This window comes from Arthrobacter sp. 10T419 (assembly GCF_056394105.1).
This window is the reverse complement of the sequence record NZ_JBFTHF010000009.1, coordinates 1-56,428: the sequence shown is the minus strand read 5'-3', so window position 1 is coordinate 56,428 and position 56,428 is coordinate 1. Positions and strand designations below refer to the sequence as shown.

Genomic DNA, 56,428 nt, shown 5'->3' with positions numbered 1-56,428 from the left:
TCCTACGCCCCGACCGTCGGCGGCGTCGCCGACTACCTCGCCTCGCTGCGCCCCACCATCGATTCGCTCCGTGCCGCCCCCGCGTACGAGGGCGCCCTGGACTGGTGGAAGAAGCGGCTGCAGAGCGGCGGCCCGGCGGGCCAGTTCACCTACAAGAGCCTGCATGCCATGAAGAAGGGCATCAAGGACTGGTGGGCCCCGCAGGGCATGTTCGAGGACCTCGGCATGAAGTACATCGGCCCGGTGGACGGTCACAACCTCCAAGCCATGGAGAACGCGCTGTCCACGGCCAAGAACTATGCCGGCCCCGTGATCGTTCACGCCATGACCGAAAAGGGCCACGGCTACGCCCCGGCCCGCGCGCACGAGGCGGACCAGTTCCACGCCGTCGGCATCATCGACCCGGAAACCGGTGAGCCAACCGAGGCCGGCGGCGCCAAGTCCTGGACGTCCGTCTTCGCCGACGAGATCGCCGACATCGCCGACGAACGCAAGGACATCGTCGGCATCACCGGCGCCATGCTGATCCCGGTTGGGCTGCACAAGTTCGCCGCCCGCCACCCGGAGCGCGTGTTCGACGTCGGCATCGCCGAACAGCACGCCCTCACCTCCGCCGCCGGCATGGCCTTCGGCGGGCTTCACCCCGTGGTGGCCGTCTACGCGACCTTCCTCAACCGCGCCTTCGACCAGCTGCTGATGGATGTCGCCCTGCACAAGGCCGGCGTCACGGTGGTGCTGGACCGGGCCGGCGTCACCGGCCCCGACGGTGCCAGCCACCACGGCATGTGGGACATGGCGATGGTCCAGATCGTCCCCGGCCTGCACCTCGCCGCGCCGCGTGACGCCTCCCGGCTGCGCGAGGAACTGCGCGAGGCCGTGGCCGTCGAAGACGCACCCACCGTCATCCGCTACTCCAAGGGCACCGTCGGCGCGGAAGTCGAAGCCCTCGAACGGCTCAGCGACGGCGTCGACGTGCTGGCCCGCCGCCCGGCCGGATCCAGCGACAACGACGTGCTGATTGTCAGCGTCGGCGCCATGTCCGAACTCGCGCTGGACGTCTCGAACCGGCTCGGCGCCCAGGGCATCAGCTCCACCGTGGTGGACCCGCGCTGGGTCCTTCCGGTGCCCCAGTCGGTCATCGCCCTCGCCTCGCACCACCGCCTCGTGATCTGCATCGAGGACGGCGTCCGGGCCGGCGGCGTCGGCTCCCGGATCCGCCAGGAAATGCGGGCCGCCGGCGTGGACACGGCCCTCAACGAGGTGGGCCTCCCGGTGGAGTTCCTGGACCACGGGAGCCGCAGCCAGGTGCTGGAGCGGGTCGGGCTGACCGCCCAGCAGATCACCCACGACGTCGTCGCGCAGGTCCTCGGGACCAAGGTGCCGTTCGCTCGGCCGCTGCCCGGCCAGGCGCACCCCAGCACCGGCAGCCTGCCGATCCTGTGAGGAATCCGGCGTCGGACCAGCCTTACCAAGCCGTCAAGGCACAGCAATCACCCTTCGACGGCACTGACCGCGGACGGTTTACGAAGGGACAGCCATGAGCGGCATTATCCGGGTCTACAAGCGCGACGAAGAGGGAGTCCTGCACTTCAGGGAAGCCTGGATTGACGAGGAGTACCACGAGTTCGTGATGAACCACGGCGTCGTCGGGCACCAGAGCAAGACCGAGGAGACGGCGGCTGCCGATGCCGCCGCGGGCGAGGGGCTCATGGAGGCCTTCGCGGCGCAGTGCGCCGAGGACGGCTACGCGGAGATCCCGGAGGAGGAGCAGTTCTGGGTGGTGGCGCAGTACGCGCTCAAGACCAAGGACGGCACCAGCCGTGACCGCTACCTCGAGGAAAAAGCCAAGGACGCCCTGATCAGCCACCTCGCCTGGCGCGGCCTCGGCGTCGTGGACCGGTCCGAGTTCTCCGACGCCAAGCTCAACATCTTCTGCCTCACCCCGGACGTCAACAAGACCGTCAACGCTATCAAGGTCTGCATCCGGGGCGAAGACCTGGACTTCACCAAGCTGAGCATCGGCGCCGCCCCGTTCGGCAGCACTGACTTCAAGCTCAAGCACTCGGCCAAACCGGCCAACAGCTTCGCGCTCTAGGCACCACGCCTGGATATCCACCGGTAAGGAGCCGGCCACGGCTCACATCAGTTTGGGGGCAAGCGATTGGAAGGAAACGCAATGACGCGGAAATCCCCTCGACCAGGCAGCACTCCACTTCCCGCCGGGCTGGCGGCGCCGGCCCGCAGGTCCCTGGCCCATGCGGGGGTGGAAACCCTCGAGCACCTGGTGCTGCTGGGCCGGCGCCGGCTGGCAGGGATGCCGGGAGTCTGCCCGCGCACCCTTGCGCAACTACAGGACGCCATGGACGAGCAAGGGCTGGAGCTTCCCGCGGGGTAGCAGCGTCCGGGAGCTTGCCCGGGAGCCCGCCGCGGCCGTTATAGGCTGATTCCCATGACTGAATACCGCCGCGTGGGAAATTCCGGACTGACCGTCTCCGTCGTGGGACTTGGCTGCAACAACCTGGGCCGGGCCAACACCGCCACCGAGTCGCAGGAGGGGACCGACGCCGTCGTGCATGCGGCCCTGGACGCCGGCGTCACGTTCTTCGACGTCGCCGACGCCTACGGCCGGGAGCCCGGGCTCAGCGAAACCATGCTGGGCAAGGCCCTCGGTTCGCGCCGCGCCGACGCCGTGATCGGCACCAAGTTCGGCATGGACATGCGCGGGACCAACGGCAACGACTTCGACGCCCGCGGCTCCCGGCGCTACATCATCAAGGCAGCCGAGGCCTCGCTGCGCCGGCTCGGAACGGACTGGATCGACCTCTACCAGTTCCACACGCCGGACCCGCTGACACCCATCGACGAGACCCTCGCCGCCCTCGACGAGCTCGTGGCCAGCGGCAAGGTCCGCTACATCGGCCACTCCAACCGGGCCGGCTGGCAGATCGCGGAGGCCGAATTTGTGGCCCGCGGCCGCGGCGGAGCCCGCTTCATCTCCAGCCAGAACCACTACAACCTGCTGGACCGCCGCGCCGAGCTGGAGGTCACCCCGGCCGCCGAGGCCTACGGCCTGGGCGTGCTGCCGTACTTCCCGCTGGCCAACGGCCTGCTGACCGGCAAGTACTCGCAAGGTAAGGCGCCGGAGGGGTCGCGCTTGAGCCACACCCGCACCAACCTCGTCCACGACGCCGACTGGAAACAGCTGGGTGCCTTCTCCGCCTTCGCCGCCGAGCGGGGGCTCAACGAGATCCAGGTGGCGTTCTCCTGGCTCGCCGCCCAGCCCTCCGTCAGCAGCGTGATTGCCGGTGCGACCCGGCCCGAACAGGTCCGGCAGAACGCCGCCGCGGTCGCCTGGGTCCCGGACGCCGCCGAGCTGGCAGAACTCGATGAGATCTTCCCGCGCACGCCGAAGGTCGCACTCTTCTGAGCCCGGAAATGCCCCGCGCCCTGGACGCCGACCACGTGGTCCTGATGGACGTCGATACCGGGATCGACGACGCCCTCGCCATCGTGTACCTGCTGTCCCGGCCCGAGGTCCGGCTGCAGGCCATCACCTGCACCGCCGGCAACGTCGGGGCGCGCCAGGTGGCGCTGAACAGCCTGTCCCTGCTGGAGCTGTGCGGGCGGGAAGGGATCGAAGTCGCCGTCGGCGCCGAGGTCCCGCTGGAAATCCCGCTGGTCACCACCGAAGAGACCCACGGGCCGCAGGGGATCGGCTACGCCGAGCTGCCCGCCCCCGCCCAGCCGATCTCACAGCGCCACGCCGTGGACGTCTGGGTGGAGGAGGCCAGGGCGCATCCGGGGGAGATCACGGGCCTGATCACCGGACCGCTGACCAATTTCGCCCTGGCCCTGCGCCGCGAACCGGAACTGCCGCGGCTGCTCAAGGGCCTGGTGATCATGGGCGGCAGCTTCTATTACCAGGGCAACACGACGCCGACGGCGGAATGGAACACCGCGGTGGACCCGCACGCCGCCAAGGAGGTCTACGCGGCCTACCGCGGGATGCCCGAGGACAAGCTGCCGGTCGTCTGCGCGCTGGAGACCACGGAGCGGATCGAGATGTTGCCGGAGCACCTGCGCCGGCTCGGCGAGGCCGCGGGGGCTGCCGAACCCGAGCTGGTGCTCCCGGAGCAGCCCGAAGGACTGCGCAGCGGCTCCAGCAGCCCGCTGGTGGCGTGCCTGTCGGACGCGATCCGCTTCTACATGGAGTTCCACCGGCTCTATGACCAGGGTTACGTCGCCCACATGCACGACGCGTTCGCCGCCTGCGCCGCCGTCGGACGCACGCCCTTCAGCACGCGGCTGGCGACGGTCGACGTCGAGACGGAGTCCCCGCTGCTGGCCGGCACAACGGTGGCCGACTTCCGCGGCCTGTGGGGGCTGCCGCCGAACGCCAGGATCGTCAGCGGCAACGACCCCGGCCAGTGCTTCGACGAGCTGATTGCCTCCGTGGGCGCGCTGGCACGCACCCTGGGCGCACGGTAGCCGCGGGCGCCGGCCGGGCCCGCGGCGCCGGTGTTCCCGGGAGGGCCGGCCGATCGCTAAGATGGTAGCTGCGCCGAGGTGACATGAGGCGGTTGTTGCAAACCCCAGCCGAAGGACTTTTCCCATGTCACCGCAGCCCCTGACCCTCCCCGACGCCGGCTCCCGCACCGGAGCCGGCACGGCACCCGGCCGACGCCGGCTGCTCGAAATCGCAGGCGCCGCGGCCATCGCCGCCACCTACGTCTTCCTCGTCCTCACCCAGCCGGTCGAGATCGCCAACGGACCGGCAAGCTTCTCCGCCCTGGTTGCCCTCGGCGGCTTCCTGCTCGGCGCGGTGCTGCTGCTCGTCGCCGTGCTGCCCGTCGTGCCCACCTCCACCCTGGTCCTGATGCCGGTGGCGATTGTGCTGAACGTGGTCCTCGGCCAGCTGATGGGCAGCACCGGCCTGCCGTTCTACCTGGACGCGATCGGCACGGTCCTGATCGCCGTCCTCGCCGGGCCGGCCGCCGGTGCCGCCACCGGAGTGCTCGGCAGCATTGTCTGGTCCTTCTTCAACCCCACCGTGCTGCCCTTCGCCGCCGGCGCGGCCCTGATCGGGTTCCTCGCCGGTCTGGCCGCCCGCGGGGGACTGTTCCGCCGCTTCTATCTCGCGCCCGTGGCCGGCTTCCTTACCGGCATCCTGGCCGGCGTCGTCTCCGCCCCGATCGCAGCCTTTGTCTACGGCGGAACCGCGGGTCTGGGCACCGGCGCCATCGTCAGCGCGTTCCGTGCCATGGGCGACACCCTGCTGGCAGCGATCACCAAGCAGGCACTCATCTCCGACCCGATGGACAAGGCAATTGTCTTCACGATCGCCGCGCTGCTGGCCTACGCCCTGCCGCGGCGCACGACGTTCCAGTTCGCCTTCGTCCGCCGCTTCCGGGTACTCGCGGGTAAGGTCCCGGCGGATCCCGCAGCCTAGGCCATGCGCCTGCACCCGCTCACAGCCCTGACCGCGGCGTGCTGCGCCGCGGTCATTACGACGGCGGCCGGCAGCTGGCCGCTGTCCGTCGCCGTGGCCGTGGCCGTCGTGCTGCTTGCCGCACGCGCGGGCGTCGCAGCGCGGGTGCTGCTGGCTGCCGGGGTCATCCTCGCACCGTTGTTCCTGTCCCTGCTGGTGCTGCACGGCTTGTTCTTCCCGGAGGGGCACACGGTGCTGGCGCAGTGGGGGCCGGCCCGGGTCACCGCCGAAGGACTCAGCTTCGCCCTGGAGCTGGCCTCGCGGACAGCCGCGTGCGTCCTGCTGCTGCTGTTGTTTTCCTTCACCGTCAGCGTCCCGGATCTGCTGACCGCCCTCGCCGCGCGGCGCATCCCTCCGCAGTTCAGCTTCGTGCTCGCGTCCACGCTCACGCTGGTCCCTGCGATGGCCGAAAGGGTGGAGAAGATCCGTCAGGCCCAGGAAGCGCGCGGGCTGGTGGTCGGGCGCGGGCTGCTGTCCCGGCTGGCGGCGGCCAGGCTGCAGGCGGTGCCGCTGGTCCTGGGCCTGGTGGAGGATGCCGGGCTCCGGGCACAGGCCCTGGACGCGCGGGGTTTCGGCACCACCGGACCACGGACCAGCTACCGGCAACTGCAGGACCCTCCTGCGCAGCGCATCGTCCGGGCCGCAGCGCTCCTGCTGGCCGCCGCCGCCGTGGTCCTGCGGCTCATCACGGCATGGCCCGCGGCGGTGCACTCGTGAACGGGGGCGGACGCGCCCAGCCCGGGCAGCCCGCCACCGGGGCGCTGCCCGCGGCCGCTGCCCGGATCAGGAGCTTCAGCTTCCACGGGGATGCGGGCGATGCGCTGCGGGATGTGCAGCTCTCCGTCCTGCCGGGAACCCTGACCGCCGTGCTGGGTGGTTCCGGCAGTGGCAAGACCACCCTCGGCAAGCTCCTCGCCGGCTGGCTTCGGGGCGGCCATTCCGGTGTCCTGCGCGGCAGTCTGGCGCTGGGCGCGGACCGCCTCGAATTCCACGGCGGCAGCGGCGACCCCCGGATCAACCCCGCTGCCTGGTCCGGCCGGGTGGGTTACGTGCCGCAGGACGCCGCCGCCATGCTGTCCTCGGTGCGCTCTACGGTGGCGGATGAACTGGCCTTTGGCCTGGAAAATCGGGGTGTGCCCCGCCCCGAGATGATCCGGCAGGTGGCCCGAATCGCCGAACAAACCGGCCTGTCCGGGCTGCTGGAGCGGGACCCGGCAGAGCTCTCCGGCGGCGAGCTGCGCCGGCTGGCAGTCGCGTGCGCGGTCATCGCCGACCCGCAAGTGCTGGTGCTGGACGAACCACTCGGGTCCCTCGACGCCGACGGTGCCAGCCGGCTCCGCACCCTGGTGAGCCGGCTGCTCGAAGCCGGCACCGCTGTGGTGCTCCTGAGCCAGAGGGCAGACGCACTCGCCCGCAGCGCCGGGCACTGGATCGTCCTGAACGGCGGCACGGTAACGGCGGAAGGCCGGCCGGCCGAGCTGGGGAACGGGGCCGCGCTCCGCGATGCAGGCGTCGTGGCGGAGGGCCTGGACGCCGGGATGCCGAAAGACCTGACCTGGGCCGCCGCGTCGACCCCGGTCCTTGAACTGCGAGGCATCGGCTTCGGCTACGGGCCAGGCAAGACTCGCGCGGGGGGATCCGCGAGGGGACCGGCGGGGAACGTGCCCCGCGCGGCCCTGCTGCGCGACCTGGACCTGACCGTGCGCCCGGGGGAGATTGTCGCTATCACCGGCCCCAACGGCACCGGCAAGTCCACGCTGCTGCGCCACTTCAACGGCCTGCTGCGGCCGCAGGCCGGTGAGGTGCGCGTCGAAGGTCGAGGCATCGACCGGATCCCGACGGGCCGCATCGCCGCTTCGGTCGGGATGTTGTTCCAGCAGCCGCGCGACCAGCTTTTCGAACGGACGGCGCTGCGGGAGGTCGGCTTCGGGCTGCGCCGGCTTGCCGGCGTGGAGGCGGCCGGCCGGGCGCAGGAGGCACTGGCCGCCGTCGGGCTCTCCGGCGCCGCGCAGACCCACCCGGCCGAGCTGCCGTCTTCCAGCCAGCGGTTGCTTGCCCTGGCCACGGTCCTGGCCCGCAGGCCGGCCGTCATCGCGCTGGATGAGCCCACCGTGGGACTGGATCGGCAGGGGCTCGAACGGCTGCAGCACACGGTCGCCGCCGCAGCGGCGCGGGGCGCCGGCGTCGTCCTGGTCACGCACGATCTCGCTTACGCCCGGGCCAGCGCCCACCGTGTCCTCGCGCTCGACGGCGGCAGCCTGCGGGACATCTGACGGGCGCCGGTTACGAGCCATCTGCCACCCGGCGCTGTATATTTCTTGGAGTTTTCCCGTGCCGGAGCAGGCACGGGCCATTGACCAGGAGGAACCGTTGAAGAACCCCATCGCCCGCCAGATTGGAACGGTCTTCGTCCCGGTCAGCGACATTGCCAAGGCCCGGGACTGGTACTGCCGCCTGCTCGGTGTCCCGGCCGACGGAGAAATCCTCTTCGACCATCTTTATGTACTGCCGATGGACGGTGCGGGCCTGGTCCTGGACAGCAAGATCTACTCCGCGGACGCGGTCTTCCGCGTCCCCGCGTTCCATCTCAACACGGCAGACATCCAGGCCGCGCACCTGCACGTGCAGGACACCGGGGCCGAGGTCGCGGAGATCCGGGACGGCCAGTGGTTCAACTTCAAGGATCCGGACGGCAATGTGCTGATGATCTGCGAGTGCTAGGAGCGGCCGCCGCGCCCGGGCCGAACGCACGAAGGCGCCGCCGCCCGCGCCGTGATGGCCGGGGCAGCGGCGCCTTCGTCTTTGGTTGCTAGGCTGCCGGTTCGGAGGCCACGCCGGGTGCCAGGAACTTCTTGCCGGTGACACGCTCGGAGGCGCCCACCCGGTCCAGATACGGAGTGATGCCGCCCAGGAACATTGGCCAGCCCGCGCCGAGGATCATGCAGAGGTCGATGTCCTCAGGTCCGGCCACCACGCCTTCGGACAGCATCAGGCCGATCTCCTCCGCGAGGGCGTCCTGCGTGCGGCGCAGCACTTCCTCTGCCGTCGAGGGCGAATCGCCGAAGGTCATCAGGGCCAGGGTCTCGGCCGGGATGACCGGACTGCCGGCCTTCACCGAGGCCGGGTCCCAGATGGACCTGACTCCGTGGTCGATCAGCGCCTGCAGGTTCCGGGACACGGTGAAGCGGTCCCCGAAGGCGTCGTGCAGGGATTCCTGCACGTGCTGGGCGACCGGCAGCCCCACCATGGCGCCGAGCGTGAACGGCGTCATGGGCAGGCCCATCGGGCGCAGTGCGTTGTCCGCGACCTCGGCGGGGGTTCCCTCATCGAAGGCCGCGGTCACTTCGCCCATCAGCCGCAACAGGAGCCGGTTGACCACGAAGGCGGCCGCATCCTTGACCAGCACCGCGGACTTCTTCAGTCCCTTGGCCAGTTCGAACGCGGTGGCCAGCACGGCGTCGTCGGTCTTCGGGGCGCGGACGATCTCCAGCAGCGGCATTACGGCCACCGGGTTGAAGAAGTGGAAGCCCACCAGGCGTTCGGGGTACTGCAAGTCCTCGGCCATGGCCGTGACGGACAGCGAGGAGGTGTTGGTGGCCAGGATGCACTCCGGCGAGACGATCGCCTCGACCTCCTTGAACACCTGCTTCTTGACGCTGAGCTCCTCGAACACTGCCTCGATGACGAAGTCGGCGTCGGCGAAGGCCTCCTTGGAGACCGAGCCGCTGACCAGGGCCTTGGTCCGGTTGGCCGCGTCCGCGCTGATCCGCTTCTTCGCCAGCAGCTTGTCCACCTCGGCGTGCACGTAGTCCACGCCCTTGTCCACGCGCGCCTGGTCGATGTCCGTCATGACCACGGGCACCTTGAGCTGGCGGGCGAACAGCAGTGCGAGCTGGCTGGCCATCAGGCCGGCGCCGACGACGCCGATCTTCGTGACCGGGCGGGCGAGCTTGCGGTCCGGGGCACCCGCAGGGCGCTTGGAACGGCGCTGCACGAGGTCCAGGAAGGCGTACACCGTGGAGCGGAACTCGTCGGTCTGCATGAGGTCCGCGAGGGTCTGGCACTCCAGCTCCGCCGATTCGGCCTGCGTCAGGGTGCGGTTGGCATCCAGCACGTCCAGCACCTTGGCCGGGGCCGGGGAGGCGTTGGAGGTCTTGGCCTCCACGAACGCGCGGCCCGCCGCGACGGCGCCGGCCCAGCGTTCGGCAACGTCCGGCGCGGAGGGGTCGACGGCGTTGGCGCGTTCCGGTACGACTGCGCCGGCGATCACCTGCGCGGCCCAGGCGACGGACTGTTCGACGAAGTCGGCCGGCTCGAAGATGGCGTCCGCCACGCCGAGGTCGTAAGCCTGCGGACCCGTCAGGGTGCGGTTGTTGCTCAGCGGGTTCTCGATCATCACCTTGACGGCGTTCTCGGGGCCGATCAGCCGCGGCAGGATGTAGACCCCGCCCCATCCCGGGATCAGCCCAATGAACGCTTCCGGCAGGGCCAGCGCGCCTGCTCCGGTGGAGACGGTGCGGTAGGTGGACTGCAGGGCGATCTCCAGCCCGCCGCCCAGGGCCAAACCGTTGATGAACGCGAAGCTCGGGACGCCGAGGTTCGCCAGGGTGGCGTAGACGTCGTGGCCGAGCTGGGCCATCCAGAGGCCCTGTTCACGGCCGCTGACCGACTTGACCGTGGACAGGTCCGCGCCGGCGACCAGGAAGTACGGCTTGCCGGTCACGCCGACGCCGACGATCTCACCTCGCGCGGCACGGTCCCGCAGTCCCTCGAGCACCGTGCCGAGCTCGATCAGGGTGTTCGGGCCCAGCGTGGTGGGCTTCGAATGGTCCAGGCCGTTGTCCAGCGTGACCAGGGCGAAGGTGCCGGGGCTCGTGCCGTTGACGGCGGGAAGCTGAATGTCCTGGACGTAGGAATGCGTTACCGTCTCGTTCGGAAACAGCTCGGCAAGCTTGTGGAAATCTGCGGCGCTCATGCTGCGGCTCCAGTCTTGGTCGTGTAGTCGGTGCCGTAGTCGGCGTGGTGCGGGTTCTCCCAGATGACGGTGGCACCCATGCCCAGGCCAATGCACATGGTGGTCATGCCGAAGCGTACCCCGGGGTCTTCCTCAAACTGGCGGGCCAGCTGGTTCATCAGCCGGACGCCGGACGAAGCGAGCGGGTGCCCGACGGCGATCGCCCCGCCGTAGCGGTTCACCCGGGGGTCGTCGTCGGCGATGCCGAAGTGGTCCAGGAAGCTGAGGACCTGGACGGCGAAGGCCTCGTTGATTTCGAACAGGCCGATGTCGTCGATGCCGAGCCCGGCGTTCTTCAACGCCTTTTCAGTGGCCGGGACCGGCCCGATGCCCATGACTTCCGGTTCGACGCCGGCGAAGGCGTAGCTGACCAGGCGCATCTTGACCGGCAGCCCAAGCTCCTCGGCGGCGTCGGCGGAGGCCAGCAGCGCCGCGGTCGCGCCGTCGTTGAGGCCGGCGGCGTTGCCGGCGGTGACGCGGCCGTGCGCGCGGAACGGGGTGCGCAGCGCGGCGAGGTCTTCCACCGAGGTGCCCGGGCGCGGCGGTTCGTCCACGGTGTTGACGGTCCAGCCCTGGCCGGGCTTCATGGTGGCCACGGGAACCAGGTCCGGCTGGATCTGTTCCTTGGCGTAGGCCGCGGCCAGTTTGTCCTGGGAGGCCACGGCGTAAGCGTCCGTGCGTTCCTTGGTGATGGCGGGGAAGCGGTCGTGTAGGTTTTCCGCGGTGTTGCCCATGTTCAGGGCGGCGGGGTCGACGATCCGTTCGGACATAAAGCGCGGGTTGGGGTCCGCGCCGGCACCCATCGGGTGGTTGCCCATGTGCTCCACGCCGCCGGCAATGACGACGTCGTAAGCGCCGAAGCCGATGCCGCTGGCGGTCGTCGTCACGGCGGTCATGGCGCCCGCGCACATCCGGTCGATCGCGAAACCGGGAACGGTCCGCGGCAACCCGGCCAGCAGGGCGGCGGTGCGGCCGATGGTCAGTCCCTGGTCACCGGTCTGCGTCGTGGCGGCGATGGCCACCTCGTCGATGCGCTCGGCCGGCAGTGCCGGGTTGCGGCGCATGAGTTCGCGGATGCACTTGACCACGAGGTCATCGGCGCGGGTTCCGGCGTAGATGCCCTTCTCGCCGGCGCGGCCGAACGGGGTGCGGACGCCGTCAACAAAAACGACCTCGCGGATGGTCCTGCTTTGTCCGATTGTCGGCTTTGCGCTGCTGACTTGGCTCACGTATTACTCCTCATTGAGACATGGGTGCCGGATTTCCGCCCCCGGGCGGTGGGCTCGGGAAGCAGGAGTGATCCTGGCGGCATCCCTAGCTATGTTACTCATGAGTAACATAGCTGGCAAGGAGTGACGGGCAGCCCGTCAGGAAACGGCGTTGGGCGCTGCTTCGGCAGGGGAGGCCACGGAGGCCGCGGCAGGCTTGGCTTCCTTGGGCGGCAGCGGCTGCGGGTTCAGGAAAGCCTCGGCGATCAGCGGAGCAGTGAGCTGGATCTGCCACTGGCGGGCGCCGAGGTTCTGGAGCTCCTCGGCAATGCCTTCCTCGCTGATCTCCGCGGGAGGACGCCATGCCACGCGGCGGAGGTAGTCCGGGGTGAGCAGATTTTCGACCGGCAGGTTCAGCTCCTCGGCCCGGGCCTGCAGCTTGGGCCGGGCGGTGGCGAGCCGTGCCGCGGCCTCCGGATCCCGGTCGGCCCAGACGCGCGGCGGCGGGGGAGCGTTGGTGGGCAGGTGCAGCGGCGGGAGCTCCTCAAGGCTGCGGGCCGTGCTGATGCAGCGCAGCCAGCGCGGAGCCTCGCGTTGCGCGGCCCTGCCGTGGAAGCCCTTGGTGCCGAGCAGTTGCGGCACGGTGCTGGGCATGGCCTTGGCGGCGGCCACGAGGGAGGAATCGGGGATAAGCCGGCCCGGGGCGACGTCGCGCTTCTGCGCCAGCGAGTCGCGCTCCAGCCAGAGTTCGCGCACGGCGGCGAGCTGGCGGCGGTCGCGGATCTGGTGCAGCCCGGAGGTCTTGCGCCACGGGTCGACGCGCGGCGGGGCCTGGCCGGCTTCGAGGATCGCGGCGAATTCCTGCTCGGCGTACTCCAGTTTGCCGTCGGCGGTGAGGAGTTCGATCAGCTCCTCGCGGAGCTCGGTGAGGACCTCGACGTCGAGCGCGGCGTAGCGCAGCCACGGCTCCGGCAGCGGCCGGGTGGACCAGTCGGCCGCCGAGTGTTCCTTGGCCAGGCCGAAGCCCAGCAGCTGTTCGATGACGGCGGCGAGGCCAACCCTCGGCAGTCCGGCCAGCCGTGCGGCGAGTTCGGTGTCAAAGAGTTTGTCCGGCCACATGCCGAGTTCGGACAGGCATGGGAGGTCCTGGCTGGCAGCGTGCAGGATCCACTCGACGCCGCGCAGGGCCTCATTGATGATGCGCAGGTCACCAAAGGGCTCCGGGTCGATCAGCCAGGTGCCCGCGCCCTCGCGGCGGATCTGGACGAGGAAGGCGCGCTGGCCGTACCGGAATCCGGAGGCGCGTTCGGCGTCCACTCCCGCCGGGCCGTGGCCGGCGGCCAGGGCTGCGGCACAGCGTTCCAGTCCTGCTTGGGTCTCGATAACGAGCGGGACGCCGTCGCGGGGAGCGTCGAGGTCGATGACCTCGGGGACCAGGCTGTCGAAGCCTTCCACCGTGATGTGGGCCGGCGCGCCAGCCGCCTCTGCGGTGCTGGAGGCTGTGGTGGCGGCCGTGCTTGGGGCTGTGCCCGCGGTGGTGATTTCCGGATTATGAGGGGTCATGATGACTCCAGTTTACCGACATCGCCGTCGTTGCAGGCCGAGGCCGCGGCCGCCGGGGTCCGGTCATGGCTGCCGTGGGCGTCGGCGCGGCAGTGCGGAGACGCCGTCGGGCAGTGGCGGCAGGCCCGCAAAGGTGCAGACCATGTCCGACCACGCTTCCAGGTGGGCGGTGATGTCCCGGCCGGCCGGTGTCCAGGAAGCGCGGAGTTCAATGTCGATGGTGCCGGGCCGGTCAGCGAGCGTGCCGAAGCTTTCCGAGAGCACCCGGGTGGCGGTGCCGCCGGCCGAGCGGTATTCCGCCTGGTGGTTTTCCAGCGCCTCCACGAGCCAGGTCCACGCGACGGAGCCGAGCATCTCGTCGTTGCCCATGTCCGGCTCAAGCTGGGCGCGGATGTAGGTGACGATCCGGAATTCGCCGTCCCAGACCGCGGAGCCGTCCGGGTCATGCAGGAGGATAAAACGGCCGGTGGCGAGTTCGACGTCGTCGCTGCCGGACGCCGGGGCCAGCGCGGCGGCCGCCGGGCCGTGGACCGCACCTGTTGCGGCGTCGCCGGGGACGACGACTTCCGCGCCGAGCGCCACCGCGTAGGGAGCGAGCCGGCCGGGGGCCGGGATCTCATCGAGGCGCAACTCGCTGCGGCACCGTGCTTTTCGAAGCGTCCCCAGGGCGAAGAGGAAATCCGCCGGAACCTGGTCGAGTGGGTTCACAGTGAAAGATTATGCACGGTGCCCGTCCCGGCCCGGCAGGCTCGCCGCCCGGCCGGGACCGGCTTGCACCTAGCCGGCCGCGAGCTCGCGCTTGATCGCGGCGATAAAGGAATCAACGTCTTCCTCGGTGGTGTCGAAGGAGCACATCCAGCGGACCTCGCGGGCCGCCTCGTTCCAGTCATAGAACCGGAAGGACTTCCGCAGCCGGTCCGCCACGCCGGCGGGCAGGACGGCGAAGACGCCGTTGGACTCGGTCTTCTGGCTCAGTTCGACGCCGGGGATCGACTCGACGCCGGCGCGCAGCCGGGCCGCCATCGCGTTGGCGTGCGAGGCCGAGCGCAGCCACAGGTCGCCCTCGAGCAGGGCGATGAACTGCGCGGACATGAACCGCATCTTGGAGGCCAGCTGCATGTTCATTTTGCGCAGGTAGACCAGGCCGTGGGCGGCGTCGGGGTTAAGCGCCACCACCACCTCGCCGAAAAGCAGCCCGTTCTTGGTGCCGCCGAAGGAGAGGATGTCCACGCCCGCGTCGCGGGTGAAGGCGCGCAGCGGCACCCCGAGGTGGGCGGCGGCGTTGGCCAGCCGGGCGCCGTCCATGTGCAGCTTCATGCCCTTGGAGTGGACATGCTCAGCGATGGCGCGGACCTCCTCGGGGGTGTAGCAGGTGCCCAGCTCGGTGGTCTGCGTGATCGAGACCGCCAGCGGCTGCGCGCGGTGCTCGTCGCCCCAGCCCCAGGCCTCCTGGTCGATCAGGGCGGGGGTGAGCTTGCCGTCCGGCGTCGGGACCTGCAGGAGCTTGATGCCGCCGATCCGTTCCGGCGCGCCGTTCTCGTCCATGTTGATGTGGGCCGTGGAGGCGCAAATGACGGCGCCCCAGCGCGGCAGCAGGGACTGGAGCGAGAGGACGTTCGCGCCGGTGCCGTTGAAGACGGGGAAGCACTCGATGCCCGAACCAAAGTGCCGCTCCATCAGCTGCTGCAGGCGGGCCGTGTAATCGTCCTCGCCGTAGGATACCTGGTGGCCTTCGTTGGCGGCGGCCAGGGCGGCCAGCACCTCAGGGTGCACACCGGAGTAGTTGTCCGAGGCGAAGCCCCGGACGGAGGGATCATGGAGCCGCAGCGCGGTGCTGGCCGGGGCAGTGTCAATGGTGTTGGTTTCGACCGTGCTGGTCATCTCGTTGCTCACGCTTTCAGTGTAGAGGTGCCGGCTTACTGGCTAAGCGGCAGGCGCCGGCCGTTCAGTTCCGCGGCGGGGGTCCGGAAGAGCCCGACGGCGGCCGCCGCCAGCTCCTCGACGTCGGTGAAGCCCGGGAACTTGCGTTCCGGGGAGGCTGCGCGCATGGCCGCGTCGACGAGGGCCTTCACCACGAAGACGACGGCGGCGCTGCGCTGCTCCACCGGCTCGGCTGCGGTTCCGGAGGCCGCGGAGCTCCCGGAGTTCCCGGACTGGGCGCGCCGGAAGCCGTCGGCCACCGCGAGGGTCCAGGCCTCGGCGGCGGCCTTCGCCGCCGCGTAGCTGGCGCCGGCCGCCGTCGGGCTGGCCACCGCGGTGGACGAGACGATCGCCAGGCGCCCGGCATCCGAGGCGGCCAGGTCGTCGTAGAAGGTCCGGCTGACGTTGCGGAGCGTGGTGACGGCGTTGCGTTCCAGGAAGGCCCAGTCCTCGTCGCTCTGGTCGGTGATGCCCTTGGCGCCGCGCCAGCCGCCCACCAGGTGGATCACGCCGTCGACGCGTCCGGCCCGCTCCGTGAGCGACGCATGGAGATCCCGGACCGCCGCCGGATCGGCCAGGTCGCAGGCCAGCGGCACCACGCCGTCGCCGGCTTCCGCGGCGGCGGCCTCGATCCGGGCGGGATCGGAACCAACGGTGAACACCGTGTGCCCGGCACCCCGGAGGGCGCGGGCCACGGCGATCCCGGACGGGCTGCTGCCGCCGGCTACCAGGACGTTGAGGGCGCGTCCGTCGCTCATCCGGCGTTCATGGCCTGGCTGGTGGAGCCGGCGGCAGCGTTGGTGTCAGCGTTGGCGTCCGTCGACCCCGTGATGCCGGCGGTTGAATCGATCACGTTCCGCATCTTCTTCTCCAGCGCCTCGTAGAACATGGAGAGCGGGAACTCGTCGTCGAGCACCTGGTCGGTCAGGCCGCGCGGCGGCCCGTCCAGCGGCAGGGCGTCCGGTCCCTTGGCCCAGACCGAGGCCGGGTTGGGCGTGACGGTGCCGGAGATCAGCTCATAGGCGGCCAGCCAGTGGGCCATCTTGGGGCGGTCGATCGAGCGCCAGTACAGTTCCTCGATCCGGGCGCCGAGTTCCACTACGACGTCGGCCGCTTCGTCCCAGTCGATGCTGAGCTTGCTGTCGGTCCAGTGCAGCACGTGGTGCTGGTGCATCCAGGCGAAGAGCAGCTGGCCGCCGAGGCCGTCATAGTTGCGGACCCGGCTGCCCGTGATGGCGAAGCGGAAAATGCGGTCGAAGATGACGGCGTACTGGACCAGCTTGGCGTGACGGCGGGCTTCCGGATCCGCCTCCTCGTCCTTTTCGATCTTCACGGACTCGCGGAAGGCGGTGAGGTCGCAGCGGAGTTCCTCAAGTGAGTACAGGAAGAACGGCATGCGCTGCTTGATCATGAACGGGTCGAACGGCAGGTCACCGCGCATGTGGGTGCGGTCGTGGATGAGGTCCCACATGACAAAGGTTTCCTGGGTCAGCTGCTGGTCTTCGAGCAGGCCCGCGGCGTCCTCCGGGAGCTGCAGCGAGGTGATCTCGGCGGCGGCGCGCAGCACGCGGCGGAAGCGGGCGGCCTCGCGGTCGGCGAAGATGGCGCCCCAGGTGAAGGTGGGGGTCTCGCGGACGGCCACGGTCTCGGGGAACAGTACTGCCGAGTTGGTGTCGTAGCCGGGGGTGAAGTCAAGGAAGCGGATCGGCACGAAGAGTTTGTTGGAGTACTCGCCCGCTTCCAGGCCGGCAATGAACTCGGGCCAGATGACCTCGATCAGCACGGCCTCGACCAGGCGGTTGCTGCTGCCGTTCTGGGTGTACATCGGGAAGACCACGAGGTGCTGCAGGCCGTTGACCCGGTGCTGCTGAGGCTGGAAGGCCTGCAGCGAGTCGAGGAAGTCGGGTACGCCGAAGCCGCCGTCGGCCCAGCGCTTGAAGTCTACGGCCAGCAGTTCCAGGTAGCGCGCGTCGTGCGGGAAGGCCGGGGCCAGGGCGGAGACGGCGTCCGTGATGGCGGCGACGTGTCCTGCCGCCGCCTGATGGTCGGCGGCATCGGGCACGGAGCCGTCCTGGCTCTGGAGGGCCTGCAGGGCGGTGGCGGCAGCCTTGAGCCGCTGCCATTCCGGGGAGCCGGCAGTGATCGGGGCAGGGGCGGTGAGGGCGGTCGTGGTCATCGTCAGTCGCCTTTCTGGTTGCTGGGAACGTCTACGGCGAGCGTAGCAAGCAAACAGAAGCTCTAACTCAAAATTGGGCTGAGCATAAGGAACTCTGAGGCATGGTGGCTGCGCCCAGCGTTCCAGCTCCAGCGGGACCGGGGCTGGCTCAGGCGTCCGTGCCGGAGGCGGGGGACTCTGCCGCGGGGACGAGCTTCAGGGAGACCGAGTTGATGCAGTAGCGCTGGTCCGTGGGCGTGCCGTAGCCCTCGCCCTCGAACACGTGGCCCAGGTGCGAATCGCAGGCGGCGCACCGCACCTCGATCCGCTCCATCCCCAGGGTCCGGTCGTGGATGTAGCGCACCGTGCCATCCGCAAGCGGGGCCCAGAAGGACGGCCAGCCGCAGTGCGAATCGAACTTTTCCCGGCTGGTGAAGAGTTCGGTGCCGCACGCCCGGCACTGGTACACGCCCGCGGTGTGGGTGTCCCAGTACTCTCCGGTGTAGGGCCGCTCCGTTCCGGCCTGGCGGAGGACCCGGTATTCCTCAGGGCTCAGTTCCTCGCGCCACTGCTGGTCGGACTTTTCCACCGGCGCCTGGCCGGCCCGCACCTGTTCCGCCGGCGCGCCGGCGGAACCGGCGTCGTCATGGGCGGGGGAGGACGCGGGGGAGGTGACGGGCGCGACTTTGGGCTTGCTGCTGAAGATGCTCATGACCTCAATAACGCTCAGGAGTCCCCGATAAATCCCGATCCGGCGTACAAATGCAGCACCGGCAGGCCGAGCTTGTCCTGCGCCTCGTTGGCCCAGTCGGTGTGGAAGGTGTCCGCGACGGCGTGCGGCCTGGTGATCACCACGGCCTGCCCGGCGTTCAGCTCCTTGACCTTGGCGACCAGGGCGTCAACGGCCCGGCCCTCGACGACTTCGCCGGTCACGCCTCCGCCGATTCCGCCCAGCGCGGCGAGCGACGCGGCGAGCGTTTCGGCCGCCGCCGTCCGTTCCACGGCCGGATCGGGATGCTTGGCAGTCAACTCCCGGAACGCCTTGGCGACCTCCAGCATGGAGAGGTTCTCCAGGAAGTCCACCAGCAGGTGGCGCTCCTTGTTCGCCGGGACCAGGACGACCAGCGGCGAATCACCGTCCGCCACGAGGGTTTCGATGTTGACGCGGTCGTCCGCGCCGAGGGGCTCTTCTGTCAGGATGACGATTGGGTCGCTCATGCCCCCAGCCTAGCCGTATTGCGCCGGGGCCGGCCCCCGCACCGGCGGCGGTATTGGTGCGCCGGATGCCGGGGTTGGCCCGGAGTTCGGTAAGAATGGTGCCATGGCATCCACCCCGCGCCTCGCCCCGCCAACGCCCCGGACCCTGATTGCCCGATCCAGTTCCCGCGCTCTGCCCGCGGGAAACCCGGACACCGGCGTGCTGGACACCGGGCTGAAGGGGAACGCCAGGTGGGCGGTGGGCGGCATCATCGGCGGAAGCGCCGCAGCCGGACTGCTCGCCGCCGGGTCCTCGGCGCTGGCCCTTTACTTCGCCCGGCGTGTCATCACCCCGGTCCGGGTTCGCGAGGAGGACCAGGAGGTGCTGGCCGTAATCCGAGAGGGCCGAGGCCTGCAGGTCATCCTCAAGGCGACCCCCGATTCCACCGTGGAGGGCGTCTACGGTTTCTTTTTCGACGGTGGCCGCGGCCATGCCCGCCTCGGCCGGATCCTGTCCTACTCGCCCGCGGAGCAGACCGTGCTGCGCGAAGTCGAGGCGGTCTATAGCGGGGACCTGACCGCGGCGCGGCGCGGCTACTGGAGCGGTGCCGTGCACCCCGACCCCGCGGCGATCGGACTGCCGTTCGAAGAGGTGCAGATTGCGGTCGACGGCGGGACGGCACCAGCGTGGCAGGTCAGGGCCGCCCCGGCGGCCGGGACGCCGACGTCGGATACCTGGGCGATCATGGTGCACGGGCGCGGCGCCTCGCGGCAGGAGGGCCTGCGCGCCGTCCGGGTGGCCCGCGAGCTGGGCCTCTCCAGCCTGCTGATCTCCTACCGCAATGACGGCCTGGCCCCGTCGGCCGCGGATGGCCGTTACGGCCTGGGCTCCACCGAGTGGCGGGACGTCGAAGCCGCGATCGGATATGCGCTGGAGCAGGGGGCGCACGAGGTGGTGCTCTTCGGCTGGTCCATGGGCGGCGCGATTTGCCTGCAGACCGCGGATTTGTCCCGGTACCACCACCTGATCCGGGCCATGGTGCTGGACGCCCCGGTGATTAACTGGGTGAATGTCCTGGCGCACCATGCCGAGCTGAACCGGATCCCCTCCGCCGTCGGACGCTACGGGCAGTTAATGATGAGCCACCGGCTGGGCCGCCGCCTGACCGGCCTGGCCGCCCCCGTGGACCTCAAGGCGATGGACTGGGTCTCCCGTGCCGTGGAGCTACGGACACCGACGCTGATCCTGCACTCCGTCGACGACGAATACGTTCCCTACGGCCCGTCCGCGGACCTGGCGGAGAAGAATCCGGAGATGGTGACCTTCGAAGCGTTCAGCACGGCACGGCACACGAAGGAATGGAACGTCGACCCGGAGCGCTGGGAGTCGCTGGTCACGGCCTGGCTCCGGCAGCAGCTCGCGCCCCGGCCGTCACCCGCGGGCTAAGGCTCCCACCGCCGGAGCCGTTAGCGGTGGTTGGAGGTGCCGATCCGGGCCGTGCTGGCGCCGGTCAGCCGGATCAGTTCGGCCGGGCTGAGCTCCAGGTCCAGGCCGCGGCGGCCGCCCGAGACCAGGATGGTTTCCAGCTCCAACGCGCTCTCGTCGACCACGGTGGGGGAGGGCTGGCGCTGTCCCAGCGGGGAGATGCCGCCGAGGACGTAGCCGGTGCGGCGCTCCGCCGTCGCTGGGTCCGCCATCGCGGCCTTCTTGCCGCCCAGGGCCGCCGCCATCGCCTTCAGGTCCAGGTTGCCGCTGACCGGCACGACGCCGACGGCGAGGCGCCCGTCGACGTCGACCATCAGGGTTTTGAACACCCGGGCGGGGTCGATCCCCAGTACCTCGGCGGCCTCCAGGCCGTAGCTGGCTGCGGCGGGGTCATGGCTGTAGGGGTGCGCAACGAAGGAAACCCCGGCCGCCGCGAGTGCCGCGGTGGCAGGGGTTCCCTGGGATGCCTGTTTGCGGGCCACGGGACCGGCTCAGCCCTGCTGCGGCAGGGCGGCGACTTTGCGCTTGATCCGGCCGAGCATCGCCGTCATACCGCGCATCCGCAGGGGAGTGATGGCGCGCGTGAGTCCGAGGAGTTCGGGCATGTCGTCCGGGACGGCCAGGATCTCCGCCGGGCTAAGCCCGTCGAGGCCCTCGTGCAGCACGCCGGCGAAACCGCGCGTCGTGGGGGCCTCCGGCGGAGCCTTGAAGAACAAGCGCACGCGCTCCGGTGCGCCGCCGGACTGGCCGTCGACGCCGGGTTCCGTCTCGATCGTCAGGAACAGCGGCGACTGGCATTCCACCACCTGCTCCATCAGCTCCGGGTGGTCCTGGAGGCGCGCCGGAGGATCCGGCAGCTCCCGGGAAAACTCGAGCAGCAGCTGGAGCCGCTCGGCTTCTTCGAGGGCTTGGAAGTCGTCAACAATTTCCGCGAGGGCGGCCGGGAGGGCAGAAGTATTCATCAGTCCCAGCTTACGCACGGGCGGCGATTGTGTCCCGGTCGGATCCGGTGACTGCCCCTAGAATCCGGCCGGAACGGTGCCACGGTCGGTGCCCTTGACGATCGGGACACGCACGGCGTTTCCCCACTCGGTCCAGGACCCGTCGTAGTTGCGGACGGTATCAAAGCCCAGGAGGTACTTCAGCGCGAACCAGGTGTGGCTGGAACGCTCACCGATCCGGCAGTAGGCAACGACGTCGTCCCCTTCCTTGAGCCCGGCCTCGCCCAGGTAGAGGGCCTCGAGTTCGGGGCGGCTGCGGTAGGTGCCGTCCTCCGCTGCGGCGCGGGCCCAGGGGATGGACGCGGCGGTGGGGATGTGGCCGCCGCGCAGGGCGCCCTCTTCCGGGTAAGCCGGCATGTGGGTGCGCTGGCCGGTGTACTCCTCGGCCGAGCGGACGTCGATCAGCGGCTTGCCGAAGTGCGCCAGCACGTCCTCCTTGAAGGCGCGGATCGGGGCGTCGTTGCGCTCGACCACGGGGTAGTCGCCCGTCGCGGGCACTGTCCGGTCCGTGGTGATCGGGCGTCCCTCGGCGATCCACTTGTCGCGGCCGCCGTCGAGCAGCCGGACATCCTCGTGGCCGAAGAGGGTGAAGACCCACAGCGCGTAGGCGGCCCACCAGTTGGACTTGTCGCCGTAGATCACCACGGTGCTGTCCCGGGAGATTCCCTTCGCGGCGGCCAGGGCGGCAAAGGCTTCACCGTCCACGTAGTCGCGGGTGACCTCGTCGTTCAGGTCGGTGTGCCAGTCGATCTTGACCGCGCCGGGGATGTGGCCGGTTTCGTACAGCAGCACGTCCTCGTCCGACTCGACGACCACCAGTTTGCCGCCGTCGAGCGCACCGCCTTCAAGTGCCGCCGCGAGCCACTCGGTGGAAACCAGGCGTTCGGGGTGGGCGTAGGCGCTGAATTTCTCGTTCTGCTCAACCGGGTAGGGCATGAAGTGGGCCTTTCACTGGGGCTTTTGGGAGGCCGGGCCAGGGGTGGTACACGGCGCCGGGTCTGCCTCCACACTAACCACGCCCCGGCGGGATTGCTTCCCGGGCCTACATACGCGGAAATATGGCCTTGGTCACGTCCGTTCCCGCGCCCGGAAGGGAACCCGGCCTTTGCCGGTATTCTTTCTGGGGACACGAGACCAGCAGAACGGACCACCTTGGTACAGATCGAACAGCTCGCCGCCAGAACCCCGGCGGTTTCCGTCGATGAACTCCTCAACGGGTTTTATCCGTCGCCGCGCTTCGGCGGGGTGTCCTTCGCCAGCTACCGGCCGGATCCGGCCCAGCCCAGCCAGGCGCACGCGGTGCATGCCCTGCAAAGCTTTGCTGCCGGTGTCGGTTCCCGCGACGGCGACGGCCTGTTCAAGCGGCTCTTTGGCAAGAAGGACACCTCGCGGGCGGGCATCTACCTCGACGGCGGCTTCGGCGTCGGCAAGACCCACCTGCTGGCCTCGCTCTGGCACGCGGCCCCGGGCCCCAAGGCCTTCGGCACCTTCGTGGAGTACACCAACCTGGTGGGGGCGCTGTCGTTCCGCAAGACCGTGGAGGCGCTCAGCCACTACAAGCTGGTCTGCATCGATGAGTTCGAGCTTGATGATCCGGGTGACACGGTGCTGATGTCCCGGCTGATGCGCGAGCTCGCCGACGCCGGAGTCAAGCTCGCCGCAACGTCCAATACCCTGCCCGGCTCCCTCGGTGACGGCCGCTTCGCCGCCGTCGACTTCCAGCGCGAGATCCAAGTCCTGGCGGACCAGTTCGACGTCGTCCGGATCGACGGCGAGGACTACCGCCACCGCGGCCTGCCGAAGGCGCCAGCGCCGCTGCGCAACGACGAGCTTACGCACCATATGCAGGCGGAGTTCGACGGCCAGACGGTGGCCAAGGATGAATTCAGTACCCTGATCAACCACTTGGCCGGGGTGCACCCGAGCCGCTACCGGCAGCTGATCGACGGGATCGACGGCGTGGTGTGGCGCAACGTCGAGACCATCACCGAACAGGCCGTGGCGCTGCGCTTCGTTGTCCTGGCGGACCGGCTGTACGACAAGGACGTGCCGATCCTGGCCAGCGGCGTGCCGTTCGACCAGCTCTTCACCGAGGAAATGATGACCGGCGGGTACATGAAGAAGTACTTCCGTGCCGTGTCCCGGCTCACCGCCCTCGCCCGGGAGGGCCAGAACCACGAGCCGTCCTAGCCCCGGCCGCGGTAGGAACCCAACTAACTCGCAGTAGTTGTCGTTTTGAGGGCTCAAAACGACAACTACTGCGAGCCAGTTGGGGCTGACCCCGCGTCGGTCGTTAAACGACAAAGGTGCCGGCGCCGCCTCGCGGCGGGACCGGCACCTCGCTGACGTACCTGGGTCAGAGGCCCTGCTGCCGGGGTTCCCCGGCGACTGGTGGCTCACCCGCGACGTGCGGCTCTGCGACGGGGGCCGTTGCCGGCCGGCCGTCCGCGTTGTCCACGAAGTCGGAGGCGCCTCGCTGGGCGGAATCTACTTTGTCGGCGTATTTTCCGCCGGTCTTCGAATCGACGAAATCACCCGCCTTTTCGATGCCGTCCTTGATGGCCTGTTCGTTGCCACCAATCAGATGCTGAGCCTTGCCCTTTAGATCGTCAAGTAAACCCACGGGCACCTCCCTTCAGTCGCGGAGCCAGATCGCTCCTAGCGCTTCCGATCCTAACCGCCGGGTGGGGACGTGCCAAGGGTGTACGCCCAGAGGAGAAAGACTCTGTGCGGGGCCGTGGGAAGGGGAACGAAAAAAGCAGCTCCGGGGGAGCTGCTTTCATGGTGGGCGATACTGGGATCGAACCAGTGACCTCTTCCGTGTCAGGGAAGCGCGCTACCGCTGCGCCAATCGCCCGCAACCGGAAGGATCCGGAGTGGAGTTGTGTGAATCTGGTGAAACGACAGAGCGGACGACGAGATTCGAACTCGCGACATCCACCTTGGCAAGGTGGTGCTCTACCAGCTGAGCTACGTCCGCATTTTTAGTCCATTCCGGCAGGCCGGTGGTACTGGATCAAGCAAGTTGCCTTGCTTTGGTGGGCGATACTGGGATCGAACCAGTGACCTCTTCCGTGTCAGGGAAGCGCGCTACCGCTGCGCCAATCGCCCCTTTCGCATCCGGCCGGAACCGGAAACCAGGGTTTTCACCGAGGTGGGTACGGGATTCGAACCCGTGTATACGGCTTTGCAGGCCGCTGCCTCGCCTCTCGGCCAACCCACCGTGTAGACACAGTTCCGAAGAACTGTTGCCGTGACAGTGTCCTGCGAGCGGACGACGAGATTCGAACTCGCGACATCCACCTTGGCAAGGTGGTGCTCTACCAGCTGAGCTACGTCCGCATTGTTGCCTGCGATTCCCTGCCGTATTCGGCATTTCCTCGCGTTCCAACGAGTAAGAACTCTATAGGAGGTTCAGGGAATCTACAAATCGGGCCGCGTCCGGCGTCACCGGACCCCCGTTCTTCCCCGCAATCTAGGGGATTTTGCTAATTACAGGAGTGTAATTCGCCCCCGTTCTCACGTCGCCTGGGCGGGGCGGCGGACATGGTGTCCGACGACGACGGCGGAGGCAGACGCGGTCAGCGAAGGAGCGGTGCCGGGGGAAGGCCTGCGAATCGTTGGGGCGAGCCCGTTCCGCCGATTGCCGCAGACGGCAGCTAAGCCGACCCGTATTGCGGCTATCTTCGTCCAGCGGGGCGCGGTCCGGGCCGGCACCGACCTGCCCTCCGCCCCCGCCCCACCGATTCGCCAATCGTGGCCGCCAAATGACCCCGGAAAGCGGCCATCTTCGTCCAACGGGCGCAGCCAGGCCGGGTCGCCGAGGGGGTCCGCCCGGCATCCGGAGCGCCGATTTCTATATTCCGCCGGGGTGGGCTAGCATTCAATGGCACCGGGGCGATTGGCGCAGTGGTAGCGCGCTTCGTTCACACCGAAGAGGTCACTGGTTCGAACCCAGTATCGCCCACCTGGAAAATGGTCCGTTCCGCTCACAGAGCGGGGCGGGCCATTTTGTTTTCCCTAGAGCGTCCGACCCCTGTGAAAGAGTCTTTTTATGACCGCCCCGCTTCTCGCCCACGCCACCGACTACGGCCGGATGTATGCACGTTCCACGTCCGAGCAGTTCTCCGTACCCTCCATCACCACCGTGATCGGCCAGCAGCCCCACGGCCTGGACGGCTGGTTCGGCTACATGGGTGCGAGCAGCCTCGCGGCGGATCCCTCGCTGCCGGCGATCCTGGGGAGCCCGGCCAAGGTGCGGCAGGCGGTAAGCCGGGCGGCGAAGGCAGCCGAAACGCACCGGGACGACGCCGCCAAGCGTGGCGACCGCGTGCACAACTACTGCGAGCAGGTGGCCCTGCGGGCGCTTGGCCGGCCGCACCAGATGAAGGAAACCCGTGAGGCCCTCGCGGCCAACGGCGAGGAAGCCTTCGCCGCGCGCTTCGACGAATGGTGGGAACTGTTCCAGGTGGAGCCGATAGCCCCGGAGATCACGGTCTGGAACAAGACCGTGGGCTACGCGGGAACCCTTGACCTGGTGGCCAAGATCAATGGCCGCACCTGCCTCATCGACTACAAGACCAAGGGCACCAGCCGGGACGGCACGGTCAAACCGCTCGACGACAAGGTCGTCATGCAGCTGGTGGCCGGCATGAAGGCGGAGGAAAGCCTCGTGGACCCGGTGGCAGGGGAGTGGGAAGCCTGGCAGCACGGCGATTCCCCGATCCTCCTCGCGGTGGCCATCGGCGAGACCGAGGTCCGGCCGCAGCGGGCCAACCCGGAGGTGCTCAAGCATCACTGGTGGAAGTTCTGCGCGCTGCGCCGCGTCTGGGAGATGTCCGCCGACACCTCGGCCGCCGGAGCAGCCCTGCTGCCGATCGCGCCGCCGGTGGCCCGCTGAGCCGGAAGCCCGAGGCTGCCACTAAACTGGATGGGATCCCAAGCAGCCCACCGTGAGGACAGATTGCCCATGGCCATTTTGAATATCCGCATCATTGGGGACCCGGTGCTGCGCACAGTTGCCGATCCCGTGACGGAATTCGGGCCTGAGCTGGAAAAGCTCGTTGCCGACATGACCGAAACCATGGAGGACGTGGAGGGCGCCGGCCTGGCCGCACCCCAGGTCGGCATCAGCCAGCGGGTCTTCACCTACCGCATCCGCGGGGTGGAGGGCCACATCATCAACCCGGTGCTGGAGAACAGCGAAGACTTCCAGCCGGACGAGGTGGAAGGCTGCCTCTCCATTCCCGGACTGGGGTTCCCGGTCCGCCGGCGCCAAAGCACCCGCGTCACCGGCGTCGACGTGCACGGCAACCCGGTGGTGCTTGAAGGTGAGGGCATGCTCGCGCGGGTCTTCCAGCACGAAACGGACCACCTGGACGGGATCCTCTTCACCGACCGGCTCGAAGGCGAGGACCGCAAAGCGGCCCTGCGCGCCATCCGCAACGCCAACTACGACTCCATCACCGAGCAGACGACGTCGAAGCGCGCCAAGACCGTCGGCTCGAGCTTCGGCGCGGGTTCCTCCTTCGGAACCGGCCAGTGAGGGTCCTCTTCGCGGGAACCCCGGCCGTCGCCGTCCCCTCGCTGGCCGCCCTCGTCGCGGCCGGCTTCGACGTCGTCGCCGTCCTGACCCGGCCGGATGCTCCCTTGGGACGCAAACGCGTCCTGACGCCCTCGCCGGTCGCCGCCCGCGCCGCGGAGCTCGGCATCGAGGTCATCCATGCCGCCAAGGTCGATGCGGCAGTGACGGCCAGGATCGAGGCGGCCGCGCCCGACGTTGCCGCAATCGTCGCCTACGGCGGACTCATTCCGCGGGCGGCCCTGGACGTTCCCCGGCACGGCTGGATCAACCTGCACTTTTCGCTCCTGCCGGCCTGGCGCGGGGCTGCGCCTGTGCAGCGGGCACTCATCGCCGGGGACGACATCACCGGCGCCGTGACTTTCCGGCTCGAAGAGGGCCTGGACACCGGACCCGTGTTTGGCACCCTGACCGAGGCGGTGCGGCCCACGGACACCGCGGGGGAGTTGCTGGACCGACTCTCGCACAGCGGCGCCGTGCTGCTGACCCAGACACTCTCCGCCGTCGACGCCGGCAAGGCCACCGCCGTGCCGCAGCAGGGCGACATCAGCCTGGCCCCGAAACTCACCCTCGAGGACGGCCGGCTCGACTGGCAGCAGCCGGCACTCGCGATCGGACGCCGCGCCCGCGGAGTGACGCCGGAACCCGGGGCCTGGACCACGCTGGACGGACAGCGCATCAAGCTCGAACCGGTACTGCTCCGGCCCGGGGCTCCGGCCCTGCGCCCGGGACACCTGGCCCTCGACGGGAAAGCCGTCCTGGTCGGGACCGGCTCGCACCCCGTTGAGCTCACCCGGGTCCAGCCTGCGGGCAAGAAAATGATGACCGCCGCCGACTGGGCGCGCGGACAGGCAACACTGGAAAGCGTGGTCTTCGAATGAGCGAATCCGGATCAAATGGCAGCGGCCGGGCCAGGGGCCCCCAATCCGGCGGACAAGGGTCCGGCGGCCAGGGGTCCGGCGGCCGCGGCGGCCAGGGCCCCCGGGGCGGCGTGAAGCGGAACGCGCAGGGACGCGAACGGAACCGCGGACCGCAGCGCAGCTACACCGAAAGTGCCCCCTCCCAGCGCAGCCGTCGAGCCGACCCGGCGCGGCTGGTCGCCTTTGAGGTGCTGCGTGCGGTGGCCGCCGAGGACGCCTACGCGAACCTCGTGCTGCCGGCCCGGATCCGGCATCACGGATTGGACAAGCGCGACGCCGGTTTCGCCACCGAGCTCAGCTACGGCGCCCTCCGCGGCCAGGGCACCTATGACGCGATCCTTGCCCGCTGCGTGGACCGCCCGCTGGACCAGCTGGACCCGGCCATCCTCGACGCCCTGCGGATCGGCGCGCACCAGCTGCTGGCCATGCGGGTCCCGGCGCACGCCGCGCTCGACGAGACCGTCGGCCTGGCCCGCGCCGTGATCGGCGCCGGCCCCTCCGGCCTGATCAACGCCGTGCTCCGCAAGGTCTCCGCGCACACGCTGGACGAGTGGCTGGAGCTGCTGCTTCGCGACGAGCCGGACGAGACGAAGGTGGCGTCGGTCCGCTACGCCCACCCCGAGTGGATCGTGCGCGCCTTCCGGCAGTCCCTGGTGGCGCATGGCCGCCCGGTGACCGAAATCAACGACCTCCTTGAGGCAGACAACGCCGCGCCCGTGGTGAACCTCGTGGCGCTGCCCGGTCTCGGCAGCCTCGACGAAGCCCTCGAAAGCGGCGCCACACCCGGCGAGCTCGTGGAAGGTTCGGCGCTCTCCAGCGGCGGCGACCTTGGCCGGCTTGCGTCGGTGCGGGATGGCAGCACCCGGGTCCAGGACGTCGGCTCGCAGCTGGTGGCGCGCGCCCTGGCCTCCGTGGACCTTGCTGCGGGAACCGGCGCGGGCGGCGCCGAAAGCGCCGTCGGCGGCCCTGGCAGCCAGGCCGGCGGCGAACGCTGGCTTGATCTTTGCGCCGGACCCGGCGGCAAGGCAGCCCTGCTCGGCGCCCTGGCCCGGCAGCACGGCGCCACCCTGCTCGCCAACGAGCCGGCGCCGCACCGCGCGAAACTTGTCCGTCAGGCCCTCGCCGCCGTCCCGCACGAGGTCTGGCATGTCCGCACCGGCGACGGCCGCGAGGTCGGGTCCGAGATGGCGGAAAGCTTCGACCGGGTGCTTGTGGACGTACCCTGCACCGGACTGGGCGCGCTGCGCCGCCGCCCGGAATCGCGCTGGCGGCGCACCCCCAAGGACCTTGTCGATCTCGGCCCGCTGCAGCGGGAACTGCTTAAGTCGGCCCTCGATGCGGTCAAGCCCGGCGGTGTGGTGGCCTACGTGACGTGTTCCCCGCACCCGGCCGAGACCACCGCCGTCGTCAGCGACGCGTTGCGCAAGCGCGACGACCTCGAGTTGCTCGACGCCGGCGCGGCCCTCGACGCGGTGAGCCTCACCGGCCACCTCGAGGCCGGCCACGACCTCACGGCCCAGCTCTGGCCGCACCGGCACCGGACGGACGCCATGTTCCTGGCGCTGATCCACAAGAAAGCCTGAGCTTCGGCCATACTGGCACCAGTTACCTGACCTTCCGACCAGCGCAACGACAAGGAAATCCATGGCCCATTGCTGCATCCACCCGAGCATCCTTTCGGCGGACTTCGCGAACCTCCAGTCCGAGCTCCACAAGATCAGGACCGCTGACGCCGTGCACGTGGACGTGATGGACAACCATTTTGTGCCCAATCTCTCGCTCGGGCTTCCGGTGGTCCAGCGGCTGCAGGAAGTCAGCCCGATCCCGTTGGACGCGCACCTCATGATCGAGCACGCCGACCGCTGGGCGCCGGCCTACGCCGACGCCGGGTTGGCTTCCGTGACGTTCCACGCCGAAGCATCCATCGCGCCGGTGAAACTGGCCCGCGAGCTGCGCGCCCGCGGCGCCAAGGCCGGCCTGGCGCTGCGGCCCGGCAGCGGCGTGGAGCCGTTCCTGGACATGCTCGGCGAGCTGGACATGATTCTCATCATGACGGTGGAACCCGGCTTCGGCGGCCAGGAATTCCTGGACCTCACGCTGCCCAAGATCCGCCGGGCCAGGGCGGCAATCGACGCCTCCGGCCTGGATATCAAGATCCAGGTGGACGGCGGAATCACGGAGAAGACCATCTGGCGTGCCGCCGAGGCCGGGGCGGACGTCTTTGTGGCCGGCTCCGCTGTCTACGGCGCAGACGACCCGGCGGATGCGATCGGGCGGTTGCGGGCCGCGGGCAGCCGCTAGCCCGCCGGAACATGACGAAAGTTGTACCGTCCGTTCCGCGGGAATAGCCGGGCCGTCCGCCCGGTTGTGTCAGAATAGCTACACACATACGTGCTCCGGGGTCGGTGTAAGTCCGAACCGGCGGTTATAGTCCGCGACCCGCGAGCCGGCACTCTTCCCTTGGGGAAGGATGACGGCGGACGGTTGAACCGGTGGAACTCCGGTACCGACAGTTAAAGTCTGGATGAGAGAAGCACGTACAGCTGTTACTGCGGAGCCCTCACGGCGCCGCGGAATTGCGCTGTCGTATACCCCCGGAGCCATCGCGGTTCTTGAGGGAAGGAACGACAGACATGAACCCCTTGCGATGGCTCTTCGCCGACTCCGCGGTCCTACGGGACCGGGCGGGCGGCAAATGAGCGTTCAGCAGGCGGCCGCCGGGCCGCAGGAACAGCCGGACAAGGAAGGCTTCGCCGCCGCCGGCTTCAGCGCCGCCGAGACGGCCGCCATGGATGCCGCCCTCGCAGCCGCGGCGCAGGGCCCGCGGGGTGCGAACCCGCTGGTGGGCGCCGTCATTATCGGGCCCGACGGCACACCCCTCGTGACCGGCCACCACCGCGGCGCCGGCACCCCCCACGCCGAGGCCGACGCGATCTCGCAGGCAGTGGCGGCCGGACTGGACCTGACCGGCACCACCATGGTGGTCACGCTCGAGCCGTGCAACCACTGCGGCCGCACCGGCCCCTGCGCCCAGGCCATCATCGACGCCGGCGTGGCCGACGTCGTCTACGCCATCGACGACCCGCATGATCCCGCCGCCGGGGGAGCGGCCACCCTGCGCGCCGCCGGTGTCAGGGTCCGGTCGGGCCTGGGCGCCGTCGCAGCCCTCGAGCTCAACCGACGCTGGTTCGACGCCGTCGCCGCCAAACGGCCCTTCGTCACCTTGCACATCGCCCAGACCCTGGACAGCCGGATCGCGGCCAGCGACGGCACCAGCCAGTGGATCTCCAGCCCCGAGTCGCTCGCCGACAACCACGCGTTGCGGGGCCGGATCGATGCGATCCTGGTCGGCACGCAGACGGTCCTGGTCGACAACCCGCGGCTCACGGCCCGCACCCCCGACGGCGCAGCCGCGGAAAAGCAGCCGCTGCGGGCCGTCATGGGCCTGCGCGGGATTCCCGACGGCGCCGCCGTCAACGGCGGCGACGGCAAGGCGCTGCACCTGCCGACCCGGGACCCCCGCGAGGCCCTGGACCAACTGTTCGACGCCGGCGTCCGGCACCTCATGGTCGAAGGCGGCTCGCGGATCCTGAGCGCTTTCCTCGCCGCGGGCCTCGTCGACGAGCTGATCGTCTATCTGGCCCCGACGCTGCTTGGCTCGGGCACACCTGCCCTGGAGGACCTCGGCATCGGCACCCTCGCCGATGCCCAGCACTGGGACTGGGACCAGGCCTCCGGCGGCGCCGTCCGGATGCTGGGCCGCGACCTGCGGCTGCACCTGCGCCCCGCCACTGACACTTCATCCGATTCCACCCCGCGCACCGACGCGGACACCGCCGCAGGAGGCTACTGATGTTTACCGGAATTATCGCCGAGCAGGGGAAGGTGCTCTCCGTCGAGCGCGACGGCGAAACCAGCGCCACGCTGCGCCTGCACGCCCCCGGCAGCACCGAGGGACTGGCCCACGGCGGCTCGATTGCCGTCAACGGCGTCTGCCTGACCGCCACGGACATCGACGGCGCGGACTTCAGCGTCGACGTCATGGGGGAGACCCTGCTCCGCAGCACCATCGGCGGGCTGGCAGCCGGGGATCCGGTCAACCTCGAGCGCTGCGTCCAGGCCGGCGGCCGGCTCGACGGCCACGTCGTGCAGGGGCACGTCGACGGCGTCGGCGAACTGCTGGAACGCGAGCCGCTCGGCAACTGGGACCGGCTGCGCTTCGGTGTGCCGGCCGGGCTGGCCCGCTACATCGCGGAGAAGGGCTCGATCGCCGTCGACGGCGTCTCCCTGACCGTTACGGCCGTGAGCCCGGCGCCGGAGCCGGCGCCGTGGTTCGAAGTCGGCCTGATCCCGACGACCCTGGCCGAAACGGGCCTGGGCGCCAAGTCCATCGGCGCCCGCGTGAACCTTGAAGTGGACGTGCTGGCCAAGTACACCGAACGGCTGCTCGCCTTCGCCCCCGCCACGCCCCGCCCGGAGGCTGCGCACCGCCAGGCGGCCGCATCATGAGCCGGCTGCAGGAGAACCGCGGACTCGCCGTGGACGCGCCCGCCGCGCTGGACCCGATCGAAGACGCGATCCGCGCCATGGCCGCCGGCCGGCCGGTGCTGGTGGTCGACAACGAGGACCGCGAAAACGAAGGCGACATCATCTTCGCCGCGCAGCACGCGACCCCGGCGCTGATGGGCTGGACCATCCGCTACAGCTCCGGCGTCATCTGCGTACCGCTGACCAGTGAACGGGCGGACGAACTGGCGTTGCCGCCGATGGTGGCGATCAACCAGGACTCCAAAGGCACCGCGTACACGGTTTCGTGCGACGCGGCGGTGGGCGTGAGCACCGGAATCTCGGCCACCGACCGGGCCCTGACGGCCCGGATCCTGGCCGATCCGACCAGCCAGCCAAATTCGCTGACCCGTCCCGGGCATGTTTTCCCGCTCCGCGCCGTTAAGGGGGGTGTGCGGGAGCGTCCCGGCCACACCGAGGCGGCTGTTGAGCTGTGCCGGCTGGCCGGCCTGGAGCCCGTGGGCGTAATTGCAGAGCTGGTGCACGACGACGGAGAAATGATGCGGCTGGACGGACTTCGCGGTTTCGCGATCGAACATGGCTGCCCGCTGATCTCGATTGCCGACCTGGTGGCTTACCTTGAGGCCGGTAACCCCGGCAGCCACGCAGCGGCATCCGCCTGACACCTGGATTGAGGAGAGACAATGACGACTTCTGAAGCGCAGCCGGCCACCCCGGGACAGCAGCCGCATCCGGTCAGCGGCGGGCCAATCGTCCAGCTGCCCACCGCGTACGGCGACTTCGTGGCGCAGGCCTGGACCGATCTGGACACCGGCGCCGAACACCTCGCCGTGAGCTCCCCGCTGCCGGCCACGGACGGCCAGGCCCCCCTGGTCCGGCTGCACTCCGAATGCCTCACCGGGGACGTGTTTGGTTCCTACCGGTGCGACTGCGGCGAACAGCTGGCCTATGCCCTGGAGATGATCCACGAATTCGGTGGCACGCTGCTCTACCTGCGCGGCCAGGAAGGCCGCGGCATCGGCCTGGCCAACAAGATCAAGGCTTATGCCCTGCAGGAGGCCGGCTTCGACACGGTCGAGGCCAACGAGCAGCTGGGCCTGCCGGTGGACGCCCGCTGCTACAAGGCAGCGGCCCAGATCCTCGCCGAGATGGGCCTGCACGAGATCCGCCTGCTGAGCAACAACCCGGACAAGCAGGACAGGCTGGCCCAGGCCGGCGTCCGGGTGGTCGAGATGGTCCCCACAGAGGTGCCCTCCCGGGAACAGAACCTCCGCTACCTGCAGACCAAGAAGGACCGGATGGACCACCGGCTGGTCCTCGACATGGAGCCCGCCGCGCCCGCCGCCGGACAGCTCGGCTTCGAGCACGAACAGGGCTGAGCCCTCCCGCAGCACCCCCAAGCAAGCACCCCCAGACACCTCCCACAGCAAGGAGCTCCCATGAGCGGCCACGGCGCACCCCAGATTGACCTGACCACCTTCCAGCGCGACGAAACCTCACGGCTGAAACTGGCCATCGTGGCCGCCAGCTGGCACACCAAGATCATGGACGGCCTGCTCGACGGCGCGCTGCGCGCCGCCAAGGACGCTGGCATCACCGAACCGACCGTGCTGCGCGTCCCCGGAACCTTTGAACTGCCGGTCGCGGCAGCCCGGCTGGCGCCGCACTTCGACGCCGTAGTGGCGCTCGGCGTCGTGATCCGGGGCGGCACCCCGCACTTCGAGTACGTCTGCGAAGCCGCCACCCTCGGCCTGACCGAGGTCAGCGTCCGCACCGGCGTGCCGGTCGGCTTCGGCGTGCTGACCTGTGACACCGAGCAGCAGGGCATCGACCGCGCCGGCCTCCCCGGCTCCACCGAGGACAAGGGCCACGAGGCCGTCACCGCCGCGCTGGCCACCGCCGTCACGCTCAAGCTGTACTCCTAAGCTGTGTATTCGCTCACATCCGGGCCGTCATGCAAGGGCCCGGCAGGCGTGCTCCGGCCGTGAACAAGTAGGCTGGAGGGTGTGAAGAATTTCGAGTCGCTGTTCGCAGAACTGAGTGAGAAGGCAGCCACCCGCCCGGAGGGCTCCCGCACCGTCGCCGAACTGGAGTCCGGAATCCACGGCATCGGCAAGAAAGTCGTGGAGGAAGCAGCCGAGGTCTGGATGGCTGCCGAGTACGAATCCGATGAGGCCGCCGCGGAAGAAATTTCGCAGCTGCTCTATCACCTGCAGGTTCTGATGCTCGCCAAAGGACTCAGCCTGGAAGACGTCTACAAGCATCTCTAGCCACGTCGCGCCTTCCCCCGGACCTTTGTCCGGGGGGCCGGCGCACCGCGTGGCCCGCTGTGCCTGCACCGATGACTTCCTAACCAGAAAGAACTTCCCATGCTGAGAGTTGCCGTCCCGAACAAGGGATCCCTGTCCGAAGCCGCCTCCGCCATGCTTGCCGAGGCAGGCTACCGCCAGCGCCGCGACAGCCGCGAATTGGTCATGGTGGACCCGGACAACGACATTGAATTCTTCTTCCTCCGCCCCCGTGACATCGCCGTGTACGTCGGCCAAGGCACCCTGGACGTCGGCATCACGGGCCGCGACCTGCTGCTCGACGCCGAGGTTGAAGCCGAAGAGCTGCTGCCGCTGGGCTTCGCGGCCTCCACCTTCCGCTTCGCCGGCCCGGTGGGGGATTTCACCGCCATCGACCAGCTCGAAGGCAAGCGCCTTGCCACCAGCTACGACGGGCTGCTCCGCGGCTACCTCGCCCAGCGCGGCATTAACGCCAAGGTCGTCCGGCTCGACGGCGCCGTCGAATCCTCCGTCCGGCTTGGCGTCGCGGACGCGATCGCCGACGTCGTCGAAACCGGCACCACACTCAAAGCCGCCGGCATGGAAATCTTCGGCGAGCCGATCCTGAACTCCGAGTCGGTCCTGATCGGCCGCAAGGGCGAGCAGAACCCGGCCACCGAAGTGCTGATCCGCCGCCTCCAGGGTGTGCTCGTGGCCCGGCAGTACGTGCTGATGGACTACGACATCCGCAAGGAACTCGTGGAGCAGGCCGCGGCCTTGACGCCCGGACTGGAATCGCCCACCGTCTCGCCGCTGCGCGACTCGGAGTGGGTGGCCGTCCGCTCGATGGTGCCGAAGAAGGACACCAACCGGATCATGGACGAACTCTATGACCTCGGGGCCCGCGCCATCCTGGTCAGCAGCATCCACGCCTGCCGGATCTAGCGCGGCCCGTCCGTGAAGCCATTATCCGTGAGCTCATCGTTTGTGAGCCCAGTTCAGGAGCAGCCATGTCCGTAGCCGTCCGTGTCATCCCGTGCCTGGACGTCGACGCCGGCCGGGTGGTTAAGGGGATCAATTTCGAGGGCCTGCGCGACGCCGGCGACCCGGTGGAGCTCGCGCACCGCTACGACAACGGCGGCGCCGACGAGCTGACCTTCCTGGACGTCACCGCGTCCTCCGGCAACCGCGAAACCACCTTCGACGTCGTCCGGCGCACCGCGGAGGAAGTCTTCATCCCGCTGACCGTAGGCGGCGGCGTCCGCGGCGTGGCCGAGGTGGACAAGTTGCTGCGCTACGGGGCGGACAAGGCGGCCATCAACACCGCGGCCGTGGCCCGGCCCGGGGTGATCGACGAGATTACCCGGCACTTCGGCTCGCAGGTGCTGGTGCTTTCCCTCGATGCGCGGCGCACCCGTCCCGGCTCGCAGCCGACACCGTCCGGGTTCGAGGTCACCACGCACGGCGGCCGCCAGGGCACAGGCATCGACGCCCTCGCCTGGGCCCGCGAGGCCGCCGACCGCGGCGTCGGCGAGATCCTGCTCAACTCGATCGACGCCGACGGCACCAAGGACGGCTTCGACCTGGAACTGATCCGCCTGGCCCGCGCCAGCGTGAAGGTGCCGTTGATCGCCTCGGGCGGCGCCGGCAGGCCCGAGCACTTCCCGCCGGCCGTAGCTGCGGGCGCGGACGCCGTGCTCGCTGCCTCGGTGTTCCACTTCGGGCCGCTCGACATGATCGCCCAGGTCAAAGCCGCCATCCGCGAGGCAGGCTTCGAAGTCCGCTAACCCCCAGCCTGATTAAGGCAACGCGGGGTCACATTGCGCCCATCCCGAAGGGGAATATGGGCGCGATGTGACCCCGCGTTGCTTGGTTAAGCGCGAGCTTAGAGTCCGACTTCGGCGGACTGCAGCAGCGCGACGGCGTCCGGCTGGCCCTCGAAGGTCACCAGTGCGTGCCGGGTCCGGCCATGCGCGTGCATCAGGAGCTCACCCGGTTCGCCCACGATCGCGACCGAGACGGGGGCCCGCTTGGCAACATGCCGCGGCCCGGATGGGCGCACCAGCACGATGCCGAGGTCCACGCCGCGGTACAGGATGGCGGCGCGCTTGATCAGTTCATCCCAGAGTGCGTCCGAGTAAGCCTCGTCCAGGGCCCGGGGCGCCCAGCGGTCCACCGCCCGGCGGACATCCTCCGTGTGCACGAAGTACTCGATCAGGTTGGAGCTTTCGTCCAGGGCCTTGATCCGCATGGGGGATAGGGCGGGCGGCCCGGCGCGGAAGGTGTTGACCAGCTTCGCGTAGGCTTCCGGGGTCCGGACCGTGGCGGCGAGCTCGGCCGTGGCCTCATCCGAGGCCTTGGACAGCCGTTTGATCAGGAGCCCCAGGCCAACACGGGCTTTGCGCTCCCGCAGGTAGAGGTGGGCTGCAAGATCACGGGTTTGCCAGCCCTTGCAGAGCGTGGGGGAGTCAGGACCGGCCGCCAGCAGGGTTTCGGCCAGAACTTCTCGGGACGGTTCGACGAAATGCATCACTTGTGAAACTAGCACGAGAGGCGCGCCTCTGGGCACAGGAAGCGCCGTGGTTTCGGCCGCAACGCGCTTTCGGCGGCGATGTTAAGCGCGGTGCCCGCAACGCCGGGCAGCGGCGGGCGCGGAGGCACTAGACTTGAGCTGATGTCTGAGCAGCCCGCCCCCGCCCCCGTCCCGGTCGACGACCAGCTAAACGCCCCGGAAAATTCCGTCCCGGTTTCCGCCGCGCCGGGTTCTGCCGTCCCCGATTCGGCGCACGACGCCGGCCCGCTCCCCGCGGGTCTCGCGGCGTCTCTCAAGCGGGACAGCGCCGGCCTGGTGGCCGCGATCGTCCAGCAGTTCGACACCAGCGAGGTGCTCATGCTGGGCTGGATGGACGACGAGGCGCTGCACCGCACGATGACCAGCGGGCGGGTCACCTTCTACTCCCGCTCCCGGCAGGAGTACTGGCGCAAGGGCGACACTTCCGGCCACGTGCAGTGGGTCAAGTCGCTCGCTCTGGACTGCGACGGCGACGCCCTGCTGGTCCGGGTCGACCAGGTCGGCGCCGCCTGCCACACCGGGACCCGGACCTGCTTCGACGGACGGGCGCTGGACGCCGTCGTCGGCCAGGCCGACTGACCGGCGCACCGCGGCGCAGGCCGCGGGCACCTCGCAAGCTTTAGACCAAGAGAACAGGCGGAAAAACGCAGCCATGCAGGACCTTGGAATCATCAGCCCCAGCCTGGACGAGTTCCGGGAACTCGCCGGCCACAGCCGTGTCATCCCCGTCCGGCTCAAGGTGCTGGCTGACGCCGAAACGCCGATCGGGCTGTACCGCAAGCTCGCCCAGGGCCAGCCCGGGACGTTCCTGCTGGAGTCCGCCGCAGTGGGCGGCGCCTGGTCCCGTTACTCCTTCATCGGCGCGCGGTCCCGTGCCACGCTGACCACCAAGGACGGGCAGGCGCACTGGCTCGGCGAGCCGCCCGTCGGCGTGCCGCTGGACGGCAGCCCGGTCGATGCCATCCGGGACACCGTCCGTGCCCTGCACACCGAACGTTTCGAAGGACTGCCGCCCTTTACCTCCGGCCTCGTCGGCTTCCTCGGCTGGGAAACCGTCCGGCACTGGGAAAAGCTCACCAGCCCGCCGGAAGACGACCTGCAGCTTCCGGAAATGGCGCTGAACCTCGTGACGGACATGGCCGTGCACGACAACATGGACGGCACGGTGCTGCTGATCGCCAACGCGATCAATTTCGACAACAGCTCCGAACGCGTCGACGAGGCCTGGCACGACGCCGTCGCCCGGGTGAAGGACCTGCTGGCAAAGATCAGCACCCCGACGGAGCAGCCCGTCTCCGTACTCCAGCCCGCAGCCCTGGACTTCGCCTCGAGCGTGCAGGAGCGCTGGGATGAAAACGATTACCTGGCCGCCCTGGACCGTGGCAAGGAAGCGATCGTCGACGGCGAAGTGTTCCAGGTGGTGATTTCGCGCCGCTTCGAAATGGAGTGCGGAGCCGATCCGCTGGACGTCTACCGGGTCCTGCGCAACACCAACCCCAGCCCGTACATGTACATCTTCAGCCTCGAGGACGCCGCCGGCCGCCAGTACTCGATCGTGGGCTCCTCCCCGGAGGCCCTCGTGACAGTCACCGGGGAGGAAGTCATCACGCACCCGATCGCCGGGTCCCGGCCGCGTGGCAAGACGGTTGAAGCGGACAAGGCCTTCGCCGAGGAGCTGCTCGCGGACCAGAAGGAACGCGCCGAACACCTCATGCTGGTGGACCTGTCCCGCAACGACCTCTCCAAGGTCTGCGTGGCCGGAACCGTGGACGTCACGCAGTTCATGGAGGTGGAGCGGTTCAGCCACATCATGCACCTGGTGTCCACTGTGGTGGGCAGGCTCGCCCCGACCGCGACGGCCTACGACGTGCTGAAGGCCACCTTCCCGGCCGGCACCCTGTCCGGAGCGCCCAAACCCCGTGCGCTGCGGCTCCTGGACGAGCTGGAGCCGCACCGCCGCGGCATCTACGGCGGTGTGGTGGGCTACCTCGACTTCGCCGGCGACATGGACATGGCGATCGCCATCCGTTCCGCCCTGCTCCGCGAAGGCCGCGCCTACGTGCAGGCCGGCGGCGGGATCGTGGCCGATTCAGTCAACGCCACCGAGGCGATCGAAACCATCAACAAGGCCGCCGCCCCGATGCGGGCCGTCCACACGGCCCAGTCGCTGCGCAACATCACGGCCGACACCGTGCCCAGTGCCGGGACGGAGCAGCCATGACCGGCCCCGCCATGGTCAAGAGCACCAGCCCGGCCGTCCCGCGCTGGGCCCGGAAATCCACCCTGGTGCTGGTGATTGCCGCACTTGCGCTGGCGGTCTTCGGCACCACCACGCAGACCTGGCTGACCGTGCAGCTGGACCCCAGCCAGCTGGGTCAGGGCGTTAGCAGCCAGAACGGCCTGCAGGTCCAGGGCAGCAAGGCCGCCACCACGGTGACGGCCCTCGCCCTTGTCGCCCTCGCGGGAGGCCTCGCCGCCTCCATTGCCGGGCGCATCGCCCGCTGGGTCATCACGGCGATCATCCTGCTCGCCTCCGCAGGGATCGTTGCCGCGGCGGCAACCGTGCTGGCCGACCCGCTGGCCGCGGCGCAGGGTTCCATCGCCGCCGCCACCGGCATCAGCGGCAGCAACGTCCAGGTGGCCCTCACCGCATTCCCCGTGCTCGCCGTCGTTGCCGGGTCGCTGCTGGGCCTCGGCGCCCTCGCCATCGTCCCTGCCGGACGGTACTGGAAGAGCCGCACGAAGTACGACGCGGCCGCCAGCGCAGGCGCTTCGGACCCCGCGCAGCCGGCCGATGAGATCGACAGCTGGGACCGGCTCTCCCGCGGCGACGACCCCACCTGAGCCCGCACCCCGCAGCGCGGCCGGTAACGCGGCAAACACCACTGTCAATAAATGGCAGAATGTAAGCAGTATTGATCCTGAGGAGATTTCCATGAGCAAAGCCCCTGTTTCCGCATCCCAGCCCGCTGCCGGCACCGGCATCTACGACGGCGTCGACCACAGCGAGCCGACCGGCCACGGCAACAGCCCGGCGGCCTGGACCACCGTGATCATCATGCTGGTCGGCGCCCTCATCGCGGCCATCGCGTTCGTCGTCGCCAACACCCCGATCTTCGTCGCCGGTGCGGTCGTCATGCTGATCGGCCTCGTGGTGGGCTTCGTGATGCGCAAAGCCGGTTATGGCGTCGGCGGCAGCAAGCTGAAGAACTCCGGCCACTAAGAGTGACTGTTCTCGATGACATCAATGCCGGTGTCAGGGAGGATATGGAGGCCCGCCAGCGCCTCGTCACGCTCGCCGAGCTGAAGGAGCGTGCCGCGGCGGCCGCCCCGGCGCGTGACGCCTGGGCCGCCCTGGGCGGGCCCTCGGACCGGACCCAGCTCAAGGTGATTGCCGAGATCAAGCGGCGCAGCCCCTCCAAGGGCGATCTCGCGAGCATTGCGGACCCGGCCTCGCTCGCCGTGCAGTACGCCGACGGCGGCGCCGCCGTGATCAGCGTCCTCACCGAACAGCGGCGCTTCAACGGCTCCCTCGCCGACCTGGACGCCGTCCGGGCGGCCGTGGACATCCCGTTGCTGCGCAAGGACTTCATGGTCGACGAGTACCAGATCTGGGAGGCCCGTGCCCACGGAGCCGACCTGATCCTGCTGATCGTCGCCTCGCTGACCGATGCGCAGCTGGGCGAGTACAGTGCGCTCAGCCGTGAGCTGGGCATGAACGTGCTCGTGGAGACCCACACGCCCGGCGAAGTTGAACGAGCCGTTGCCGCGGGCGCGAGAATCATCGGAGTCAACGTCCGCAATCTCAAGACGCTCGACGTCGACCGCTCCGTCTTTGCGGATCTCGCCGCCGGCATCCCCGCCGGCGCGCTCGTGGTCGGCGAATCCGGTGTCCGCGGCGTGGATGACGTCCGGCACTACGCGGCAAACGGCGCCAATGCGGTCCTGGTGGGCGAGGCGCTGGTCAGCCATGCGACCCCGCGCGAGCGGATCGCCGAATTCATGGCCGCCGGCGCCGAAGAAATCGCCGCACGCTCCTGACCCGCGGTCCGGCCCGGCCCCCGGCCGGACCCCGCGGTGCTTCCGTGCGGCACCGAAGATCTAGTTAGCAGTGGAACAGGATGGTGAGACTGATGGTCGATGCGCCAACAGCCGGCTCAGATGAAAGCCCCGTGGATGCGTTCCTGGAGGGCAAGCGCCCGGACGAGGACGGACCGCAGGGTGCACCCTCCCTGCGCCACGCCCCCGGACCCTACTTCGGCTCGTACGGCGGCCGCTGGATGCCCGAGTCCCTCATCGCCGCCCTGGACGAACTCGAGGATACCTTCGAGAAGGCCAAGGCTGATCCCGAGTTCACCGCCCAGATCGCGGAGCTGAACAAGAACTACTCCGGCCGTCCCTCGCTGCTCACCGAAGCCAAGCGCTTCGCCGAGCACGCCGGGGGAGTCCGCATCTTCCTCAAGCGCGAGGACCTGAACCATACCGGCTCGCACAAGATCAACAACGTGCTGGGCCAGGCGCTGTTGGCCAAGCGGATGGGCAAGACCCGTGTGATCGCCGAGACCGGAGCCGGCCAGCACGGCGTGGCCAGTGCCACCGCCGCCGCCCTGCTGGGCCTGGAGTGCGTGGTCTACATGGGCGCCGAGGACTGCCGTCGGCAGGCCCTCAACGTTGCCCGGATGGAGCTGCTCGGGGCCACCGTCATCCCGGTGACCAACGGATCGCAGACGCTCAAGGACGCCATCAACGAGGCCCTCCGCGACTGGGTCGCGAACGTGGACAACACGCACTACCTGCTCGGAACCGCGGCCGGGGCGCACCCGTTCCCGGCCATGGTCCGGTACTTCCACGAGGTCATCGGCGAGGAGGCCCGCGCCCAGATCCTGGAACAGACCGGCCGGCTGCCGGACGCCGTCTGCGCCTGCATCGGCGGCGGCTCCAACGCCATCGGCATCTTCCACGGCTTCCTGGATGACCCCTCGGTGAAGATCTACGGCTTCGAAGCCGGCGGCGAAGGCGTCGAAACGGGTCGCCACGCGGCCACCATCACGCTGGGCAAGCCCGGCGTGCTGCATGGCGCCCGGTCCTACCTCATGCAGGACGACGACGGCCAGACCATCGAGTCGCACTCCATCTCGGCTGGCCTGGACTACCCGGGCGTCGGACCCGAGCACTCCTACCTCGCCGACATCGGCCGGGTCAGCTACGAGCCCATCACGGACAGCGAAGCCATGGAGGCCTTCCGGCTGCTTTGCCGGACCGAGGGCATCATCCCGGCCATCGAGTCCGCGCACGCCCTGGCCGGCGCGATCAAGATCGGCCAGCGGCTCGCCGCGGAGGCTGGCGATGCGTCAGAAAAGATCGTCCTCGTGAATCTCTCCGGCCGCGGCGACAAGGACGTGGCCACCGCCGCGGAATGGTTCGACCTGCTGGACAAGGATTCACCCGAACACGAGATCGCCCAGGAGGGGGAGCAGCTGTGAGCACCGCCGAAAACAGAGCAGAAGGCAAGCAGCAGCCCGCCAGCAAGTCCGCGGCGGCCATCGACCGCGCCCGGGCCCAGGGCCGTGCCGCCCTCATCGGCTACCTGCCCGCTGGCTACCCGAGCGTCGAGGACACCATCGCCGCGGGCATCGCCTTGGCCGAAAACGGCGCCGACCTGATCGAAATCGGCATCCCGTATTCGGATCCGGTGATGGACGGCCAGGTCATCCAGGCCGCCACCACGGAGGCCCTCGCCAAGGGCTTCCACGTCGGCCAGGTGTTCGACGTCGTGCGCGGCATCACGAGCAAGACCGACGCGGCCGTCCTGGTCATGACCTACTGGAACCCCGTGGTCCGGATGGGCGTGGACGAGTTCTCCCGCCGCCTGGCGGACGCCGGGGGAGCCGGGCTGATCACGCCGGACCTGATCCCGGACGAGGCGGCGGAATGGATGGCCGCCTCGGACAGGTACGGCCTGGACCGGGTGTTCCTCGTGGCGCCGTCCTCCTCGCCGGAACGGATGAAGCGCACGGTCGACGCAAGCCGCGGCTTCGTCTACGCCGTCTCCATCATGGGCGTCACCGGCGCCCGCACCTCGGTCAGTTCCGCTGCCAAGGACGTCGTGGCCGCAGCGCGCGCGGCGGGCGCCGAGCGCGTCTGCGTCGGCCTGGGCGTCTCGAACGCGGGCCACGTCCGCGAGATCGCCGCCTACGCGGACGGAGTAATCGTCGGCACGGCCCTCGTCGCGGCGATCGGTGAGGGCGGCGTCGATGCTGTAGCGTCCTTGACGAAAGAGCTCAGCACCGGCCTCACCAAGGAAGAAGCGTAAGCAATGCAGCCAGTCCTCCACGCGGCAGCGATGGTTCCCGCGAGCATTCCGAGCCCGGACTGGTCCGGCTTCGATATCCCGCTGCCCTGGGGGTCCCTGCGCATCCACGCCTACGCGCTGTGCATCCTGGCCGGCATCATCGCCGGCCTCTGGCTGACGTCGGTGCGCTGGGCGCGCCGCGGTGCGCCCGAGGGCAGCGTCTGGGACATTGCCATCTGGGCGATCCCCTTCGGCATCATCGGCGGCCGGCTCTATCACGTGGTGTCCTCGCCGGACGCCTATTTCGGCCCGGGCTTCGACGGCACCGGCGACCTGTCCCTGATCCCGCAGATCCAGCGCGGCGGACTCGGCATCTGGGGTGCCGTGGTGCTGGGTGCCGTCGGCGCCTGGATCGGCTGCCGCCGGGCCGGCGTCAAGCTCAGCGCCTTCGTTGACGCCGCGGCCCCCGGCCTGCTGCTCGCCCAGGCGATCGGCCGCTGGGGCAACTACTTCAATCAGGAGCTCTTCGGCGGCCCGACCACCCTGCCGTGGGGCCTCCAGGTCGACGCCGACAGCCCCAACTTCCCGGCCGGGATGCCCGCCGACACGCTGTTCCACCCGACTTTCCTCTACGAATCCGTGTGGAACCTCGTCGGAGTGGCCCTGCTGCTCGCGCTGGACCGCAAGTTCGCGTTCCGCCGCGGCCGGCTGTTCTGGCTCTATGCCATCTACTACACGCTGGGCCGCGTCTGGATCGAGGCCATGCGGATCGACGACGCCGAACAGATCAACCTCTTCGGCATCACCACCCGGCTCAATGTCTGGACCAGCATCTTCGTCCTGCTCGCCGCCCTGGTGGTCTTCATCGTCCTCGGACTGCGCAAGCGCGACGTGCCGGACACCCCGTACCTGCCGGGACGCGAGCCCGAGTCCGCGGCGCTTGCCGGGGACGCCGAGGACGAGACGGCCGGCGTCGAGACGACAGACCACGAGACGACAGGCAGCGACAGGGACGCCGCCGACGAAGAAGCCGACAAGAAGGCTGACGACGAGACCGCCGACGCCGCCGTCGGGCCCGAGCCGGCGACGGAACCCGGCGAACCCCGGGAGCCGGCGACGGTCCCGGCCGACCGCGGAACCATCCGCCATTCGGACTCTGCTGTCTCAGATACTGAATCGCGTGATAATCTCCGGGAGAACCAGAGCGGTCCGGACCGCGCCTCAGCCTCAGCTGCGGCGGCCGGAGAATCCACCGGCGGCACCATGCCCGCCACCGGAGAACCGGCAACCGGAGTATCCGGCCGCCGGGCCACCGGGACCGCACCGGACGCTGACAGCACCAAGTAACTCAGCTCCGGCAATCGGGCTGCAGGGCGATCGCCGGCTGGGTCCGAGTCCACAGCGTCGTGGCGACAGGGTTTGTACGATTGAGCAGGCAGCAGACAGCTGCGCGCTATGCAAACCCAGGTCGGCGGCCCGCGTAACTGTTCGTACAGCAAGCGGCGCTGGCCTACAATTCGAGTAGGAAAATCACGTTGTTGTGCCCGTCACACCGGCGCACCGATTCGGGCCAATGTTGTCCCTCCCATACGCACGATCAGGAGGAAGGACGTCTCCCATGACCCAAACCCTGCATAGCCCCAGCTGGTCCGGTCCGGAACAGCCCACTACGGCGGTCTCACCGTTCAAGCGTTTTGCGGCGCTGCCCGAAGCTGCCGGGCTTTACAACCCGGAGCAGGAGAAGGACGCCTGCGGGCTGGCCATCATCGCCACCCTGCGCGGCGAGCCTGGCTACGACATCGTCGATGCCGCACTGACCGCCCTGCGCAACCTTGAGCACCGCGGTGCCGTCGGCGCCGATGAAGGAACCGGCGACGGCGCCGGCCTCCTCATGCAGGTCCCGGACGAGTTCTTCCGTGCAGTTACCGACTTCGAACTCCCCGCCGTCGGGCAGTACGTTGTGGGCACCGCGTTCCTGCCGGCCGAACAGCGCGAATCCGATGCCGCCAAGGCAGGCATTGAGGGTCTCGCGGCCGACGAAGGCCTCACCGTCCTGGGCTGGCGTGAAGTCCCGATCGTGGCCGACCTCGTCGGAGCCATGGCCCGGGCCTGCATGCCGTACTTCGCGCAGCCCTTCTTCGCTTCCAGCACCGGCGAGACGCTCTCCCGCAACGAACTCGACTCCCGGGCCTGGCGGATCCGCAAGCGCGCCCAAAACAAGTACGGCGTGTACTTCCCCTCGCTGTCCTCCCGGACCATCGTCTACAAGGGCATGCTCACCACCGCCCAGCTGGAGCCGTTCTACCCGGACCTCTCGGACAAGCGCTTCAAGACCAAGCTTGCGATCGTCCACTCGCGCTTCTCTACCAACACCTTCCCGTCCTGGCCGCTGGCCCAGCCGTTCCGCACCATCGCCCACAACGGCGAAATCAACACGGTCAAGGGCAACCGGAACTGGATGCGCGCCCGCCAGTCGCAGCTTGCCAATCCGCTGCTGGGGGACAGCCCGGAAGAGCTGTACCCGATCTGCACCCCGGGCGCCTCGGATTCGGCCTCCTTCGACGAGGTCGCCGAACTGCTCTGGCTCTCCGGCCGGCCCATCACGCACTCGATCATGATGATGATCCCCGAGGCCTGGGAAAACCACGCCACGATGGATCCCGCCCGGCGCGCGTTCTACGAGTACCACTCGCTGCTGATGGAGCCCTGGGACGGTCCCGCCGCCGTGTCCTTCACCGACGGCAACCTCGTCGGCGCCACCCTGGACCGCAACGGGCTGCGCCCGGGACGGTACTGGATCACCGAGGACGGCCTCGTCGTCTTCGCCTCCGAGGTCGGCGTGATCGACGTCGAACCCTCCAAGGTGGTCAAGAAGGGCCGCGTTTCGCCGGGCAAGATGTTCCTCGTGGACACCGAAGCCGGCCGGATTATCGACGACGCCGAGGTCAAGGCCGAGGTGGCCGCGGCCAACCCCTGGGCCGAGTGGCTCAAGGACAACCTGATCGACCTCAAGGACCTGCCCGAACGCGAGCACGTGGTGCACACCGCCGCCTCGGTCAACATCCGCCAGCGCACCTTCGGCTACACCACCGAGGAACTGAAGATCCTGCTCGGCCCGATGGCGCGGACCGGCGCCGAACCCCTCGGCGCCATGGGGTCGGACACCCCGGTGGCCGTGCTCTCCAAGCGGCCCCGGCTGCTCTTCGACTACTTCGTGCAGTCCTTCGCGCAGGTCACCAACCCGCCGCTGGACGCCATCCGCGAGGAACTGGTCACGTCCCTGACCTGCGCGATCGGCCCCAACGGCAACCTGCTGGACACCAAGCAGGTCCGCCAGCCGCAGGTCTCGCTGCCGTTCCCCGTGATCAACAACGACCAGCTCGCCAAGATCGCGAACATCGAGAACGCCGACGGCGACCGGGTCGCCATGAAGGTGCGCGGCCTCTATCGCCCCGACGGCGGCGAGAACGCCCTGCGCGCCCGGCTGACCGAAATCTGCGAGCAGGTTTCCGGCGCCATCAACCGCGGCGTCCAGTACGTCGTGCTCTCGGACCGCGACTCCAACGCCCAGTGGGCGCCGATCCCGTCCCTGCTGCTGGTCAGCGCCGTGCACCACCACCTGCTGCGCAGCGCCAACCGCACCAAGACGGCGCTCGTGGTCGAGGCCGGCGACGTCCGCGAAACACACCACGTCGCCGTGCTGATCGGCTATGGCGCCTCTGCGGTGAACCCGTACCTGGCGATGGAATCCGTGGAGCAGCTCATCAGTTCCGGAGACGTCACCGGCGTCACCCCGCAGGACGGCGTCTACAACCTGATCAAGGGCCTCGGCAAGGGCGTCCTGAAGATCATGTCCAAGATGGGCATCTCCACGGTCGCGTCCTACACCGGCGCCCAGACCTTTGAAGCCCTCGGCCTCGGCCAGGACCTGGTGGACGAATACTTCTCCGGCACCCACTCCCAGCTCGGCGGCGTCGGCCTCGACGTCATCGCCGCGGAGGTCGCTGCGCGGCACCGGATGGCGTACCCGGAAAACGGCATCGAACAGCCGCACCAGCCCCTGCTGGGCGGCGGCGAGTACCAGTGGCGCCGCGACGGCGAACCGCACCTGTTCAACCCCGAGACGGTGTTCCGGCTGCAGCACGCCACGCGTGAACGCCGCTACGACATCTTCAAGGCCTACACCCGCGGCGTTGACGACCAGTCCGAGAACCTGATGACCCTGCGCGGGCTGCTGAAGTTCAAGGCCGGCCTGCGCCCCGCGGTCCCGCTCGAGGAAGTGGAGTCCGTCTCCAGCATCGTCAAGCGGTTCTCCACCGGCGCCATGAGCTACGGCTCCATCTCGCAGGAAGCCCACGAGACGCTGGCCATCGCGATGAACCGGCTCGGCGGCAAGTCCAACACCGGGGAAGGCGGCGAGGACGTGGACCGGCTCCTGGATCCGACCCGGCGCTCGGCCGTCAAGCAGATCGCCTCGGGCCGCTTCGGCGTCACCAGCCTCTACCTGACTAACGCCGACGACATCCAGATCAAGATGGCACAGGGTGCAAAGCCCGGCGAAGGCGGCCAGCTGATGGCCCAGAAGGTCTACCCCTGGGTGGCCCGGACCCGGCACTCCACACCCGGCGTCGGGCTCATCTCCCCGCCGCCGCACCACGACATCTACTCGATCGAGGACCTCGCGCAGCTGATCTACGATGCCAAGCGCGCCAACCCCTCGGCGCGGGTGCACGTCAAGTTGGTCTCCGAGGTCGGCATCGGCACGGTCGCGGCCGGCGTCACCAAGGCCAAGGCCGACGTCGTGCTGGTTTCCGGCCACGACGGCGGCACCGGCGCCTCGCCGCTGAACTCGCTTAAGCACGCCGGCGTGCCGTGGGAACTCGGCCTCGCCGAGACCCAGCAGACCCTGATGCTCAACGGCCTGCGCGACCGCGTGGTGGTGCAGGTGGACGGTCAGCTCAAGACCGGCCGCGACGTCGTGATCGCCGCGCTGCTCGGCGGCGAGGAGTTCGGTTTCGCCACCGCGCCGCTGGTGGTCTCCGGCTGCATCATGATGCGCGTCTGCCACCTGGACACCTGTCCGGTGGGCGTCGCGACGCAGAACCCCGAGCTGCGCTCACGCTTCACCGGCAAGCCCGAATTCGTGGTCAACTTCTTCGAATTCCTCGCCGAGGAAGTCCGCGAGATTCTGGCCGAACTCGGCTTCCGGAGCCTCGAGGAAGCGATCGGCCACGCCGAAATGCTCGACACCCGCGAGGCGATCAGCCACTGGAAGGCCGAAGGGCTGGACCTGGACCCCATCCTGCACGGACTGGAGTTCGACGACGATGCGCCGCTGCGCAACCTCACGGGCCAGAACCACGAGCTGGACAAGCACTTCGACCAGCGACTGATCGCGATGGCCGCCGAGGCCCTCAGCGACCGGACCCCGGTGAAAATCGCCGTCGACGTGATCAACACGGACCGGTCCGTGGGCACCATGCTCGGCCACGTGGTCACCAAGACCTTCAGCACCGACGTGCTCGCCACCGACACGATCGACATCACGCTGACCGGCACCGCCGGACAGTCGCTCGGCGCGTTCCTGCCGGCCGGCATCACTCTCCGGATGTTCGGCGACTCCAACGACTACGTCGGCAAGGGTCTTTCCGGAGGCCGCATCATCGTCCGCCCGGACCGCACCAACGTGTTCCCGGCGGAGCGGAACGTGATCGCCGGCAACGTGATCGGATACGGCGCCACGAGCGGCGAGTTGTTCCTGCGCGGGCAGGTGGGGGAGCGCTTCATGGTGCGCAACTCCGGCGCCACCGCGGTGGTCGAAGGCATCGGCGACCACGGCTGCGAGTACATGACCGGCGGCCAGGCGCTCATCATCGGCCGCACCGGCCGCAACTTCGGCGCCGGCATGTCCGGCGGCACCGCCTACGTCCTGGACCTGCAGACCGAACGGGTCAACAAGCAGGCCCTCGACGCCGGCGAGCTGCAGCTGCGCGAACTCGACGCCGAAGACCGCGAAATCGTCCACGGACTGCTGGTCAAGCACCTCGAGGAGACCGAGTCGCAGCACGCGGCCCGGCTGCTCGAGAACTTCGACGACACCGCGGCCCGCATTACCAAGGTGCTGCCGCGCGACTACGCGGCCGTGCTGCAAACCCGTCTTGACGCCATCGAAGAGGGCCTGGACCCCGACGGCGAAGAAGTTTGGTCTCGAATCCTGGAGGTGACCGGTGGCTGATCCACGCGGATTTCTGAAAGTACGCCAGCGTGAAACACAGCCGCGCCGTCCCGTCCCGGTCCGCATCATGGACTGGAAAGAGGTTTACGAAGCCCAGGAGAAGGGCGTCCTGAAGAGCCAGGCCGGCCGCTGCATGGACTGCGGTGTCCCGTTCTGCCACCAGGGCTGCCCGCTGGGCAACCTCATCCCGGAGTGGAACGACCTCATCTGGCGGGACAAGGGCGAGGAAGCGATGGAGCGGCTGCACGCCACCAACAACTTCCCCGAGTTCACCGGCCGGCTCTGCCCGGCACCCTGCGAGGCCTCCTGCGTGCTGGGCATCAACCAGCCCGCCGTGACCATCAAGCAGGTCGAGGTTTCCATCGTGGACCAGGCCTTCGACAAGGGCTGGGTCAACCCGCTGCCGCCGGCACGCCTCTCCGGCAAGACGGTCGCCGTCGTCGGTTCCGGCCCCGCCGGGCTCGCCGTCGCGCAGCAGCTGACCCGGGTGGGCCACACCGTCGCCGTGTATGAGCGCGACGACAAGATCGGTGGCCTGCTCCGCTACGGCATCCCCGACTTCAAGATGGAAAAAGAGCACGTGGACCGCCGCCTGGACCAGATGAAGGCCGAAGGCACCCGCTTCCGGACCGGCGTCGCCGTCGGCACCGATGTGACCTGGGAGCAGCTGCGCCGGCGCTACGACGCCGTCGTGGTCGCCACCGGCGCGACCGTGCCGCGGGACCTGCCCATCCCGGGCCGGGACCTTGAGGGCGTGCACTTCGCGATGGATTACCTCGTCCCGGCCAACCGCGTGGTGGCCGGCGAGACGGTGGAAAACCAGATCAACGCCGCCGGCAAGCACGTTGTGATCCTCGGCGGCGGCGACACCGGCGCGGACTGCCTCGGCACCGCACACCGGCACCAGGCAGCGTCCGTGACCACGCTGGCGATCGGCAAGCAGCCGTCCGCCGAGCGGGCCGCGCACCAGCCCTGGCCGACGTTCCCCACCCTATTCGAGGTGGCCAGCGCGCACGAGGAGGGCGGCGAACGTACCTACCTCGCCTCCACCGTGGAATTTGTCGGCGAGAACGGCAAGCTGACCGGCGTGAAGGTTGCCGAGACTGAATTCGTCGACGGCAAGCGCCTGCCGAAGGCCGGCACCGAACGGATCATCCCGGCGGACCTCGTTTTCCTGTCCCTGGGCTTCACCGGCGCCGAACCCGCCGGGATCACCGAGCAGGTGCACGCCGAGTTCGACGGCCGCGGGAACGTGGCCCGGGACGGTTACTACATGACCAACACGGAAGGGGTCTTCGTCGCCGGAGACGCCGGTCGCGGTCAGTCCCTGATCGTCTGGGCAATCGCCGAGGGCCGCGCCTGCGCCGCCGCGGTGGACAAATTCCTGATGGGCAGCACCATTCTCCCGGCGCCAGTTGCGCCGACCGACCGGGCGATCGCCGTCCTGTAACCCGGTCCGGACCCTGCCGGGTCCGGACCGGGCACCGGCCGTTCATCACCGCAACAACTTAAAACAACCAAGAGACAACTAGGGTAGGTATATGAGACGCGCTAAAATTGTGGCCACCTTCGGACCGGCGATCGCGAGCTTCGAGAACACGCTTGCCGTGCTGGAAGCCGGGGTCGACGTGGCCCGCATGAACATGAGCCACGGAGATTACTCCGTGCACGACAACACCTACGAGAACGTCCGCAAGGCCGCCGGCCAGCTCGGCAAGGCCGTCGCCATCATGGCCGACCTGCAGGGCCCGAAGATCCGCCTCGGCCGCTTCGTTGACGGACCGCACCTGCTGGCCGTCGGTGACACCTTCACGATCACCACCGAGGACGTCCCGGGCACCAAGGACATCTGCTCCACGACGCTGAAGAGCCTCACCGAGGACGTAAACCCCGGCGACTCGCTGCTGATCGACGACGGCAAGGTGGCGCTGCGCGCCATCGAGGTGGACGACGTCAAAGTCGTCGCCCAGGTGGTTGTCGGCGGCTACGTGTCCAACAACAAGGGCATCAACCTGCCCGGCGTGGCCGTCAACGTGCCCGCGCTGAGCGAAAAGGACGAGGACGACCTCCGCTGGGCCATGCGCCGCGGCGTGGACATGGTGGCCCTCTCCTTCGTCCGCGACGCCTCGGACATCAAGCGCGTCCACGAAATCATGGACGAAGAAGGCCGCCGCGTGCCGGTGATCGCCAAGATCGAAAAGCCGCAGGCCGTGGACCAGCTCCCGGAGATCATCGACGCCTTCGACGCCATCATGGTGGCCCGTGGCGACCTCGGTGTGGAGCTGCCGCTCGAGGAAGTGCCGATCGTGCAGAAGCGCGCCGTCGAACTGGCCCGCCGCTGGGCCAAGCCCGTCATCGTGGCCACCCAGGTGCTCGAATCCATGATCGACAACCCGCGCCCGACCCGCGCCGAGGCCTCCGACTGCGCCAACGCCGTGCTCGACGGCGCGGATGCCGTCATGCTCTCGGGCGAGACCAGCGTGGGCAAGTTCCCGATCGAGACCGTCAAGACCATGGCCCGGATCATCGAATCCACCGAGGTCCACGGCCTGGAACGCGTCCCCCCGCTGGGCACCAAGCCCAAGACCCGCGGCGGCGCCATCACCCGTGCCGCCGTCGAGATCGCCGACCAGCTGGAAGCAAAGTACATCTGTACTTTCACCCAGTCCGGCGACTCCGCACGACGCCTGTCGCGGCTGCGGCCGATCCGCCCGGTCTTTGCCTTCACCCCGGTGGAGCACGTCTGGAACCAGCTCGCGCTGACCTGGGGCATCCAGCCGGTACTGGTCCCGATGGTGGGCCACACCGACGAGATGACCGCCCAGGTGGACCGCAACCTGCTCGAGATGGATCTCGTCGAGGACGGCGACATGGTGGTCATTGCGGCCGGTTCGCCTCCCGGAAAGGCCGGTTCCACGAACATGCTGAAGGTCCACAAGGTAGGCGACCTGGCCGACGCCGGCAGCCACGGCGAGAACGCCGTCACCAAGGACAAGCTCGGCCCCTGGCCGGAAAAGAAGAAGAAGAACACCAAGATCTAGTTCTTCTCCAGATACACCAAAGGGAGGGCTCCGCCGCTGGCATTCAGCGGCGGGGCCCTCCCTTTTGTCTGTCTGTTTGTTAGCGGCTAGTTGACCTGGTTGATGATGGTTTCGGCGACCTCGCGCATGCTGAGGCGGCGGTCCATGGATGTCTTCTGGATCCAGCGGAACGCTTCCGGCTCCGTCAGGCCCATCTTGGTGGTCAGGAGGCTCTTGGCGCGCTCCACGAGCTTGCGGGTGGCGAACTGCTCCTGCAGGTCGCTCACCTCGCTTTCGAGGGCCTTGATTTCCTCGTGCCGGGACAGTGCGATCTCCAGGGCCGGGATCAGGTCGGCCGGGGTGAAGGGCTTCACCACGTAGGCCATGGCGCCGGCGTCGCGGGCCCGCTCCACGAGTTCCTTCTGGCTGAACGCGGTGAGCAGCACGACCGGCGCGATCCGGGCCTTGACGATCTTCTCGGCCGCGGAGATGCCGTCCATGACGGGCATCTTGACGTCCATCAGGACGAGGTCGGGCTTGAGCTCTTCCGCGAGCTGTACGGCCTTCTCGCCGTTGTCCGCCTCGCCGACGACGTCGTAGCCCTCGCCACGCAGGATCTCGATGATGTCCAGCCGGATGAGGGTCTCATCCTCGGCGACGACGACGCGGCGCGCCGGCTGGGAGGTGGGGGTTGACTCCGTCTGTTCTGACACGGGTACTCCTTGGAAAGGTACGGCGGGAACTGGACCATCTGAGGCACGTCCGCGGGTGTACTGGGGGCCGGTAGGGATCGATGCGGCGTCACTGGCGCGATTCTGGAATTCAGCCTATCTGCATGTAGAGTAATTTCGCGCACCGGAAGCGATCGCGTTGCTCACAGCACCATCGAGCAAGCGAATATGACAGCCGGTGTACTCCGCGCCCGAGTGGCGGAATTGGCAGACGCGCCGCACTCAAAATGCGGTATCGAAAGGTGTGTGGGTTCGAGTCCCACCTCGGGCACGTGTTTTCCCTGTTCAGTGGCCTGCGGGTCACTGAACGTGCACAAACTGTTCACTGATGGACCCCCTCGGGGGCTTTTTTTGTTGGTGGCTGTGCCTTCTCCTGGGTTTGGGCAGCGGTGTGGCTGGTTATCTGTTCATGGCGGGGAGGGTCTTGAACTGCATGACCTGATGCTGGCTGGGCGAGCGGAGTCGCCTCGGCTCGTTTGCACTAATTCCGGTCACGACTGTTCATGGCAAGATTTCCGGATCTGTCTTTGTCGTACCGGGTTGTGTTGAGAGCGGGCAGATGCGGCTCGAACGGTTTCTTGCCTGTTCTGTCGAATATTTCTGGCCCTGCACGGGAAGCTGAAACTGGCTCCACGCTGTGACGATGGTGAGCGACGAAAACCGAGCCACGGCGTCCGGACCGCACACCCATCTTCAGCCGTGGATAGTCCGAATTGATCCAGCTGTGGGAGCTTAAGAGCGCGCAGACGATCAGAGTCTTTGGGTGTTTTCGTGGCGCCCCGTTGGCGGAGCCTCCCACACAGCCGATGCTTGACTTGGGTCGGGTCACAAACCCTGTTGGTCTGTGGGTGGGTGTTCGGCCACGCAGAAGAGGTTCCCCTCCCGGTCAGCAAGAGTGGTCCACTGCACGTGTGGGAATTCGTCAAGGACGTCCCACTGGTAAGTGGCACCGAGGTCGAGGAGGCGTCTGACCTCGGCCTGTCGTGACCCCCAGGGCACGGTCAGATCTAGGTGGAACGTTTGGTGCTCGGGGCGAGGACCGGTCATGGGTTGGAAGAACATTGCGAACCCTCCGGGACCCGCAGATGGCAGGTAGACGCTGTCGCCGCCCGGTGAGGGCAAGGCGCCGGTCACGGACGCCCAAAAATCGGCAAGCGTGGCTGGATTCTGAGCCTCCAGGTTGATCGCACCAAGGGTGATCTGATGTGTCGTCATGGTTGCAACGCTAACAGGATCCTCGGACAGCCTCTCGTTAGTGCACGGCGGCGTCGATGCCTCCCGAGACTGGGGCGTCATCCCCAGCCGTCGCAGGTTCCACCTTTCGGAAGCCAACTCAAACATAATGGCTCCGCCCCGGCGCTCAGCCGCAGCTCAGGCGGTGCTATCGAGGATCAGGCGCGCCGCTTCCGTTGGTTGGTCCCAGTGCGGGAAGTGACCGCAGTTTTCGAACCAGTGGAGCGTTGCATCCGGGAACAGCTCCATGGCCCGCGCCGCCTCACTGGGAGCGGTGACCTTGTCCTTCCGCCCCCATCCAATGACCACTTTTCCCTTGAGTGAACCGGCCGGTGCGCCTTCCTGGCGGGGTCCGTGAATCAGCGCGTTGAGGGCAGGGTCCAGACTGGTCGATGTCTTGAACCCGCGAAGTTCATGCAGGACCAGATCCTGCGGCAGCTTCCATGGGTGGGCGGAGAACTGAGCCAACAGGGCCGTGCGGCCAACGGGGTTGCCCGTGAGGAAGGGGAGCGCCGGTTGGATACGGCGCACCAGTGCGACGGATGCCTTGATGCTTGCTCCAAAGATCGCTGCCTGGCGGTCATTCCAGAATCCACCAGGGTCCAGTGCGATCGTGGTGCCAGCGTGCCCTCGCCGTGCCATTTCCAACACCATCCGGGCGCCCATGGAGCTGCCTACCAGATCAAGGTCACCCAGTTCCCCGTCGCGGATAAAGGCTTCGACGGCATCGGTCAGCGTGGCAATGGTGGTTTCTCCGGTTAGCGGCGCGGATTCGCCGCAACCGGGGAGGTCGACGGCGATGACATCGCGTTCAGCGGCCAGCGCCGGGATTATCGGGTTCCAGTTACCAATACTGGAACCGAGCCCATGGATCAGGAGGAGTGGCTTACCGGAGCCTTGCCGGGTTGAGTGCAGCATGACTTCACTGTAAGGGGCGGTGCAACATATCTGGTCAGAGGTCATCTGGCGAAAGGCTCGACGGCACAGCGATACGCGGTTGGGCAGCGCATCCAACACGCCTCAGGTCGAACACATCTCAGGCAGGGGCGAAGAGTTCATGCGCCACGTTGTCGGGGCCCTGAATTCCAGGATCTTACCGGCGCCGATGCCCTTGGACCACCGTGGTGGAGAGCGCCGGATACGACGGCGACAGTGAGAACGTCCGGGTGTCCTCGGGCCAAACCCGCGTAGGTCGTTTTCTGTCCAGTCCGTGCCGGAGCGGGCGGTGATGTCGAAAAGGAGGAACCCGCCGCCGTGATCTTCATTGATTTCCAGCATGAGGGCCGCGCCGTAGTGCTGTGCTTGTTCGAGCCCGGTCCGGTTCCGGTGGCCTACTCTTCAAATCGGAGCGAAATCGCGTTCAAGCCGCAACTGCCCCGCGCGGACTGCCGCTTTAGCAGCCTGGTTGCGCTGAAGTGGGCAAAAGAGGGGGTGTGCACAATGTGCACACCCTGGGCTTCGGATCGGGTCGTACTGCTGCCGGAGTGGGCCGGGTTGGCGATGTTTGCGGGGGAGTGCCGGGAATTCAAGGCCTGGAACCCGTTTCGAGTCCCACCTCGGGCACAGTGTTTTCGCTGTTCAGGGGCTTGTGGGCCGCTGAGTGTGTACAAACTGTTTCACTGTTAGGTCCCTTCGGGGGCCTATTTTTGTTGGGGGCGGCTGCTGTGGCCGAGTGGCTCCTTCTCGTGGTTTCGGGCGGCGGTGGCTCTGCCTACTCCTTCATGGCCGGGCTCGCTGCCAACGGCATGACTGGACGCTGGCCGGCTGCCCTTGACGGGGATCGTCCGGCCGGTGGGCTCCGGGTCGGTCAACGTGGCGGTGCCGGCGGTGCGGGATCATCAACGTCGGTGCACCCGTTGTGTAACGGGTTGGTGTCGGTTCGGTGGGGACCCATCCGGGAGGGCGGGTGTTGCCGAAGTACTCCTGACAGACCAAGCCGGACCCGCAGGAAAGTGTCAGCCCCTACCAGGGCGGCGGGGACGGGACACCCATTGAGCTATTTCCAAGGAGCACTCCCC

The 56,428-nt window shown here is 68.6% G+C and carries 52 protein-coding genes, 7 tRNA genes and 1 riboswitch (1 of these 60 cut by a window edge); of the genes, 37 read left to right on the top strand and 22 right to left on the bottom strand.

Annotation, left to right across the window (positions count from 1 at the left end):
- The 9 genes from dxs to AC1DBD_RS14595 all read left to right on the top strand — a co-directional run.
- Positions 1–1,443: the 3' portion of a 1-deoxy-D-xylulose-5-phosphate synthase gene (dxs, locus tag AC1DBD_RS14635; protein WP_476892719.1), read on the top strand. Its footprint begins 531 nt before the window's first position; only the last 1,443 of its 1,974 coding nucleotides appear in the window; the start codon falls outside the window, past its left edge; it ends in the stop codon at positions 1,441–1,443.
- Positions 1,444–1,537: 94 nt separating this feature from the next.
- Positions 1,538–2,095, top strand: coding sequence for a hypothetical protein (locus AC1DBD_RS14630; protein WP_441418820.1), 558 nt, complete (start codon positions 1,538–1,540; stop codon positions 2,093–2,095).
- Positions 2,096–2,176: 81 nt separating this feature from the next.
- On the top strand, positions 2,177–2,395 hold the full coding sequence (locus AC1DBD_RS14625) for a helix-hairpin-helix domain-containing protein (protein ID WP_441418819.1): 219 nt from the start codon (positions 2,177–2,179) through the stop codon (positions 2,393–2,395).
- Between the two features lie 54 nt (positions 2,396–2,449).
- Entirely contained in the window at positions 2,450–3,427 is a 978-nt protein-coding gene (locus tag AC1DBD_RS14620; RefSeq protein WP_476982378.1) for an aldo/keto reductase, read from the top strand.
- Between the two features lie 8 nt (positions 3,428–3,435).
- The gene (locus tag AC1DBD_RS14615; RefSeq protein ID WP_476982377.1) at positions 3,436–4,488 is read left to right on the top strand and encodes a nucleoside hydrolase; all 1,053 of its coding nucleotides are present in this window, start codon (positions 3,436–3,438) and stop codon (positions 4,486–4,488) included.
- A gap of 124 nt (positions 4,489–4,612) precedes the next feature.
- Positions 4,613–5,449, top strand: a complete 837-nt coding sequence (locus AC1DBD_RS14610) for an ECF transporter S component (protein WP_476982376.1) — start codon at positions 4,613–4,615, stop codon at positions 5,447–5,449.
- A 3-nt stretch (positions 5,450–5,452) separates the two neighbouring features.
- Positions 5,453–6,205: an energy-coupling factor transporter transmembrane component T gene (locus AC1DBD_RS14605; RefSeq protein ID WP_476982375.1), complete on the top strand. Its 753-nt coding sequence runs from the start codon at positions 5,453–5,455 to the stop codon at positions 6,203–6,205.
- Positions 6,181–7,761 carry an ABC transporter ATP-binding protein gene (locus tag AC1DBD_RS14600; RefSeq protein WP_476982374.1) on the top strand — a complete coding sequence of 527 codons (1,581 nt, stop codon included), beginning with the start codon at positions 6,181–6,183 and terminating at the stop codon, positions 7,759–7,761. Before AC1DBD_RS14605 ends, AC1DBD_RS14600 begins: the two co-directional genes overlap by 25 nt.
- Positions 7,762–7,819: 58 nt before the next feature.
- The gene (locus AC1DBD_RS14595) at positions 7,820–8,209 is read left to right on the top strand and encodes a VOC family protein (protein ID WP_476982373.1); all 390 of its coding nucleotides are present in this window, start codon (positions 7,820–7,822) and stop codon (positions 8,207–8,209) included.
- Between the two features lie 88 nt (positions 8,210–8,297).
- Here the strand turns inward: AC1DBD_RS14595 and AC1DBD_RS14590 are convergent, their stop codons facing one another.
- From AC1DBD_RS14590 to AC1DBD_RS14550, 9 genes are all read right to left on the bottom strand, one after another.
- A complete protein-coding gene (locus AC1DBD_RS14590) occupies positions 8,298–10,463 on the bottom strand; it encodes a 3-hydroxyacyl-CoA dehydrogenase NAD-binding domain-containing protein (protein WP_476982372.1) in 2,166 nt (721 codons plus the stop codon).
- A complete protein-coding gene (locus tag AC1DBD_RS14585; RefSeq protein WP_476982371.1) occupies positions 10,460–11,731 on the bottom strand; it encodes a thiolase family protein in 1,272 nt (423 codons plus the stop codon). The genes AC1DBD_RS14590 and AC1DBD_RS14585 overlap by 4 nt, the downstream gene beginning before the upstream one ends.
- Positions 11,732–11,869: 138 nt before the next feature.
- The gene (locus tag AC1DBD_RS14580; RefSeq protein ID WP_476909539.1) at positions 11,870–13,273 is read right to left on the bottom strand and encodes an HRDC domain-containing protein; all 1,404 of its coding nucleotides are present in this window, start codon (positions 13,271–13,273) and stop codon (positions 11,870–11,872) included.
- A 63-nt stretch (positions 13,274–13,336) separates the two neighbouring features.
- Positions 13,337–13,981: a DUF3000 domain-containing protein gene (locus tag AC1DBD_RS14575; protein ID WP_476982370.1), complete on the bottom strand. Its 645-nt coding sequence runs from the start codon at positions 13,979–13,981 to the stop codon at positions 13,337–13,339.
- Positions 13,982–14,050: 69 nt separating this feature from the next.
- Positions 14,051–15,154, bottom strand: coding sequence for a threonine aldolase family protein (locus AC1DBD_RS14570; RefSeq protein WP_476909560.1), 1,104 nt, complete (start codon positions 15,152–15,154; stop codon positions 14,051–14,053).
- Between the two features lie 35 nt (positions 15,155–15,189).
- Positions 15,190–15,951: an SDR family oxidoreductase gene (locus AC1DBD_RS14565; protein WP_476926240.1), complete on the bottom strand. Its 762-nt coding sequence runs from the start codon at positions 15,949–15,951 to the stop codon at positions 15,190–15,192.
- Positions 15,948–17,369, bottom strand: a complete 1,422-nt coding sequence (locus tag AC1DBD_RS14560; RefSeq protein ID WP_476926239.1) for a DUF6421 family protein — start codon at positions 17,367–17,369, stop codon at positions 15,948–15,950. The genes AC1DBD_RS14565 and AC1DBD_RS14560 overlap by 4 nt, the downstream gene beginning before the upstream one ends.
- A gap of 148 nt (positions 17,370–17,517) precedes the next feature.
- The gene (gene msrB / locus AC1DBD_RS14555; RefSeq protein WP_476926238.1) at positions 17,518–18,060 is read right to left on the bottom strand and encodes a peptide-methionine (R)-S-oxide reductase MsrB; all 543 of its coding nucleotides are present in this window, start codon (positions 18,058–18,060) and stop codon (positions 17,518–17,520) included.
- 14 nt (positions 18,061–18,074) lie between these two features.
- A complete protein-coding gene (locus tag AC1DBD_RS14550; RefSeq protein ID WP_476982369.1) occupies positions 18,075–18,566 on the bottom strand; it encodes a hypothetical protein in 492 nt (163 codons plus the stop codon).
- Positions 18,567–18,669: 103 nt separating this feature from the next.
- Between AC1DBD_RS14550 and AC1DBD_RS14545 the strand changes: the two genes are divergently transcribed.
- The gene (locus AC1DBD_RS14545; RefSeq protein ID WP_476892704.1) at positions 18,670–19,992 is read left to right on the top strand and encodes an alpha/beta hydrolase family protein; all 1,323 of its coding nucleotides are present in this window, start codon (positions 18,670–18,672) and stop codon (positions 19,990–19,992) included.
- 20 nt (positions 19,993–20,012) lie between these two features.
- Here AC1DBD_RS14545 and ybaK read toward each other — a convergent pair whose 3' ends face one another.
- From ybaK to AC1DBD_RS14530, 3 genes are read right to left on the bottom strand one after another with little or no spacing between them, the layout of a single operon-like run.
- The gene (ybaK, locus tag AC1DBD_RS14540; protein WP_441418803.1) at positions 20,013–20,513 is read right to left on the bottom strand and encodes a Cys-tRNA(Pro) deacylase; all 501 of its coding nucleotides are present in this window, start codon (positions 20,511–20,513) and stop codon (positions 20,013–20,015) included.
- A 9-nt stretch (positions 20,514–20,522) separates the two neighbouring features.
- Positions 20,523–20,993 carry a SufE family protein gene (locus AC1DBD_RS14535; RefSeq protein ID WP_476892703.1) on the bottom strand — a complete coding sequence of 157 codons (471 nt, stop codon included), beginning with the start codon at positions 20,991–20,993 and terminating at the stop codon, positions 20,523–20,525.
- A 57-nt stretch (positions 20,994–21,050) separates the two neighbouring features.
- Complete coding sequence (locus tag AC1DBD_RS14530; RefSeq protein WP_476892702.1) at positions 21,051–21,968, bottom strand: sulfurtransferase; 918 nt, start codon at positions 21,966–21,968, stop codon at positions 21,051–21,053.
- Between the two features lie 216 nt (positions 21,969–22,184).
- Between AC1DBD_RS14530 and zapE the strand changes: the two genes are divergently transcribed.
- Positions 22,185–23,222, top strand: a complete 1,038-nt coding sequence (zapE, locus tag AC1DBD_RS14525; RefSeq protein ID WP_441418800.1) for a cell division protein ZapE — start codon at positions 22,185–22,187, stop codon at positions 23,220–23,222.
- A 166-nt stretch (positions 23,223–23,388) separates the two neighbouring features.
- Here the strand turns inward: zapE and AC1DBD_RS14520 are convergent, their stop codons facing one another.
- The 6 genes from AC1DBD_RS14520 to AC1DBD_RS14495 form a co-directional block, all read right to left on the bottom strand.
- The gene (locus tag AC1DBD_RS14520; protein ID WP_175321703.1) at positions 23,389–23,655 is read right to left on the bottom strand and encodes an antitoxin; all 267 of its coding nucleotides are present in this window, start codon (positions 23,653–23,655) and stop codon (positions 23,389–23,391) included.
- 159 nt (positions 23,656–23,814) lie between these two features.
- A tRNA-Val gene (locus tag AC1DBD_RS14515) sits at positions 23,815–23,889 on the bottom strand.
- A gap of 50 nt (positions 23,890–23,939) precedes the next feature.
- Positions 23,940–24,012 (bottom strand) — tRNA-Gly (locus AC1DBD_RS14510).
- A 56-nt stretch (positions 24,013–24,068) separates the two neighbouring features.
- A tRNA-Val gene (locus tag AC1DBD_RS14505) sits at positions 24,069–24,143 on the bottom strand.
- Positions 24,144–24,184: 41 nt separating this feature from the next.
- Positions 24,185–24,255, bottom strand: a tRNA-Cys gene (locus AC1DBD_RS14500).
- Between the two features lie 46 nt (positions 24,256–24,301).
- A tRNA-Gly gene (locus AC1DBD_RS14495) sits at positions 24,302–24,374 on the bottom strand.
- Positions 24,375–24,927: 553 nt separating this feature from the next.
- Between AC1DBD_RS14495 and AC1DBD_RS14490 the strand changes: the two genes are divergently transcribed.
- From AC1DBD_RS14490 to hisF, 14 genes are all read left to right on the top strand, one after another.
- A tRNA-Val gene (locus AC1DBD_RS14490) sits at positions 24,928–24,999 on the top strand.
- Between the two features lie 87 nt (positions 25,000–25,086).
- Complete coding sequence (locus tag AC1DBD_RS14485; RefSeq protein ID WP_476892701.1) at positions 25,087–25,932, top strand: cytochrome; 846 nt, start codon at positions 25,087–25,089, stop codon at positions 25,930–25,932.
- Positions 25,933–26,001: 69 nt separating this feature from the next.
- The gene (gene def, locus AC1DBD_RS14480; protein ID WP_476917407.1) at positions 26,002–26,577 is read left to right on the top strand and encodes a peptide deformylase; all 576 of its coding nucleotides are present in this window, start codon (positions 26,002–26,004) and stop codon (positions 26,575–26,577) included.
- Complete coding sequence (gene fmt, locus AC1DBD_RS14475; protein ID WP_476917406.1) at positions 26,574–27,494, top strand: methionyl-tRNA formyltransferase; 921 nt, start codon at positions 26,574–26,576, stop codon at positions 27,492–27,494. Before def ends, fmt begins: the two co-directional genes overlap by 4 nt.
- On the top strand, positions 27,491–29,116 hold the full coding sequence (locus tag AC1DBD_RS14470) for an RsmB/NOP family class I SAM-dependent RNA methyltransferase (protein ID WP_476917405.1): 1,626 nt from the start codon (positions 27,491–27,493) through the stop codon (positions 29,114–29,116). Before fmt ends, AC1DBD_RS14470 begins: the two co-directional genes overlap by 4 nt.
- Positions 29,117–29,177: 61 nt before the next feature.
- The gene (gene rpe, locus AC1DBD_RS14465; RefSeq protein WP_441418795.1) at positions 29,178–29,834 is read left to right on the top strand and encodes a ribulose-phosphate 3-epimerase; all 657 of its coding nucleotides are present in this window, start codon (positions 29,178–29,180) and stop codon (positions 29,832–29,834) included.
- Between the two features lie 86 nt (positions 29,835–29,920).
- Positions 29,921–30,074: riboswitch (FMN riboswitch) on the top strand.
- A gap of 247 nt (positions 30,075–30,321) precedes the next feature.
- Complete coding sequence (gene ribD, locus AC1DBD_RS14460) at positions 30,322–31,386, top strand: bifunctional diaminohydroxyphosphoribosylaminopyrimidine deaminase/5-amino-6-(5-phosphoribosylamino)uracil reductase RibD (protein ID WP_441418931.1); 1,065 nt, start codon at positions 30,322–30,324, stop codon at positions 31,384–31,386.
- Positions 31,386–32,042: a riboflavin synthase gene (locus AC1DBD_RS14455; protein ID WP_476926236.1), complete on the top strand. Its 657-nt coding sequence runs from the start codon at positions 31,386–31,388 to the stop codon at positions 32,040–32,042. Before ribD ends, AC1DBD_RS14455 begins: the two co-directional genes overlap by 1 nt.
- The gene (gene ribB / locus AC1DBD_RS14450; protein ID WP_476892696.1) at positions 32,039–32,722 is read left to right on the top strand and encodes a 3,4-dihydroxy-2-butanone-4-phosphate synthase; all 684 of its coding nucleotides are present in this window, start codon (positions 32,039–32,041) and stop codon (positions 32,720–32,722) included. The genes AC1DBD_RS14455 and ribB overlap by 4 nt, the downstream gene beginning before the upstream one ends.
- Before the next feature lie 21 nt (positions 32,723–32,743).
- Entirely contained in the window at positions 32,744–33,439 is a 696-nt protein-coding gene (gene ribA / locus AC1DBD_RS14445) for a GTP cyclohydrolase II (protein WP_476909547.1), read from the top strand.
- A gap of 60 nt (positions 33,440–33,499) precedes the next feature.
- On the top strand, positions 33,500–33,985 hold the full coding sequence (gene ribH, locus AC1DBD_RS14440; RefSeq protein ID WP_476926235.1) for a 6,7-dimethyl-8-ribityllumazine synthase: 486 nt from the start codon (positions 33,500–33,502) through the stop codon (positions 33,983–33,985).
- A gap of 81 nt (positions 33,986–34,066) precedes the next feature.
- A complete protein-coding gene (locus AC1DBD_RS14435) occupies positions 34,067–34,330 on the top strand; it encodes a phosphoribosyl-ATP diphosphatase (RefSeq protein ID WP_175321714.1) in 264 nt (87 codons plus the stop codon).
- Positions 34,331–34,429: 99 nt separating this feature from the next.
- Positions 34,430–35,272 carry an ATP phosphoribosyltransferase gene (gene hisG / locus AC1DBD_RS14430; RefSeq protein ID WP_476909548.1) on the top strand — a complete coding sequence of 281 codons (843 nt, stop codon included), beginning with the start codon at positions 34,430–34,432 and terminating at the stop codon, positions 35,270–35,272.
- Positions 35,273–35,337: 65 nt separating this feature from the next.
- Complete coding sequence (gene hisF / locus AC1DBD_RS14425; RefSeq protein WP_476917404.1) at positions 35,338–36,114, top strand: imidazole glycerol phosphate synthase subunit HisF; 777 nt, start codon at positions 35,338–35,340, stop codon at positions 36,112–36,114.
- Between the two features lie 98 nt (positions 36,115–36,212).
- On the opposite strand, the gene AC1DBD_RS14420 is transcribed toward hisF, so the two are convergent.
- Positions 36,213–36,857, bottom strand: coding sequence for a TIGR03085 family metal-binding protein (locus AC1DBD_RS14420; protein ID WP_175321717.1), 645 nt, complete (start codon positions 36,855–36,857; stop codon positions 36,213–36,215).
- Positions 36,858–37,001: 144 nt separating this feature from the next.
- On the opposite strand from AC1DBD_RS14420, the gene hisI reads away from it, so the two are divergent.
- The 11 genes from hisI (at position 37,002) to pyk (ending at position 52,467) form a co-directional block, all read left to right on the top strand.
- Positions 37,002–37,478 carry a phosphoribosyl-AMP cyclohydrolase gene (gene hisI, locus AC1DBD_RS14415; RefSeq protein WP_476909549.1) on the top strand — a complete coding sequence of 159 codons (477 nt, stop codon included), beginning with the start codon at positions 37,002–37,004 and terminating at the stop codon, positions 37,476–37,478.
- Between the two features lie 73 nt (positions 37,479–37,551).
- Positions 37,552–39,120: an anthranilate synthase component I gene (locus AC1DBD_RS14410; RefSeq protein ID WP_476892692.1), complete on the top strand. Its 1,569-nt coding sequence runs from the start codon at positions 37,552–37,554 to the stop codon at positions 39,118–39,120.
- On the top strand, positions 39,117–39,743 hold the full coding sequence (locus AC1DBD_RS14405) for a Trp biosynthesis-associated membrane protein (RefSeq protein ID WP_476892691.1): 627 nt from the start codon (positions 39,117–39,119) through the stop codon (positions 39,741–39,743). The genes AC1DBD_RS14410 and AC1DBD_RS14405 overlap by 4 nt, the downstream gene beginning before the upstream one ends.
- A gap of 91 nt (positions 39,744–39,834) precedes the next feature.
- Positions 39,835–40,122, top strand: coding sequence for an HGxxPAAW family protein (locus tag AC1DBD_RS14400; protein WP_476926234.1), 288 nt, complete (start codon positions 39,835–39,837; stop codon positions 40,120–40,122).
- A 2-nt stretch (positions 40,123–40,124) separates the two neighbouring features.
- Positions 40,125–40,940, top strand: coding sequence for an indole-3-glycerol phosphate synthase TrpC (gene trpC, locus AC1DBD_RS14395; RefSeq protein ID WP_476926233.1), 816 nt, complete (start codon positions 40,125–40,127; stop codon positions 40,938–40,940).
- Between the two features lie 92 nt (positions 40,941–41,032).
- Positions 41,033–42,382 carry a tryptophan synthase subunit beta gene (gene trpB, locus AC1DBD_RS14390; protein ID WP_441418782.1) on the top strand — a complete coding sequence of 450 codons (1,350 nt, stop codon included), beginning with the start codon at positions 41,033–41,035 and terminating at the stop codon, positions 42,380–42,382.
- Positions 42,379–43,212: a tryptophan synthase subunit alpha gene (gene trpA / locus AC1DBD_RS14385; protein ID WP_476892689.1), complete on the top strand. Its 834-nt coding sequence runs from the start codon at positions 42,379–42,381 to the stop codon at positions 43,210–43,212. The genes trpB and trpA overlap by 4 nt, the downstream gene beginning before the upstream one ends.
- Before the next feature lie 3 nt (positions 43,213–43,215).
- Complete coding sequence (gene lgt / locus AC1DBD_RS14380; protein WP_476982368.1) at positions 43,216–44,538, top strand: prolipoprotein diacylglyceryl transferase; 1,323 nt, start codon at positions 43,216–43,218, stop codon at positions 44,536–44,538.
- 271 nt (positions 44,539–44,809) lie between these two features.
- Entirely contained in the window at positions 44,810–49,426 is a 4,617-nt protein-coding gene (gltB, locus tag AC1DBD_RS14375) for a glutamate synthase large subunit (RefSeq protein WP_476982367.1), read from the top strand.
- A complete protein-coding gene (locus AC1DBD_RS14370; protein ID WP_175321726.1) occupies positions 49,419–50,876 on the top strand; it encodes a glutamate synthase subunit beta in 1,458 nt (485 codons plus the stop codon). Before gltB ends, AC1DBD_RS14370 begins: the two co-directional genes overlap by 8 nt.
- 91 nt (positions 50,877–50,967) lie before the next feature.
- Positions 50,968–52,467, top strand: a complete 1,500-nt coding sequence (pyk, locus tag AC1DBD_RS14365) for a pyruvate kinase (protein ID WP_476892686.1) — start codon at positions 50,968–50,970, stop codon at positions 52,465–52,467.
- Between the two features lie 86 nt (positions 52,468–52,553).
- On the opposite strand, the gene AC1DBD_RS14360 is transcribed toward pyk, so the two are convergent.
- On the bottom strand, positions 52,554–53,159 hold the full coding sequence (locus tag AC1DBD_RS14360) for an ANTAR domain-containing response regulator (protein ID WP_056739732.1): 606 nt from the start codon (positions 53,157–53,159) through the stop codon (positions 52,554–52,556).
- Positions 53,160–53,366: 207 nt separating this feature from the next.
- On the opposite strand from AC1DBD_RS14360, the gene AC1DBD_RS14355 reads away from it, so the two are divergent.
- Positions 53,367–53,448, top strand: a tRNA-Leu gene (locus AC1DBD_RS14355).
- 554 nt (positions 53,449–54,002) lie between these two features.
- On the opposite strand, the gene AC1DBD_RS14350 is transcribed toward AC1DBD_RS14355, so the two are convergent.
- A complete protein-coding gene (locus AC1DBD_RS14350; RefSeq protein WP_138769518.1) occupies positions 54,003–54,392 on the bottom strand; it encodes a VOC family protein in 390 nt (129 codons plus the stop codon).
- Between the two features lie 156 nt (positions 54,393–54,548).
- Positions 54,549–55,328, bottom strand: coding sequence for an alpha/beta fold hydrolase (locus AC1DBD_RS14345; RefSeq protein ID WP_476892685.1), 780 nt, complete (start codon positions 55,326–55,328; stop codon positions 54,549–54,551).
- Between the last annotated feature and the right edge of the window lie 1,100 nt (positions 55,329–56,428).

Bases quoted from the DNA above. Each gene is read 5' to 3' on its own strand.
- AC1DBD_RS14630 (WP_441418820.1), top strand. From the start codon at position 1,538: ATGAGCGGCATTATCCGGGTCTACAAGCGCGACGAAGAGGGAGTCCTG.
- AC1DBD_RS14625 (WP_441418819.1), top strand. From the start codon at position 2,177: ATGACGCGGAAATCCCCTCGACCAGGCAGCACTCCACTTCCCGCCGGG.
- AC1DBD_RS14620 (WP_476982378.1), top strand. From the start codon at position 2,450: ATGACTGAATACCGCCGCGTGGGAAATTCCGGACTGACCGTCTCCGTC.
- AC1DBD_RS14615 (WP_476982377.1), top strand. From the start codon at position 3,436: ATGCCCCGCGCCCTGGACGCCGACCACGTGGTCCTGATGGACGTCGAT.
- AC1DBD_RS14610 (WP_476982376.1), top strand. From the start codon at position 4,613: ATGTCACCGCAGCCCCTGACCCTCCCCGACGCCGGCTCCCGCACCGGA.
- AC1DBD_RS14605 (WP_476982375.1), top strand. From the start codon at position 5,453: ATGCGCCTGCACCCGCTCACAGCCCTGACCGCGGCGTGCTGCGCCGCG.
- AC1DBD_RS14600 (WP_476982374.1), top strand. From the start codon at position 6,181: ATGGCCCGCGGCGGTGCACTCGTGAACGGGGGCGGACGCGCCCAGCCC.
- AC1DBD_RS14590 (WP_476982372.1), bottom strand. From the start codon at position 10,463: ATGAGCGCCGCAGATTTCCACAAGCTTGCCGAGCTGTTTCCGAACGAG.
- AC1DBD_RS14580 (WP_476909539.1), bottom strand. From the start codon at position 13,273: ATGACCCCTCATAATCCGGAAATCACCACCGCGGGCACAGCCCCAAGC.
- AC1DBD_RS14570 (WP_476909560.1), bottom strand. From the start codon at position 15,154: ATGACCAGCACGGTCGAAACCAACACCATTGACACTGCCCCGGCCAGC.
- AC1DBD_RS14565 (WP_476926240.1), bottom strand. From the start codon at position 15,951: ATGAGCGACGGACGCGCCCTCAACGTCCTGGTAGCCGGCGGCAGCAGC.
- AC1DBD_RS14560 (WP_476926239.1), bottom strand. From the start codon at position 17,369: ATGACCACGACCGCCCTCACCGCCCCTGCCCCGATCACTGCCGGCTCC.
- msrB (WP_476926238.1), bottom strand. From the start codon at position 18,060: ATGAGCATCTTCAGCAGCAAGCCCAAAGTCGCGCCCGTCACCTCCCCC.
- AC1DBD_RS14550 (WP_476982369.1), bottom strand. From the start codon at position 18,566: ATGAGCGACCCAATCGTCATCCTGACAGAAGAGCCCCTCGGCGCGGAC.
- AC1DBD_RS14545 (WP_476892704.1), top strand. From the start codon at position 18,670: ATGGCATCCACCCCGCGCCTCGCCCCGCCAACGCCCCGGACCCTGATT.
- AC1DBD_RS14535 (WP_476892703.1), bottom strand. From the start codon at position 20,993: ATGAATACTTCTGCCCTCCCGGCCGCCCTCGCGGAAATTGTTGACGAC.
- AC1DBD_RS14530 (WP_476892702.1), bottom strand. From the start codon at position 21,968: ATGCCCTACCCGGTTGAGCAGAACGAGAAATTCAGCGCCTACGCCCAC.
- AC1DBD_RS14485 (WP_476892701.1), top strand. From the start codon at position 25,087: ATGACCGCCCCGCTTCTCGCCCACGCCACCGACTACGGCCGGATGTAT.
- def (WP_476917407.1), top strand. From the start codon at position 26,002: ATGGCCATTTTGAATATCCGCATCATTGGGGACCCGGTGCTGCGCACA.
- AC1DBD_RS14470 (WP_476917405.1), top strand. From the start codon at position 27,491: ATGAGCGAATCCGGATCAAATGGCAGCGGCCGGGCCAGGGGCCCCCAA.
- rpe (WP_441418795.1), top strand. From the start codon at position 29,178: ATGGCCCATTGCTGCATCCACCCGAGCATCCTTTCGGCGGACTTCGCG.
- ribD (WP_441418931.1), top strand. From the start codon at position 30,322: ATGGATGCCGCCCTCGCAGCCGCGGCGCAGGGCCCGCGGGGTGCGAAC.
- AC1DBD_RS14455 (WP_476926236.1), top strand. From the start codon at position 31,386: ATGTTTACCGGAATTATCGCCGAGCAGGGGAAGGTGCTCTCCGTCGAG.
- ribB (WP_476892696.1), top strand. From the start codon at position 32,039: ATGAGCCGGCTGCAGGAGAACCGCGGACTCGCCGTGGACGCGCCCGCC.
- ribA (WP_476909547.1), top strand. From the start codon at position 32,744: ATGACGACTTCTGAAGCGCAGCCGGCCACCCCGGGACAGCAGCCGCAT.
- ribH (WP_476926235.1), top strand. From the start codon at position 33,500: ATGAGCGGCCACGGCGCACCCCAGATTGACCTGACCACCTTCCAGCGC.
- hisG (WP_476909548.1), top strand. From the start codon at position 34,430: ATGCTGAGAGTTGCCGTCCCGAACAAGGGATCCCTGTCCGAAGCCGCC.
- hisF (WP_476917404.1), top strand. From the start codon at position 35,338: ATGTCCGTAGCCGTCCGTGTCATCCCGTGCCTGGACGTCGACGCCGGC.
- AC1DBD_RS14420 (WP_175321717.1), bottom strand. From the start codon at position 36,857: ATGCATTTCGTCGAACCGTCCCGAGAAGTTCTGGCCGAAACCCTGCTG.
- hisI (WP_476909549.1), top strand. From the start codon at position 37,002: ATGTCTGAGCAGCCCGCCCCCGCCCCCGTCCCGGTCGACGACCAGCTA.
- AC1DBD_RS14410 (WP_476892692.1), top strand. From the start codon at position 37,552: ATGCAGGACCTTGGAATCATCAGCCCCAGCCTGGACGAGTTCCGGGAA.
- AC1DBD_RS14405 (WP_476892691.1), top strand. From the start codon at position 39,117: ATGACCGGCCCCGCCATGGTCAAGAGCACCAGCCCGGCCGTCCCGCGC.
- AC1DBD_RS14400 (WP_476926234.1), top strand. From the start codon at position 39,835: ATGAGCAAAGCCCCTGTTTCCGCATCCCAGCCCGCTGCCGGCACCGGC.
- trpB (WP_441418782.1), top strand. From the start codon at position 41,033: ATGGTCGATGCGCCAACAGCCGGCTCAGATGAAAGCCCCGTGGATGCG.
- lgt (WP_476982368.1), top strand. From the start codon at position 43,216: ATGCAGCCAGTCCTCCACGCGGCAGCGATGGTTCCCGCGAGCATTCCG.
- gltB (WP_476982367.1), top strand. From the start codon at position 44,810: ATGACCCAAACCCTGCATAGCCCCAGCTGGTCCGGTCCGGAACAGCCC.
- pyk (WP_476892686.1), top strand. From the start codon at position 50,968: ATGAGACGCGCTAAAATTGTGGCCACCTTCGGACCGGCGATCGCGAGC.
- AC1DBD_RS14350 (WP_138769518.1), bottom strand. From the start codon at position 54,392: ATGACGACACATCAGATCACCCTTGGTGCGATCAACCTGGAGGCTCAG.
- AC1DBD_RS14345 (WP_476892685.1), bottom strand. From the start codon at position 55,328: ATGCTGCACTCAACCCGGCAAGGCTCCGGTAAGCCACTCCTCCTGATC.